Consider the following 57671-nt stretch of genomic DNA (forward strand, 5'->3'; position numbering starts at 1 on the left):
CAAAGAAGATAGGAAGCGGCGCACTTAACAATTGTATGCATTCGGAATTCAAAGCCATAACCCTACGCATTTTGACTTTCCCAGCAGCCATGGATACACTTTGCAGCGTATTCAATAAGACAGGCAGGGCAATCACAATCAAGGCGCATATGAATAGATAAGTTTTGTACTTTCTAAAATGTTTCTTAGGAGCTAAGGGCTCTCCTTTGAATAACGTTCTATAAAAGATGAATACCAGTATAGATGGTGATAGAAAAAAGATCAAATTAAAGATCGTTGACGTAATACTTGGTTGCAGCACAACACTCTCCATGTTTTTCGATCAATATACCTTAACTTTTCCTCTGTAAATCCGTCGAGATTTTTATTATGAAATAATTTCTATACTTTAAAATAATATTTTATTCTATTTGGTATTTAAAATTGATCAATAGAAGTTTTGAATAAATTACAAAATGAAAAATATAATTAAAAATATAAATACGCAGTATTCTAGTGCTACCACTTCTGAGGAATCAAACGAAACTCCCAGTAATGAGAATGAGGTTGTTGAAAATCATAACGCGATTCCCGATGAGAAGATTCTATTTTCTTGTGTTCATGGTGATAGCACAAGTAAGCATGTCACGCGTCAACCATGGAACGTTTCCAATCACAGAATTACCAACATCGTCAGAGGTGATAGTGACTCAGCCCCTGAGGGGAGTATTGCTTTAAAAAGTGATCTCAGTGATTACCTGCAAAAAGGAGACATCACTACCACGGGAATCTTTTTAAGAGACACCGGTGGATTAATGATCGGTGATATTGACATGGGATCTGCTTACACTGTATTGGGTCTACCTACTTCCTATAAAAACACGATCGTAGGTTCTGCGGATGCAGCGTCTGTTGGTATGGTAGAGGAGGATATAGGTACTCTTGCTCACAAGGTCACCGATCTGATTAGTCGTATTAATCAACTCGTATCTGAAAATGGTTTGGATAAAATTATTAAAGACCTAGGCACACCGACTCTTGGCGGGTCTGGAAAACCGCCTAATGTCACCCTGACAAAACCCAAGGAGGCTAAATGGTTAGTGCGTGATGGTGGGAATTCTATGCAGGGAGATTTGGGATTTCAAAAAAGTGAACAAAGCTCACCAACGGCCCCAGAACCAACCATTACCAATCTTCCGATATCAGACAATCCAAAAAATAAAACAGCGGCTGCCCTAGGAGCGATTTCTACAGGTACTCCGAAGGATGATCTGCAAAGAATGGTTGCTGTAGATGATATAATCAAAACGGTGGAGAGTGTAAAAACTAACAATAATGCGTATCCGAATTGGTCGGGCATGGACATCCCATGTGTCTGTTTAAAACAGGGTGCTCCCAATGGATCGTCATCCGGAAATTATGATAAATCTAAAAATTCTGAGTTATACATCCAGACTAAAGATGGAAATAGCGTGACGCTATTGCGTAGAGGCATCTACTGTGTTTCTTTTTGCTATGACTTTACTCAGCCAGAACCTCCAGCCCCTCCTTCTCCTCCCACGCCTCCTGTTTCTCCAGATCCTTCTGCTCCTCCTAGGACTCCTGATGCTAAATCCGCAGAGGTCAGTTGCACATTATCCCTTAAACCTAAAGAAGGGGAGAAAAAAGAGTGTTATAAAGTGACGGGGAAAGCGAGCTCTAGTTTGATAGGAAAGACTTATATTTTTGTTCCTGGTGATCAAGCATCAGTATCCATAGATTTAAGTTTTGATGTTTCATCTAGTCCAGCCGTTGACAAACGTACTTGGACGATAACTTTTATAGGCGCTGCTTATTAAATTATGAACAAGGCTAAGTCATGCACTTAGCCTTATTTTAGCCACAGAAACTATGGATTAGTTTTTTGTGGGAAGATGGAAGGAAGCAAAGTCGTTTGCCAGGACCATGAAGAGAGTTTGAGCATTTTCGTCTTTTCAGGGGGAGGAGTGCCATTGGTTATTGAATTGAGTTTGAGTTTGAGATCAGAAGGTTCTTGAACAGGTATCTGAAAGAACATGTTTTGTCCTGATTGTAAAGCTGAGACGGTGTAGACTACAGTCTCACTGCTAGCAGTTCTGCTAATTAATTCCGTGCCTTCTGGTGTCTTTGGAGATGGATTTAATATTACACTGATGTTGGCAGAAGTGTCCCCACTCCAAGTAGCTGTTACAGATAGTGTTAAAATCCCAGAGGATAACACTTTTATTGTTTTCGCATTAGAATCTTCAATTTTTAAGTACTTATCTGATATTGGTGTGCTGTTTACATTATCAGGTTGTGTTTGTTCTGGAGATCCTTCTCCTCCTGCTGCCCCACTTTCAGCGGCCTCCATTCTTATTGGTGCGGGCAGTACGGGTTTGGGAACATTAGGAAGAGGCGTTGTTGGGGATTTATCAGGATTTACAACAGGTGAAGCTGGGGCTGCTGGAGGCGGAGCCGGTGGTGGTGGTGGAGTCGATGTTTTCCATTCAAAATGGTCAGTAACTGTTGTTTCTGTAGAGATTGTATTCCCTAAAAAACGAATTTGCGGGGTAGAGATTTTGGATTGCACATACTCAACATTAGCCGCGTCTTTAAGATCAGTATCTAATGGAGTTTTGACATTTTTCACTGCATGGTTGTCCATATTCAAATCACCTGACATGGTACTACCAGAAATACTGACAAACAGAGAAGTATCTGGAGCTGGTTCTTCGGGTTCAGGAACTTCTTCTTCTGGCGGATTTTCCTGACTCGGCGGTATTCCTAAAGCAGCTTCAATGACACTCACCTTACTAGATATACCAGACAGTTTTGAGACCGCGTCACTAATCTCAGAATTATTGGTTACTGTATTGGCCATTTGCATCACATAGCCTACAGTTGCTGCAGCTGACTGGTCTAAAGACTTTAATTCCTTTGCATCAGGCATCTTCACATTGGTAATCGAGTTCCCTCCCATATTGATGTTACCTGACATGGTTCCACCTTTTGTAGATAAGTACCCTGAATCAGGGTCCGACTTGGACACATAGTTGGATTGTAAATAGTCTAAGGATACAGCATCGGAATTTTGTTTCGGTGCTGCCAAGTCACTGATATTTTGCTTATTCATATCAATGGGTTTTGCTGATGTGATTGTTGATCCCGTTAGAGTAAATAGAGCGGGGTTGGTCTCTGCTTTTGCTCGTATTCTACTTTTGATATTTTCTAATGAAAAATCATCGTGTGCTTTATTATCTGTTTTATCTTTCATATTTTTTTAATAACAATTAATTGTTTTTTAATAAAATCCAATAACAGTTGTTAATTATTATTAAAATTAAAAAGAGATATTCATGATTTCTTCAGCAATTGTATCATGAAATAAACGACCTTGTTTATTTAAGAATAAAAATTCGTTATTGTGACCGAAGAGTTCTTTAATGAGAGGAAGGGAGGCAAGAGACTCCATTAATGGAGCAGGGAAATCTTTCCATCTCGCTCCTTGGGTAAGACGTAATCTTAGAGCTAGAGCTTCTTTGATACGTTCGTTTTCTGGTAAGCTCTCTGTAGATTCATGCACAGGAAGATTTTTACGTACTGCACGTAGATACTGAGAGATTCTTGAGAGATTTTTTGACCGCACCTTATGAATATATTGTGAGGCAGAAACTCCTAAGCCTAGGAATGGTTGATCTGTCCAATAATAAAGATTGTGTTTGGATTGCGCTTGAGATTTGGCATAAGAGGCGAGTTCATAACGAGAAAATCCACGTGAGGTCAGGAGCTCTTCAGCAGATAGGCTCATAGCAGCGAGTATATCATCATCAGCAATAGAAGGAGCTAGAATACGACGGTGCTTATAAAAAGATGTGTGGGGATCTAGGGTGAGATTATAAAGAGAGATATGCGCAATTGGAAGAGTCAGAGCTTGATGAAGGTCTGTGATAAAATCTGCTAGCGATTGTGTGGGCAGACCATAAATCAGATCTAAGGAGATGTTGTTATATCCATGTTCATAACAGCGGTGTACGGCGTCTATAGATGCTGCTGAGGAGTGGATTCTGCCTAAGGCTTTAAGAAGGGGATCATGAAAAGTTTGTGCTCCAATGCTAATCCTATTCACAGCAGTAAGAAGCAGTTCTCTTAAATAAAATTCAGAAAGGTCTTCGGGATTAGCCTCTAGGGTGATTTCTTGAGCGTGGGGAGCGAGTGTTTGAATTATGTTGTGGAGATAGTGTGGAGGAATTAATGAGGGTGTTCCTCCACCAAGAAATACAGTATCGACGAAATGCGTGTCCTCAATTGTCGACAGTTTTTGCAAACCTTCTTGAAGAATAGCATTACAATACAGACTTACCGATTCAGGATTGTAGGGAATCGTATAAAAGCTACAGTAATGGCATTTCTTTGAACAGAAAGGAAAATGGATATACAGGGCTAAAGGCGATTTACCATTCATTAGCATCGGGGTCAACAATGCCCCCACGTCTCCAACGATTTCGGTCGCTGAAAGGATCCTCATCATCGTCGCTAGAGTCATCGATTTCTGCAGCGCCTTCTTCTCGATCTTCATCATGAAGATCGATTTCTACGGTTTCACTGGGATCAATATCAATTTCGGTTTCTGTAGCCTCTACAAACTCCATATCCGACATACTTGGCCCGTCAGGATATACCGTTTTCGCAGGACTGCGTCTCGGAGTGACAAACTCTTCAACTTCACCATTTTCTTTGAGAAGCTGCAAACGCTCCTTCTCCTCATGGATTTTGTTTTCTAAAGAACGCATTTCTTCTTTGTGACGGTCGATTTCTTTTTTAGGAACTAAACCCAATTGCATCCACTGGGTTAAGTCACGTAATTCAGATTCGAGTTTTTTTAGACGTTCACTTTTCATCTAGTGGGCACCATCCTGTATTCTAGAGAGCAGATGTAATGTATCCTTTGCTTTTTTTCAACTATAGAAAAAAAACAAAGATTGTTTTTTTTTGAAAAATAAAAATTTGCTATGAAACGAAATTCAGATCGCATCTATCGAGAACAAATATCATATGGATTCAGAGTTTGTTGGACAAGTCCATTCTTCGGATATGGATTGGATCGAGGCTATGTTTCAAAAATTTCTAAATCATGAAACATTGGATCCTTCATGGAAATATTTTTTTGAAGGATATCAATTGGGTCAGGAAAGGGCTGCTTCAGCATCTTCCGGAAATGAAGAAGCATACGCCGCTCTGCAAGAAAAGAAAGCGCAATTCCTTTGTATGATCTATCGTTACTATGGTTATCTACAAAGTCAGATTTCTCCCCTCACTTCCGTTAATCCCTCTCCTTTGATTCAAGAAAAGATCAAAAATATAGATCTTAATGAAATTGTCCCTTCTTTAGGTCTCCTTCCTCAGCCTAAAGTTCCTGTGCGTGATTTAATCCAAGCATTAAAAAACTTTTATTGTCGTAGCATCTCTGTAGAAACTCTGGCGTGTTCTCCTCAATTGCAAGAGTATGTATGGAAACTGATGGAGAGTAAGTCTCCCCAACGCTCTCCAGAAGAGCTTGCGCGTTCCTATCAAGACATATGTAAGGCCACCTTTTTTGAAGAGTTCCTACAAGTAAAATTTACAGGGCAGAAAAGATTTTCCTTAGAAGGTTGTGAAAGTTTGGTCTCCATGCTTGAACATCTTGTGCGCTACGGTGTTACTCAAAATATCACAAGTTACATTCTTGGTATGGCCCACCGCGGGCGTCTGAATGTTTTGACTAATGTTTTAGGAAAGCCTTATTCCCAAGTTTTTATGGAGTTTGAGGATAATCCTCAATTTCGAGGTTTAGATACAGTTGGTGATGTGAAGTATCACAAGGGATATGTATCTAGATCTTTTGGTCAACATGGTGAGGAAGTGACGTTCGTCATGTTGCCCAATCCTAGCCATTTAGAAGCCGTGGATCCCGTTGTTGAGGGGGTTGTAGCCGCTTTACAACATCAAGTAGATGCGGGTAAGGAACATTCTTGTTTAGCGATTCTTGTTCATGGCGATGCCGCATTTTCGGGACAAGGCGTCGTATATGAGACTTTACAATTAAGTCAGATCCCTGGGTATTCCACAGGGGGAACATTACACATTATTGTAAACAACCATATAGGATTTACTGCTCAACCTAGAGAATCTCGCTCGACGCCTTACTGTACAGATATTGCTAAGATGTTGGGCATTCCGGTATTTCGTGTAAATGCTGAGGATGTGGTCGCTTGTTTGCAGGCTATAGAGTATTCTCTGAAGGTACGTGAAGAATTTAGTTGCGATGTAATTATCGATTTATGCTGTTATCGTAAATACGGTCATAATGAAAGTGACGACCCTTCAATAACAGCGCCTCTGCTCTACGATGAAATTAAGAAAAAGCCTACCATTCGAGAGATATATAAGAAGTATTTATTAGATAACTATCGGGAGGAAATCTCTGCAGATAGTTTGGAGAAGCTTGAACAAGGCGTTCAGGATGTTCTCAACACAGAATTCCAATCATTAAAGCAAGAAGAAAATCATAAACTCTTTAAAAGAGATTGTCGTCATTGCGATCGTATGGATCTCGGCGAGTTATTAATCAATGATGTCGATGTTTCCTTAACACGTGATACGGTATTTCATATCAGTTCTAAATTGTGTGGTCTTCCTGAAAACTTTACGCCCCATCCTAAGGTAAAAGCTCTGCTTGATAAGAGAATGAAAATGGCTAAAGGAGAAATTGGCTATGATTGGGGAATGGCTGAAGAGCTGGCTTTTGCTTCTTTATTGATCGAGAAATTTTCCCTACGTCTTTCAGGACAAGATGCTATTCGTGGAACCTTTAGCCAGCGACATTTATTATGGAGTGATATCAAATCTGGGGATACGTACACACCTTTGTATCACTTATCTCCTGATCAAGGCTCTGTAGATATGTATAATTCGCCATTGTCCGAATATGCTGTGTTAGGCTTCGAATATGGTTATGCTCAACAAGCAGAGCGTACTCTGGTTTTATGGGAAGCGCAATTTGGAGACTTTTCCAATGGAGCACAGATAATTTTTGATCAGTATATTTCATCTGCGATTCAAAAATGGGATCTACACTCTGATCTTGTTGTTCTTCTTCCTCATGGCTACGAAGGGCAGGGACCAGAACACTCTTCCGCGCGTATAGAAAGGTACTTACAGCTCGCTGCGAATTGGAATTTCCAAGTTGTGATTCCTTCCACTCCGGTACAATATTTCCGTATCTTGCGTGAACATACAAAACGAGATTTATCTTTACCCCTGGTGATCTTCACTCCAAAAATGCTTTTACGGCATCCTGAATGTATAAGCTGGATTGATGAGTTTACTGAGCCAGGAGGGTTTCGTCCTATCCTTGAAGATGCCGAACCTAATTATGATGCTAAGGTATTCGTCTTGTGTTCTGGAAAAGTATATTATGATTTTAAAGGTGCTTTACCTCAAGAACGTAAGAAAGACTTTGCTTGTTTACGTATTGAGAGTTTGTATCCTTTACATCTCGAAGATCTTCTTTCCGTGATTGGCAAGTATCCTAAAGTCGAGCATTACGTTTGGCTTCAAGAAGAACCTCAGAATATGGGGGCTTATGATTATATTTTCATGGCTACCGAAGAGATTTTCCCTAAAAAATTAACGTGCGTTAGCAGACCTAGAAGTAGTTCAACAGCTACGGGTTCCGCACGTCTTAGCCAACAAGAATTTTTAACATTAATGGAAACATTGTTTTCTTTAGGTAATGTATGATCACAGAAGTACGCATTCCAAATGTCGCTGAATCCATAAGCGAAGTCACAATAGCTTCTCTTTTGGTAACTTCAGAGAGCTTGGTTCAGGAGAATCAAGGGATTATGGAGATCGAAAGCGAAAAGGTAAATCAACTGATCTATGCGCCTATATCTGGAAGGATTGTTTGGTCTGTCGCTGAAGGAGATGTTGTTGCCGTCGGTGGAATTGTTGCTAGGATCTATGATGCTAATGAATCTGTTTCTGAAAGTACAGTCAAGGACACTCCCGTGGGGGAGACAGTAGATGCGGAGATCATTTGTTTCCCGAGGTCTACAGCTCACAATCCTCCTTCTGAGGGAAAGACATTTGTTCCTTTACGTGAGAAAATGCAAGAAGAACCGCAACGTTCGGGAGCTAAAAATGAGGTGCGTGAGCGTATGTCATCAATACGCAAAACGATTTCTCGACGTTTAGTTACAGCTCTTCATGAATCCGCAATGTTAACAACATTCAATGAGATTCATATGACCCCTCTGATGAAACTGCGGAAGGAAAAACAAGAGGCCTTTTCTGCTCGTTATAATGTGAAACTGGGTTTAATGTCCTTTTTCATAAAAGCGGTTATTGAAGCGCTGAAGGCTTATCCTCGTGTCAATGCGTATATTGATGGTGATGAGATTGTCTATCGCCAGTATTACGATATTTCTATTGCTGTGGGAACAGAACGTGGTCTTGTTGTTCCAGTGATTCGTGAGGCCGATAAGCTCTCAAGTGGTGACATTGAAATGAAGCTTGCGGATTTAGCGAGTAGAGCTCGAGATGGGTTAATTTCTCTTCCAGAGTTAGAAGGAGGAAGTTTCACTATTACAAATGGTGGGGTTTACGGTTCCTTACTTTCTACACCTATTATCAATCCTCCTCAAGTAGGGATATTGGGAATGCACAAAATAGAAAAACGCCCTGTAGTGATTGATAATACCATCGCCATAGCAGATATGATGTATGTTGCCTTTAGCTATGACCATCGTATTATTGACGGTAAAGAGGCAGTTGGTTTTCTGATCAAAATCAAAGATGCTATAGAACAACCAGAACAGCTTCTTGATTTTTAAAATCACAAGATCATCTAGGAAGAAGCAGAACAGCAGTGACGTTGTTCTTTTTTATAGGTGTATCTATCACGTTAGGTTCTGAATAGTAGTTGCGGTACCGAGAAGAGAAGAAAATCTCATGTTCGGTATAGGTGCATCTTTCAGAAATCGTAATTTTAGAACTTGAGATTCCCAGGTCCAGCAACTGTTTTCTCGCTATCGCACGGAAGTCCAAATGGTTTGCCTCGGGCATGAAGGCAAAAAAGCTCGGAGGAAAAAGCTCTCTATAATCGGGATAAATAGCGTAATCCGGGCCTAGAGAAGGACCGATAACAACAATTAAATCTTGCGGACGGGAGTTATATACACGTTTTAATGTAGCTACAGTTACCGCGTAGATATTTCCAACAAGTCCTCGCCATCCACAGTGAACATTCGCAACAACATGATTTTCGGGATCATAGAAAATTGCCGGTTGGCAATCAGAATGTCGGATGTGCAGAGAAAGCATGGGATCATGAGTATACAATCCGTCAGCAGGGCACCCTGAAGGGGTGGTATATGTCGCATGACGTAAACTTGTGCTATGCACTTGATGGAGATCACAAAAACGTTCAGCACCTAGAGATTTACGGATCTCATCATTTTTAGGCACATAGACGTAACCTTCTGCATCTGTTTGTTTAGGGAACAATCCATGACGTAGGGGGAGGTCAGAGAGTTCTGGGAAAGTAAGCTTAGTTAGGTTATTATCTGAGGGAGTTGATTGTGCCATAGCTAAAAATGTCTCATTCAGGATCTTTCCATACACCATGTTCTTTCAGAAGAAGCACAAGCTCGTCTTCAGCCTGTTCCATGGGGATATGCGCTTTCACGCATGTGTGTTTTACATAGAGATCGACCATGCCAGTTTTAGATCCTACAAACCCAAAATCAGCATCTGCCATTTCTCCTGGACCATTAACAATACATCCCATAACGGCGATTTTTAATCCTACAAGATGTTGTGTTCTCTCGTGAATACGTTTTGTCACTTCGGGAAGGTCAAAGAGAGTTCTTCCGCATCCAGGACATGAGATATACTCGGTTTTTACTAAACGTACGCCAGCACTTTGTAAGGTGCCGAAGGCGATTTCGCGGACTGTGCTAAGCGGAATGTTAGGAAGATCCAAAATTACAGCTTCTCCTAAACCATCGAGGAGGAGGGCTCCGAATTCTGTAGCTATAGCCACTGCTGCCTCACATTCATCATCGAGATCTTTGGAAAATACCAATTTTACAGGTTGTTGCTCACCCTGTTTCTTTTCAAAGAAATCTCTTGTACTGTGAATAAACGGAGGTGAAGCGTGAAAATGCACAAAAGGCGAACTTAACACTTCCTCCTGATTCCAAATCTCGTGGTTGTAATCATAGAGGCAAGGGACTTCGTGATGATGGAAAACAATGAAATGTTGTTCTAATTTTTTAAGAACCGAAGTGCCGATAAAACTTTTTGGAACAACCACACCATCAGGAGTCGTGAAATCTTTTTTCCCATTTTCAGGGTGGATGCCTAATTGCTCAAGTAGCTGTTCCACGGGTGTATTGAGCATATGATCTTCATTCAGTTTAATAAAAACACCATAGACCGATCCCCACGGGGTGGTTTTCGTGATTTTCTTAGAAGCATTGACGAAACTTTCAGAATTTTCTAAAGCAAAGGGATTATTTTTCCTAGGAAGATTCAGGTATGTCGTTGTATGTTTTAATAAACTTTCACAAACAGGGATTTCTTGTGTCGGACACCCCGTTAAAGAACAACGAATAGTATCACCTAGACCTTCGGTGAGGAGAGTCCCTATGCCCACAGAGGATTTAATAATCCCATCCATTCCCATTCCGGCTTCAGTAACCCCGAGATGTAGAGGATAATGCCAGCCACGGGCATCAAGATCTTTAGCTAACTGACGGTACGCAGCAACCATCACTTTAGGGTTGCTAGATTTCATAGAGAAAACTACGTCACGGTAACCCAGCTTTTCGCATACTTCAATATACTCAAGCGCTGAAACTACCATACCTTCAATGGTATCGCCGTAACGTTGCATAACACGTTCGGAAAGAGAGCCGTGGTTCACTCCAATTCTCATGGCTTTCCCTAAACGCTTGCATTTCTCAACAAGAGGAGAGAATTTTTCTTCTAATCGCAGAAGGCTATCGGCATAGTGTTTATCTGTATATATTTTCCCCGTGAACATGTTGCGTTTATCCACGAAGTTTCCCGGGTTAATACGGACTTTATCTACAAAGTCTGCCACATGCATTGCTGCTTGAGGAAAGAAATGTATATCAGCTACAAGGGGAACATCGATTCCTAAGGCGATCAAACGTTCTTTTATATGTTCGCATGCCTGAGCTTCTTTAATCCCTTGTACGGTAACACGAGCAATTTCACACCTAGCTTCTACCAAGGCACAAATTTGCGCAACCGTAGCATCAACATCCGCTGTAGGTGTTGTTGTCATGGATTGTGTTTTTATCGAGTGGTCGCTACCTACATAAAGATTCCCAATTTTGACAGAGTGCGTGTAACGTCTAGCAGCTTGTTTTTGGGCAGGGGGATGAATCATAAAAACCTAAAATAATTTTATATTGGCTACTACAAAGAGGGCCAAAAGGTGACTGAAAAGAAAAGCAACAACAAAGTTTAAACCATTTGAGGGTATCCATCAAAAAGAAAAATATAGATTCAGTAAAGAAGTTTTTTAGAAAAAAAATAAAAACTGAAATTTTACAATCAAATTTTTATTTTTTTAAAATCTTTATTTTAATAGTTTTAAAAACTTGTGTTCACGGAAGGAGAGAGGTTGAAGGAAGCACAACCACTAAGAAAAAATCAGAAAATACCGAGATTGTGCTGCCTGTAGGAAGAAGACTTTAATCGTCGTCAGCATCATCCATATACATGCGATCGTAAGATACAGGTTTGGGTTTGTGTAGAGGATTGCCGCCCATGCTGTAGAGACAAACAGTTAGGTTATTTCCAGAGTCTTGGGCTATTTCAGCTAAGGCGGAGGATAGGGCTGTGGCAACTCTACCTTCAAAATCGCCGTCCAGGGGGGCGAATATGTCAATGTAGGAGTCGTTAAGGTCATTTTTAGGGAACAAAAGATCATTCCCATAAATACCAATACTGTGAATACCACTAGCCATGAGTGATTTAAAGAAATTGACAAACATTTCTTTTTGATTGTCTAAACTGTTCCTTTCATAAAGAGGATGGCGTGTCTGTGCTCGTTGTTGATTAGCCGTTGTTGGGTAATGTCCGAAAGGATTCCACGCGCTAATTAAGTATTGAGGACTGTCATCTGTCGCAGGTTCGGTGAGGTTACTCCAAGAACTGCGTGACCATCCTGCAGGTGTTTTAGGTGTTTGGGCAAATTCTGCTAAATTTGTATTCCAACCACGAGGTCCGATTTCTATTTTAAATAAATCTAAAGAACTATTCTGCATAGTTTCGGGACGTGTTAGATCTGCTTCTGGAGGTATGAAGCACACCCGCGACACACCTGTGCCGGCAACAGTAATAGGCGATAGGAATGAGGGAGTTTTAAAAGTTACTAGCTTGACTTCGGAGTTGTTTTTTGCTGTAAAGACATCCACATCTGTCGCTCCAGGAGCGTGCATGTTTTTCGGCAGGGATGAGCTCTCTTTAAAATGTGCTTTCAAAGAGTTGGTCAGCCCAGGAGAAAGGAAGTCATAGGGTTTATTTGCTTCTAAAGCGCTTTCTATTTTTCCTCGAATACCTTTTTTCATTTTGCTTGGTAGAAGCGCAAGGGAGGCTCCTAATAAAATCGTGCCTAAGGTAATGCCAATAGCTGTAGCAATCACTAGGCCAGGGGCTCCAAGCACTCCGAGAGTAATTCCACAGGCAATCCCGCCAGCTAAAGCTAGTCCGCCGATGATCGCAAGCACTTTTCGAGTCGTTTCTCGAGTGTTTGGGTTATATAAAACCCTATTCAGATAGCCTTTTACGGGGAATCTCTGCTTAGGATTTAAATCAAATAGTTGTTGTGGGGGTAATGGATTATTACCCGAAGAAATTTTTTCATGTGACATAATTGAAATTATAAATATTTTTTAAATAAAAGTAATAGTTCTATTTATCTTATTTATTGTTTGTTGGAAATCAGCAGTTTACAATATCAAATATTTCATAATGGAAGTCCTAATCCTGGGGAACTAACAATAACGACGTTCATAATGGTTTCCGGCTGTGACGCTGCAAAATTGATTAATGCAGCAACCAAACCTGTTTGTATAGCAGCTCTCCAATCTGCCGCTGCTTGAGGGTTTGAGTAGAGTTGAGCAGGTGCGGTGGCAATGAGAGGAATTTGAATCATGTCGACACCCTGTTTGATCGCCTCGTTTAGACAGTTAGTATAAGCAGCTTTTGCTAGGGCAAAGGCAATCACAGGATGGTAATTATAGAGTTCGGGATTCGGCCCATGAATGATGCCTAGGAAATTAGGCAACCCTAGTTTTTGCTTGTTGCTAGAGCCATCAGAGTTTTTCCACGGCATGGAGACGCATTGACCTGCCTGCATCTCCATAGGTATTTCGTAAGAGGTGTTTATAGTGCATAAGTCTGAAAGGAGCGTATTCCGTTCTAATACGATCATGAGATTGCAACAGCAATGCACACGTGGGGAATACACAGTTCCTGTAGTTGCAAAGAGAACTGTTTTTGAGTTGTTAATTTTCCAAACCTTATTTAATAGGGAAGGGGTAGTTTCCCCAAAGATGTGCGGTAAAGTATTCCACGTAGTCACTACTTCACCGCATTGTTCTAAAATTTTTGTGTGCTTCGTGTTTTCATTGATTTCAATTACGAGTGGCGCATCTCGAGGCGGCACAACACCTGTTTTTTGTGGTTTTTGTTGAGAAGCATTTCTAAGAAGAAATAGAGATGCAAGAAGAAGAGGCATGGCGAAGGCACAAATAGAGAATAGAGGGAATATTCCTGTAACTAAAGAAGAAATCATAGCTCCGAGTATAGCGAGGTACGCGAAGACAAGCATGGTAATAATAGGGAGGATTTTTGATGCTATGCTACTTTTTTTGGAGGATATTTCAGGATGGGATTGTGTTTGTTCCAAAGATGCGGTAGTGAGATCGGATATCATATTATCGTAAAGAACGATGCTGGAATTTTTGAGCAGTCTTCGCGATATCATTAAAAAATACTAAGCTTAAAGTAGGGACGAAGATTCTCTCAATTGTACGCATCTTTTTCTTAGTGTTTGTGTTGTGCTATTCCATGTTGTCGATATAGTAAAGACAACACAACAAAGTTGGCAACTTAGATTTCATTCAGAAGTTGAGCTATTATAATTCATCTCCAATACGCTCTACAAACCCTGTTGCGCGCTGGCTCAAAGTGCTTATAGTTAGCAGTATACAAACAATACGCACAAGTTTTCTATGACAAAGTATCTTGGGATTTTGCTTCTAGGAGTGATAAGAAGGAAAGGATCTTGGTGTTATAAGATGATGCCGTGGATCTATAACACATACGTGTTGTAGATCCATGACAAGATGATCTTATGTTAGCCTAAGGGAGAACGATTGATATCTGTGACGACAACAATCATTTGAGAATCTGGATTTTGCCTAGCAAAATTCCCAACTGCAGTGACTAAGGCCGCTTTCACAGCTTCTATCCATTTAGCTCGCACTGTGCCGCCTAATAGATTTGCTGAAGGAGCGAAAAGACTGGAGGAGATCAAGGGTAACTGAACATATTTGGCGCCTTTTTCCACGGCTTTAGCTAAACAATTTTCGTAGGCTGTGGTTACGGCCTTATAGCATCTAAATGCGTCATTATTCAGTTGACTGGCTGTTGGTCCTAAAAGCTGGGCTAGTAATGCGGGGGCCGACGAGTCTCCGTCATTGGTTGTCCCGTCTGCATTTATCCATTGACCCGCAGTACATTCACCAATATTTAAACGTGTCTTGCTTTCGGTAGAATTTTGCCATCCTTGACGACTAACGGCGTGAGTAAAGACAGAATTTGTTCCTCCGCCATGTCTATGCATAGTATCATTGGCGGCATTGACTAGCATAGGAGTGAGATCTTTTGTGCGGAATCTAGGTTGAGTAATGTCGCCACGTGTAGAGACAAGTACCGTTTCAGTATGAGGGACCTGCCATCCCGAGAAAGTGGTATTTGCGTCGATGGGATCAAATTGAGGGGTGTTGATAGCTTGTCGGGATGCGAGTTGTGTCAAACCATCAAGTAATTCCGTAACATTCGGGACAGTTTGCAACGGAACCGCTGCAGCTGTAGGCTGAACCTGAGGTGGAGGAGTTGGAGATCTTGGTAGATCCTGAGGATCTTCGAATGTTGGAGAGGGAGGAGGCGTGTACTCCGGTGTTGATAAACCTTCTGGTTGGAAAGAAAGAGGTGGGGAAAGGTCCGGTGTAGATATTTCTGATCTTCCTTCTGGGAAAGGCAATGGAGGAAGAGACGCTGACGCGGCAATCTCTTTATTCAGGAGAATACAACACGCTACAGCCACCATAGAGAAAACAACTACGACAGCAGTAAGAGCTGGCATCGAAAAAGTAATAGCCAAAGCCAAGGTGGTTATAACGCCAATAAAGGCTAAGCCTGCTATTGTTGCTAGGGCTGCCTTTTTAACTTCTGTATTATTTCGATTACCTGGTATTGCAGAGGCCTCAGAAAGAAATTGAGATGGCCCATGAGTGTGAATAGGTTGAAACATAAAATATTAATCTTTTTTATAACTAAAGGCTATTAATATTTTAAACCATTCCTGCCTTAGGACATAGAGAGTTTTTTTTCAAGAACTTTGGTCCCAAAACACAAGCCTCCACGGAATGTAAAGCAAACCTTACATACTTCGTCCGCATATAAAAATATCTTAATGTTTGTAATTTTTTTGGGACTGAGTTTAAAAAGTAATTTTAACACAGCCGCCGTGAATTTTACACTGACAGGCGAGACGTTCATTAGAGTCTTCAGACTCTCCAAGAAAGTCTTTTTCCTCTTCTGTAAAACTAGAAAGATTTTCTTTGCCTTCGACAACTTCGATAACACAGGTGCCGCATACACCTTCTGTACATGCAAAAGGAACCCCTGAAGATTCGCAAGGCTCTGCTATGCTAGAACCATCTTCAAGTTCAAACTCTTGTGTTTCGTCTTCGGATGCAATGATCAATTTTGCCATTTATGACTTCCTGAAAATCTTTTAACAACGAGACTAACAATTCGGAGTAGAGGGATTCGAACCCCCGACCTATTGCTCCCAAAGCAACCGCGCTAACCAGGCTGCGCTATACTCCGTACAAATGTCTCTAAGAGATCAAGACGTTAGCACAGAAGAAAATAGTCTACAAGATAAACATAACCTAAAATTCATGAATCTCTGTCATAAGAGTTTTTCTTGAAGATATATGTTTTTTATCGTTATTGAGGAAAATAAGAGAGTCTCATAGGGGAGGCGCTTGGTGACAAGCAAACAAGAGAAATTATGGAGAATGGCTCTCATTCCCTTAGGTATTCTTCTTTCTTTTTTGATTCCTTTACCTCAGCTGCTTTTAGATACGGGTTTATGTATCAACTTTATTTTATCGCTCACCGTTGTATTTTGGGTATTTTCTTTAAAATCTAGCCTGGAAGCTAGGCTCTTTCCTGCGTTATTTGTGTACCTTTGCTTATTTCGTTTGGGATTGAATCTTGCTTCAACTCGATTGATTTTATCCTCGGGTTGGGCATCACCTATGATTTTCTCTTTGGGGAATTTTTTTTCCTTAGGGAGTTTAGGAGCAGGAATCGCTGCCTGCTGTCTGTTTTTTTTAGTAAATTTTCTTGTCATTGCCAAGGGATCAGAAAGAGTCGCGGAAGTACGTGCAAGATTTATTTTAGAAGCTCTGCCTGGTAAGCAAATGTCACTAGATGCCGATCTTGTGTCTGGACGAGCCTCGGCGATGGATGTTGAAAAACAAAAACAAGATCTTTTTGAAGAAAGCGATTTTTTTTCTTCGATGGAGGGAGTGTTTCGCTTTGTAAAAGGGGATGCTGTTGTCAGTTGTATTTTGCTCATTGTCAATACGATAGCAGCTGCCTATTTTGCTTGTTCTGTGGATAGAGAATCAGCAAGTTTATGGCTCACCGTGGTAGGAGATGCTTTAGTCAGCCAAGTGCCTGCACTCATGACATCATGTGCTGCAGCGACCTTGATATCCAAGGTGGGCCAAAAAGCATCTCTCCTTGAGTATATGATAGACTATTACGAGCAAGCGCGAGTGCATTTTCGAACGATTGCTCTTTTATTCTCCTCACTACTGTTCATCCCAGGGACTCCTAAAGCTCCTGTGATTGTTTTTGCTATTGCCTTGCTCATCGCCTATAAACCACCCAAAGATGTACAGGGGCCTGAAATTCTATCTGAAATATTCCAACAAATACACCTCTCTCTTTCTACAGATTACACAGGAGTGAACCCGCACGAGCTCTATGCACAAGCACGGGAAGAGATCTTCAATGAAACAGGCGTATTCTTGCATCAAGAGATGAAGATTTTTTATCGTGACAAACCCGCATCTTTGAGTTGCTGTGGGAAACATTTTCATCTCGAAGAAATTTCTTTATCTCGTCTTTTACCCATACTAAGAAATCTACTCCCAGAGGCTATTCACGGAAATTATGTCAAAATGCTTGTACGACAAGCGCAAAATGTTTTGGGTATCTCGATCGATGAGATTATTCCAAAAAAAATATCTGAAAATTCCTTGCTCTTTCTCATAAAAGGTCTGGTCAAAGAACGCGTATCTTTGAGGTTATTCCCTAAGGTATTGGAAGCGATAGCGTTATATGGATCTCCAGAAGAAAACCCTGAAATACTTGCCGAGAAAATTAGAAAATACCTAGGGAAACATATAGGAAGAGCCCTTTGGGATCAGCAAAATACACTAGAGATCATCACGGTAGATTCGCATGTAGAACGTATGATAGGTGATTTATATTCAAAATCTAATCCATTGATGTGTGATAAGGTAATTTGCCAAGTACAGACTCTCTTAAATCAATCCGCGGGGGGAGATTTTCGTGCGATCATTACGGGATGTGAGTCGCGTTTTGAACTAAGGAAAATGATAGAACCTTACTTTCCAGATTTACTTGTTTTATCACATAATGAACTTCCAGAAGAAATCCCTATTTCTTTGCTAGGATCCGTGTCTGACGAGGTTTTGACACTTTAATTGTGAAATTCATCTAATTAAAACAAATAAAATATTTTAATTGAGGTGTTGTTTAAAATATTTTTTTTATTTAATCTTAAAATAATTACTGAAAGAAAAAATTTGTGAAAACACAAAATACGCAAAACATTTCTGAGATTTGGGAATTATATTGGCAGACTCAAGAAATCGAGTATCGAGATACTCTGATTGATTTTTACCTGCACTTAGTTAAGTGTGTGGCCCACCGCTTAATTTCCGGTATGCCTTCCCATGTAAAGACCGAGGATCTGTATGCTTCCGGTGTTGAGGGTTTAGTTCGAGCTGTTGAACGTTTTAACCCGGAAAAGAGTCGTCGTTTTGAAGGGTATGCTTTATTTTTAATTAAAGCAGCTATTATCGATGATTTAAGGAAGCAAGACTGGGTGCCAAGGAGCGTACATCAAAAAGCAAATAAGCTTGCTGATGCTATGGATGCTCTGCGGCTGTCACTAGGAAGAGAGCCTACGGATGGTGATCTTTGTGAGTATTTCCAAATTTCTCAACAAGAGCTTTCTGGCTGGTTTGCTTCAGCACGACCTGCGTTAATTATTTCTTTAAACGAGGAAAGACCCTCGTTATCTGATGGTGAATCTGGTGTAGCTCTAGAAGAACGTATCGCTGATGAAAGAGCAGAAACAGGGTACGACATTGTTGATAAAAAGGAATTCTCTTCATTTTTAGCAAGTGCTATCGAGAGCCTAGAAGAGAAGGAAAGAAAGGTGATGGCTCTATACTACTATGAAGAGCTCGTTCTTAAGGAAATTGGAAAGATTCTAGGAGTTAGCGAATCACGAGTATCCCAGATTCATTCCAAAGCCCTTATCAAACTCCGAGCTGCTTTATCTGCTTTCCTTTAAGGAATTCTCTCTGCTTGTTGTTCCACAGTTAATCTGCTTGTTGTTCCACAGTCAATGTGAATGCTCATCATGCCAAGAGATAATAAGATCCCTCCAACAACACTGAGTAGCATGAACCACAAGTTCAAAGTCAGTATCATAGCCGTACAACTCCCTGCTGTTGCTATAACAGCTAGAGTAATAAGAACTACAGACATGATACGAGAAAAAATTGTAGACTGAACAAAATTCGCTGTTTTATTTTGTAAACGGCTGATAAAAGAAGTATTTTCCAGAGCTGGGCTTATCATTATTAAAATTACCTTTAAGTAAAAGAACCCGTCTATTTTAAATTCAAGTAGAATTTTTATCCGTTTATTTTTTTCTAGAGTAAATCCCTAAGGAATCTTGCATATAAGAGTACTGATCGTTAAGATAGTCCTTCAATTATTAAGATTTTTTGTTATTGCGATGCGGGATTTTATACAACACTTGCAAGATCGGGGAATCCTCGAAAATTTTTCCTCAGGATTAGATAACGTAAGCACCCCAGTTTCTGCCTATCTTGGATTTGATCCCACAGCCCCTTCTCTTCATATAGGACATTGGATAGGGATATGCTTTTTGCGTAGGATGGCTCACTTTGGTCTCACTCCTGTGGCTCTTGTAGGTTCTGCGACCGGAATGATCGGAGACCCCTCAGGGAAAAGCATAGAACGTACCCTACTTGAGGAAAGCCAAGTCGCCTATAATAGCCAGAAACTCTCAGAATGTCTTGCTTACTATTTACCCGGAGTGCAAATAGTAAATAACATAGACTGGTTGAAAGAAACGACTGTGATAGATTTCCTGAGAGACGTAGGGAAGCATTTTAGACTAGGCGTTATGTTGGGTAAGGATACAGTCAAACAGCGTGTTCAGTCTGAAGAGGGCATTAGCTATACTGAATTTAGCTACATGCTTTTGCAATCATATGATTTTGCTTATCTCTTTGAGAACTATGGAGTATGTTTGCAATGTGGGGGAAGCGATCAATGGGGGAATATTACTTCAGGCATTGATTATATCCGTCGTCATGGATTGGGACAGGCTTATGGTTTGACTTATCCGTTGTTAACAAATAGCCAAGGTAAGAAGATTGGGAAGACTGAGTCAGGAACAATTTGGTTAGATCCCAAGCTAACATCTCCCTATGAGTTATATCAGTATTTTTTAAGGCTTCCGGATCAAGAAGTGCCTAAAGTAGCACGTACATTAACTTTATTGAGTAATGAAGAAATCTTTGATCTAGACCAAAAGTTTTTATTAGATCCAGTAGCTGTGAAAAAGTTTGTTGCCGAAACTCTAGTCACCTCTATACACGGTGAAGACGGACTAAGAGAAGCGCAGGTAGTCACTCAAAGCATACATCCGGGTAAAGTATCTTCAGTTTCTGAGAAGGATTTTCAAGATCTTGTTGCTATGGGCCAGGCAGTCTCTTTAGAAGGAACACAGGCACTCGGCAAACGGTGGATAGATCTTTTTGTTGCATTAGGGGTTTGTAGTTCTAAAGGAGAAGCGAGAAGATTGATCGAGCAGAAAGGCCTCTATGTAAATAGTGAACCTATTGAGAATGAACACAGTGTTTTTGAAGAAACTCAGGTGTGTTTCGATCAATATGTTTTATTAGCACAGGGAAAGAAGAAAAAACTCGTTTTGCGTCTAATTTAAGTGTGGAGGAGGATTGGTGGCAGATAAAGCTGGTGCGGATATTGGGCTAATTGGTTTAGCTGTAATGGGGAAAAATCTGGTGTTGAATATGATCGACCATGGTTTTTCTGTGTCTGTCTATAATCGGAGTCCAGAGAAAACTCGAGAGTTTCTTCAAGAACATTCTCAAAGCCCCGAACTTCAAGGACATGAAACATTAGAATCTTTTGTGCGTTCTTTAAAACGTCCTAGAAAGATCATGCTGATGATCAAAGCAGGAACTCCTGTGGATCAAAGTATTGATTCGCTATTACCTTATCTTGAAGCTGGTGATATTATTATCGATGGGGGGAATAGCTATTATAAAGATTCAGAAAGACGGTGCCGTGATCTTAAGGAAAAAGGCATATTATTCATAGGTATGGGTATCTCTGGAGGAGAAGAGGGCGCTCGTCATGGACCTTCTATTATGCCAGGAGGTAATAGTGATGCCTGGCCGGCAATAGCCCCTATCTTCCAAAGTATTTCTGCTAAGGTTAATGGGAACCCCTGCTGCTGTTGGGTTGGCCCCGGAGGCGCAGGACATTATGTAAAAACTGTACATAATGGCATAGAATATGGAGACATACAGTTAATTTGTGAGGCTTATGGCTTATTGAGAGCACGTTTAGATCTATCTCCTGAAGCTGTATCCGTGATTTTTGCTGAATGGAACACACGTGAATTAGAAAGTTACTTGATGAGAATTTCTGTAGAAGTTCTCTCTTTAAAAGATTCCAATGGCTTCCCAGTTATTGATACCATTTTAGATGTTGCTGGACAAAAAGGCACAGGGCGTTGGACTGCCATTGACGCTATCGATTCGGGAGTGCCCCTTTCGCTAATTATTGAATCTGTATTAGCACGCTTCCTCTCTTCTTGGAAAACTATTCGTGAGCGCGCTTCTCAAGAACTTCCGGGTGTTCCTATCGTTTTTGAAAAACCTAGAGACCCTCATCTTTTTATTGAAGATGTGTTCCAAGCGCTATACGCTTCGAAAATTATCAGTTATGCTCAAGGATTCATGTTATTGAAACAAGCATCTGAAGAGCATCAATGGAATTTAAATTTTGGAGAGTTAGCCTTATTATGGAGAGGCGGATGCATTATCCAAAGTGTTTTCCTAGATGCTATCCATAAAGGTTTCGAAAATGAGCCGGAAGCACCTTCGTTAATTTTACAAAGCTATTTCAAGACTGTATTACAACATTCCGAGCCCGGTTGGCGAAGAACAGTTGCCTATGGTGTGGGTTCAGGATATCCCATGCCTTGTTTAGCAGCTGCATTAACATTTTATGATGGTTACCGAACAAAAGACTCTCCAATAGCTTTAGCTCAAGGATTAAGAGACTATTTCGGAGCTCATACTTATGAACGTAAGGATAGACCTCGAGGGGAGTTCTATCATACAGATTGGATAGGGTCAAAAACAACAACTCTCGTAAAATAATTTGAGAAAAAGCGAGAGGGACTTCAGTGTGCGTTTTGCGCGACTCTCTTGCTATCTTTAGGATAACTTATAACGCCCCTGTGTGTTGGCCTATGCTAAGTATTGAGAGTAAACTGCAGGGGAAAAAAGTATGTATCCAAACCCTAAGTTTCTCTCTAGAAGGGGGGGGGTAACGTATCTTTAAGGCTTGCTAATCTATTTTAAGAACTTCAATAAAAGCGGTGTTGGGAATAGAAACTTTCCCAAATTCCTTCATCCGCTTTTTACCCTTTTTCTGTTTTTCCCAGAGTTTTCGTTTTCTTGTGATATCACCGCCGTAACACTTTGCCGTCACATTTTTAGAAAGAGCACGAATTGTTTCTCTAGCAATGACTTTTTTATTGATAGCAGCTTGGATGGGGATTTTAAAAAGTTGTTGAGGAATAACACCGACAAGCTTCTCACAGATACTTCTTCCGCGTGCTTCCGCTTTATCTCTATGTACAAGGCAAGAAAAAGCATCGACAGGTTCGTCGTTGATGAGAATTTCCAGTTTGATGATAGATCCTTTACGGTAATCTCCTAAACGATAATCAAAAGATCCATAACCCTTAGTTACAGATTTTAATTTATCATTAAAATCAGAGACAATTTCATTTAAAGGAAGATCATAGGAAAGCACCAACCTATGTTGATCTAACATTTCTGTTTTTAAGCATACACCACGTTTATCTAAACATAGATTCATAATACTGCTTAAGTACTCTTGTGGTGTAATGATATTGACATGTACCCAAGGCTCTTCCATATGTTCTATGATCGAAGGATCTGGATAGGCTGTAGGATTATCTATGAACAAAGTTTTGCCATTTTTTAAGACAACCTTATAAATTACACTAGGTGCTGTAGCAATAATGTCGAGATCAAATTCTCGGATGATTCTTTCAAAAACGATCTCTAAATGCAGGAGTCCTAAAAACCCACAGCGAAAACCAAAGCCTAAAGAATGGCTACTTTCTTGTTCGATCGTTAAAGCAGAATCGTTAAGTTGTAAACGGCTTAAAGCGTCTTTTAAAGCATCAAAATCTGAAGAATCAATAGGGTAGATACCAGCAAACATTACAGGATTGATTTCTTTGAATCCTTCTAAAGGTACCTTAGCAGAATGCTTGACTGTAGTTACAGTATCACCAATCTTTACATCCTTAACTTTTTTTAAGTTGGCTATGAAATAGCCTACCTGACCTGCTCGTAAAGATCCCTCAATTAACGTTGCTTCGGGAAGAAAAGCTCCTACACCTAATACCTCAAATGACGATCCTTTTGTTGCCATAAAGGTAATGCGGTCACCTTTTTTAATTTCTCCACTCATCACACGGACATACACCATAATACCTACATAAGGATCATAGTGAGAATCAAAAATCAAAGCTTTTAATTCAGTTTCTTCAGGAGATTTAGGTGGAGGGATTAATTCCACAATGGCTTCAAGAATTTCCGAAATTCCTTCCCCAGTTTTTGCTGAGCAGGCGATTGCATGTGTAGTATCTAGCCCTATGTAATCTTCTATTTGTTTTCGGATTTTTTCAGGGTTTGCTGCTGGTAAATCAATTTTATTTAAAATAGGAATGATCTCCAGATCACGTTCTAAGGCTAGATAAACGTTAGCTAAACTTTGAGCTTGCACACCTTGAGCTGCGTCAACAATTAAAAGAGCTCCCTCACAGGCAGTTAAGGATCGTGATACTTCATAAGAAAAATCCACGTGCCCCGGCGTGTCTATCAGGTTCAGCTGATACACTTCTCCATTGTATTTATAATACATTGTCACTGGATGCGCTTTGATGGTGATCCCACGCTCTCTTTCTAGATCCATGGAATCAAGGAGCTGTTCGCGCATTTCTCTTTGCTCGACTGTACTTGTACTTTCAAGTAAGCGGTCAGCAATTGTAGATTTCCCGTGGTCAATATGCGCAATAATAGAAAAGTTTCGAATGTTTTCTAGCTTATACTCTTTCAAAATACAGGAGGGGTCTTGTCAATTTCAGAGAGAGCCATGTTAGACTGAGCATTGTTAGTTGTCAATACTACTAGAACTGAAATGTAAGAAGATGATTTTAATTTATTTAAGAAATCAAAATTAGAATAGCTATTGTATTTGTAGTTTGTACGTTTTATCGTTTTAAACCGTAGTATATTATAAATATGTGCATTTATAATTATAATTTTGTTTTTTTATTTAGTATGACATATGCAAGCTTCTAATCTTTTTGTCTCCCAAATACTTCCAAAGCAAGAAGTAGTTTGTCGATACATGCAAACAAAGAGACCAACGCCATCTCAAATAATCATATTAATTGTTTTGAGTATTTTATTTATTATTTCAGGTCTTATTTTTTTATCGATATTACCTTCATATGTAAATATCATTATCTCACTACTATGCGCAGGTATGAGCTGGTGTATTTTATCGTTTGTTACAGCCCAAATTATCATTAAATATTCTCAACCTAAATACAAGCACATCCCTTTTGGATTTCGTTATGTAATTAAATCGGAGTTTCCTAAGGTATTTTTTGATTTAGTCACTAAGCAAGACTTAAAACTTACGAATTTTAGGGAGTTATTAGTCTATATTCATGATTGTAGAGAATCTCAAGAAACATCACTTCGAAATCATCGACATAAACTCTCTCCTCAGTTAAAGAAGATTTTGGAAGATTTTGGTGTTGATAATTTAGACAGCGAAATTAACGGACAACATCTTCCAAGCTTAGACAACTTATTAATAGAAAATTGCCCTTTATATTGGGTGAAGCGCTTTATAGAGTTAGGTAATAAGAATGTCTTAAGAGAAAATTTAGAAAAATACAACCTCGGGTATTCTGGAATCTATTGGTTTTCTGAATTAGATTCAATACGTCAATCTGTTACTCCAAGAACGGAACATGGAACAATTTTCCTCATGCAATCTTATGGATTAGCGCAAGAATTGCGCCACGAGGAATATGTTTTTTTAATGGATCAGGTGAAAAATCATACTTGGGATCATCGACAAGTAACCGCTGTAGTAGACAGGTTATTAATTAATGCTCAAGGAGATTATAGCAGATATATGGGTGAGAAAGATAAGGTAGAGCTATTGTCAGAACTACGGGTGACATTTACAGAGGAGAGTATAAAAGAGCTCGTTTTTCGTATATGTTCACATGGTATCTCTTGGGAGCAACTACAGCTTATTCGATCAACATCGCTTGCTTCTTGGCAGTTTTTATGTTGGTTAGATCAATCGGCTCCCCACGGAGGTATACGCATACTAGCAAGGTCTTTTCTAGGAGATTTTATTAGTGAGAATAGTCTTAGGTATGAGTCTAATATTGCTTTAGCAACTTATTCTGAATGTAAAAATGTTTCCCGATACAAAAGCCTGATGAATCAAAAAACAAGTCAAGCTTGGAAGACTATATGCTACTATTTTAATCACCGTATGAAATTCCATGAAAAATTCGAAGATATAGAAGAAACTTATCTAAATAGGGATGACGAAGGTTATAATTAAACTTGTTTAGAAGTTTTCAAGACAAAAAAAAATCCTCACTTGGAAACAGGTGAGGATTTTTGTTAAGACCTCTCATTGAAGCTTATGAAGAAGCGTTCTCAACAGCAGGTGTTCCCTGAATTGATGAGGATGCTTCAGTATTTGTAGGAGCAGCAGCTTCTTCTCCTGCAAGCTCTTGTTCTTTGAGAGCAGATTGAATTAAGAACAACTTATTGAGCTTGGTAGCGGAGACTAGCCATACTGCAATAATCAGGAAGAGTGCTATTGCTAAGTAAGGTGTCATAGCTCCAATGCTTCCACAAACGACTAAGAGACCTTGTTGGATTAAAGAACCTCCGGATTTTCCGAAACGAGCGGCAACCACGTCAATAGCAGCCTTTCCTTTAACTTTTTGTTCTTGGTCTAATGGAATGTAGGCCATTTCTTTAGTCGCATCAAAGAGGGCATACTTAGTGGATTTAGATAGAATGTTTTGGATAGCACCAACCATAACAGCAAGCATTAATGGTGTGGTTCCAAACATCGCTACGATGCCGGAAGCTTGATCTCTAAAGATAACCAAAATGAAGAAAAAGACACCTGTTAACAATACCATCACCGGTGTAACAAGAGCTCCTGTTAACCAGCCGAATTTACGGATAACGTTACCTCCGATAAACAACATAACGATTACGGAGACAACACCAGTCCAGAATGAGAAATTACCCATGAATTCGCTATACTCGTTAGCATTGGGGTATTGCATTTTCAACTGGCTCTTCCAAGTGACTTCTACGAGGTTAATGCAAATACCGTAGCAAATAACAAGAAGGGCTAATAACAACATGTAAGGAGATCTTGCAAGGTAAGCAAAGCTTTCTTTCATCGTCATTTTTGGCTTTGATTTCTTAGTTTTGTTTAACTCTTTAGGATCATAGAATCTCGGGTCGGTAAGAACACACTTATTCATCCACCAGTAGCATAGGATAATAATACCACCGGAAATCACAACCATGCTCATTAAGAGGTAAAGGGAAAGACCCCAAGGATCCGTATTGCCTGTAGCACTAGCGCGTAGCTTAGAAGCCCAGATAATAGAACGGCCAGAAGCTAGTAAGGCTACGTTAGCCCCAACTCCAAATAAAGCGTAAAAACGTTTAGCTTCGCTGATTTTAGTAATTTCGTTAGCGAAACCCCAGAACATTAAAGAAAGCATAACGCTTCCCCATAGTTCGGAAAGCACATAAAATGCAGCAAAAGTCCAGTTTCTAAGCATGGCAACGCAGCCCATCAATCCTTGAGGAAGGATGGCCTGTAATTTATCCGCAAAATCCGTTGGATGTAAAATGTGACGGAATGGATAAATTACTGTAGGAAATAAAGCAAAAAATAGAAGAAATGGAGCAATTACTGTGTAAAAGAGGGCTGGCTTACTTAAAATATTGCTTAATTTGGCATAGATAAGCATGAAGACAACAGCGCAAGGAACAACAAGCCACAGTTTGATGAAAGGTATAGCCTCTGCACCAGATCCGGGAGCCGTTACGATAAGAGTGTCTTTTGTATCACGCAATACGGTATAGTTGAACGCAATACAGAAGAACATTAGGAACATTGGCAGCACCTTCTTTAGCTCGTGCATGTGTATCGGCCAAAGAAAAGAACGCAATTTTCCAAAAGGTTTTTCCGCTGTTTGTGTCATATTTACCCTCTGAAATAGCTTAGTTATTAATTTATAAGTTATTAATGATTTAGTCTTTAAAACAATTAAAATTTAGTATTTTTAGCCTTTTAGCATACCATTTTCTTTCTCTATTGACAAGAGAAAACAAGACGAGGAGCTTAAAGGCTTTTTAGAGTACTCGAGAGACTAGAGTAAATCGGCTAAAATATTCACTTTACTTAGCCGATTGTAAAGTCTTTTAAACAAAAGACTGAGGAGAATCTAGACTTGAAGCATTGGTTCTTACTGCCTCCACATAGGCGTTCCATAGCTCAACACTAACAATACCATTGCGGATAGAACGAATCAGCTCTCTTTTTAAAGAGGGAAGAGGTTTTTTAGGGCTAAACCGTGCTAAAAGATCTTTATCTCCTACTTGTCTCGCTAATTCTAAAACGCGTTCTATGTCAGTTTTAGTAAAGTTAATAAAGTCTCTGCGTTTTTTAGAGCCTCTAGGAGCTCGAGGTTTTGGGTTAATGGCTCGTGGTGAATCAGATTCTAAAATAAATGTTTTTAGCATTTTTAGAAATTGCTCGGGGGCGGCGCTTTTCATTTTTTTTAATGTAAAATGGTGCATGTAGCCACCACTTGGTCCTGGAAGATAGCGACATAAATCGTTTTCTTTATCCCCGCAGACCTTTCTAATAGCTTTTAAGATCAGTTTTTCTACTTCTTCATTTATATTCGACTGTTCTACGGCCATGAAACCCACCTTGATAACTTGCTAAATCTTCATAAAAATTAATCGATGTTTACTTTACAAATTTTATAAGAAAGAATTTGGCATACTTTCGATTTAACGTTTAGAAAAATAAAATTAAAGTTCTGTTTATTTAGAGACGTAATTTATCTTCGATTTTGCTTTTTTTCGCAATGTTATTTTCCTGAAAAAGATCGTTTTGTTTCATAAATAACTTTAAAAGAAACAATCATAAGGACAAGAAGTCTTTAGCTGTAACATTTACTTCCTATAATTAAAAGCCTTTTCATTCTCATGAAACATATTTTATTTCTTTTATAAAACCTCCGTAAGAAGAGAAGAAGCGTTTTTCTGATTTCTTTTCGTTGTTCCTCTTATTAATTCTTCAGATTGTTCTAAATAAATAGCGAGATTTTTTTCTGCATTTTATATATCTTATGATTTTCATTGTTCTGACTTTATTAAATTTCTGAAAATAATCTTCCGAAAAGGAGGGATATGTTGTTGGCACGTATGATCAAAAGAGTAAAACTGTTAATCTGCCTAGTTTTAGTTTTTATTGTTTCTGGATGCTCTTCTTCTAAGGTACGAAATGATGATAATAAAATTTATGTACTGTCTATGAATCGGATGATACATGATTGCGTGGCTAGAATTGTAGGAGATAAGCTTTGCCCCATTGTTTTAATCGATGGATCAATAGACCCCCATGCATATGAGATGGTTAAAGGTGACGAGGATAAAATGGCTATGAGCCGGCTTATTTTCTGTAATGGCCTTGGATTAGAACATACAGCAAGCCTACGCAAACATCTGGAAGGAAATCCTAAGGCGGTGAATATTGGATCGCGCTTAGTATCTAGAGGAGTATTCGTTCCTTTAGAAGAAGATGGTTTGTATGATCCCCATATTTGGACAGATATGAGCATTTGGGTAGAGGGAGCTAAAGAGGTGACTAGGGCTTTAATTAGTGAATTCCCCGAGTATGAACAAGAGTTTACTTCCAATTCTAAAGAGTTGGTAGAAGAAATGTTAGAGCTAGATGCTTGGGCTAAGCGTTGTTTATTGACAGTGCCTGAAGAATCAAGATATTTAGTTTCTGGTCATAATGCATTCAGCTATTTCACAAGGCGTTACTTAGCGACACCAGAAGAAGTTGCGAACAATGTTTGGAGTAAGAGATGTATTTCTCCTGAAGGTATATCTCCTGAAGCTCAAATTAGCATTCGGGATATTATGCTCGTTGTAGATTACATTTATGAGCATAATGTTACCGTGATGTTCCCTGAAGATACCTTAAATCAAGACGCACTGAAAAAAATTGCTTCGTGTTTGAAGAAGGGATATAACATCCGATTGGCGAGTCGTCCTTTGTATAGTGATAATGTTGAACATAATTACTTGGATACTTTTAAGCACAATGTTTGCACAATTACTGAAGAGCTAGGAGGAACAGTTTCTTGAGTAGACAACATGAAATTGCTTGGTCAGTTCATAACCTATGTGTGAACTATGATCATTCAGATGTTTTATGTCATGTTTCCTTCCTATTAAGGAAGGGAACATTGACGGCAGTTTTAGGACCCAATGGTGCTGGGAAGAGTACGCTTTTAAAATCTTCTCTTGGATTGATTCGTCCTTCCACCGGTCATACTTTATTTTTTGGGAATAAGTTTAAAAAAGTACATCAACGTGTTGCTTATATGCCTCAAAGAGCAAGTGTGGATTGGGATTTTCCCATGACAGTTCTAGATCTCGTGCTTATGGGGTGCTATGGGTACAAAGGCATGTGGGGAAGAATTACAGCGGATGACCGTAAGGAAGCATACAGTATTTTAGAGAGGGTAGGTTTATCTGATTTAGCAAATCGGCAAATAGGGAAGCTTTCAGGAGGTCAGCAGCAGCGAGCGTTCTTAGCTCGGGCTCTTATGCAAAAAGCAGATCTTTATCTTATGGATGAATTATTTTCTGCTATCGACATGGCTTCGTATCAGACCGTGGTAGATGTTCTGCGGGAGCTGCAAGAGCAAGGACGTACGGTTGTGGTCGTTCACCATGATCTTAGCCATGTACGTCAATTATTCGACCATATCATATTGTTGAATAAACATCTTATTTGTTCCGGACCGGTTGAAGAATGTTTAACTAATAAAAACATTTTTCAAGCTTATGGTTGTGAGTTAGAACTATTGGATCGCACTCTTAAATTATCTAGAGGGAAGCAAGAGGGAACGTATTAGATGCTCAATTGCATTTTTATTGACTCTATTTTTTTATCCAGCTTTTTAGCGGTTACTTTAATTTGCATGACAACGGCTTTATGGGGGACGCTTCTACTTATAGGTAGGCAGCCTCTTTTAGGTGAGAGTCTTTCTCATGCTTCTTATCCAGGATTACTTTTAGGGGCTTTATTAAGTTGCAAAGTCTCTTTTTTTACGGACTCTATACTGTTAGTGGTTATTTTTGGTTGTCTTGCAGCTATTTCTGGTTATGGGATTATAGTATTTTTAGAAAAAACTCTGAGAGTCCATAAAGATGCTTCTTTATGTTTTGTGCTTGTTGTTTTTTTTGGCCTAGGCGTGATTTTGACAAGCTACGTGAAAGATTGCTGTCCTTTGTTATATAATCGTATTAATGCTTATTTATATGGTCAGGCAGCGACTTTAGGTTATGTAGAAGCTAAACTCGCTGCTTTTGTTTTTGTTCTATCCATAACGACGTTATGGTGGTGGTATCGTCAGATTATCGTGACCATTTTTGACAAAGATTACGCCTCTACTTGTGGTTTAAGTACGCGTGTTTCTGGAAGTGTGATTCTCATATTCATTACTTTAGTTATTGTAAGCGGTGTGCGTTCGGTGGGTATCATATTGATTTCTTCCATGTTCGTAGCGCCTCCTCTAGCAGCTCATCAATTGTCGGATAGATTAAATATTATTTTTCTTCTTTCTTGTTTATTTGGAGGGATATGCGGTGCTCTTGGAAGTTACATTTCGGTAGCTTTCACTTGCTATGCTTCAGGACATAGAGGTGTGATTACTTTCCCTACAGGCCCTCTTGTTGTTGTGATATCAGGATGTTTAACTTTGCTTTGTTTAATCTTCTCGCCTAAATCGGGGTGGGTCACTCGATATATACGTAGAAAATGCTTTTCATTTTCAAAGAACCAAGAGCATTTACTCAAAGTATTTTGGTACTTTTTAGAAGATCAGATTCCAGAAGTGGGGGCGCGGGATTTTGTTTGTTCTCACAAATACCAAGAATATTTTGGCCCCAAGCCTTTTCCTAGGTTGAGAATTTGGTTGCTTGAATGTCAGGGTTTGGTAAAGCGTCAAGACTATCGTTGGAGTCTTAGCGAGAAGGGAAAGAGTAGAGCCAAAAAGTTAGTGCGAGCTCACAGATTGTGGGAATGCTATCTTGTGCGTTCTTTAGAATTTAAAGAAGAAGAGGTGCATGGGTTTGCGGAAGAAATGGAGCATGTCCTCACAGATGAATTGGATTATGCCATTACACAAATGTTGGATAACCCTCATTATGATCCCCACAATAAGTTAATTCCAGAAAAACCGCAGACTATGGAGGAACTATGATAGGCGCGTTTTCCCCATATCATGGGGTATCTTTTGTGCAATTTCTTAAGGTCTTTTTTTCAAGAGCTTTCTCTGGAGAACTATTTCGGGGCCATTTATTTATAGATGACATTCAGGTGATCATATTTTTAGCAATTGCTCTTTCAGGAGCATTTGTAGGTACCTTTTTGGTTCTGAAGAAGATGGCGATGTATGCCAATGCTGTTTCTCATACAGTATTATTTGGACTTGTGAGTATATGTTTATTTACTCACCAGTTAACGGAATTGTCGTTAGGAACTCTTACGCTAGCTTCAGTTTCAACTGCTTTGCTTACAGGTTTTCTTATTTATTTTATAAGAAATATTTTTCGTGTTTCAGAAGAAGCAAGTACCGCTTTGGTATTTTCTTTGTTGTTTTCCATGAGTTTGCTTCTTTTAGTATTTCTAACACGTAATGCTCACATAGGCACAGAACTTATTTTAGGTAATGCAGATTCTTTAACTCGAGGTGATATTTTCCCTGTATATACTATCCTGTGCATTAATCTGATTGTTTCTTTGATTGGATTTCGTAGTTTTGTTTGTGTTTCTTTTGATTCTGTATTCTCCTTTTCTTTAGGGATTCCTGTGAAAATCATAGACTATGTGATTATTTTGCAATTGTCAGCGAGTTTGGTAGGAGCATTTAAAGCTGTTGGCGTTTTGATGGCTTTAGCATTTTTATTAATTCCAGGGCTCATAGCCAAAGTGTTTGTTGTTTCCGTACGTGGAATGCTTTTGTGGTCTTTGATTTTTGGAGCTGTGACAGCAGTATTGGCTCCTGCTTGTTCTCGAGCAATTTTAACATCTTACGGTGTAGGATTGTCAACTTCTGGTATTTCAGTTTTTATACTAATGGCTTTCTATGTCGTCGTTTGTTTATTTCATTATGGCAAGAAGCTGGCTTATAAAAAGTTTTATTCAGAAGATAGTAAGAATACAGAATTGACAACTCTCTAACCTAAGAGTTATGATTTTTTAATTTGTTAAGGTTACTATTTGAAACATTTAGCTATTTTTGGATCCACGGGAAGTGTGGGACAGCAAGCTTTGGCAATCATTCGCTCGCTTCCTCATTTATTCAATGTGGTTGCTCTTGCTTCATACGGTAATAAGAGAGATCTATTTTTTGAACAAATTCGAGAGTTTTCTCCTTCTATAGTTTCTGTATACGATGAACAGCTATATTTTGAAATTCGCAAGGAGTTCCCTAAGGTTCAGGCATTTCTTTGTGAGGAAGGATTGCTCGCTGCTGCTACAGCTAACGAAATAGACACGATTGTTGCTGCATCTTCGGGGATAGTCGCTTTACCTGCAATTATTGCCGCTATGAGGTCAGGGAAAACCCTAGCATTAGCAAATAAAGAAGTTTTAGTTTCTGCCGGAGAATTAATTAATGGACTTGCTCAGCAGTATCAAACTAAGATTTTGCCAATAGATAGTGAGCATAATGCTTTATATCAATGTTTGGAAGGCAGAGACACCTCGGAAGTAAGAAAGTTGTTTTTAACAGCTTCTGGAGGTCCTTTATTATACAAATCTAAAGAAGAATTAACTCGTGTGACTATTCAGGATGTATTGAAGCATCCCATATGGAATATGGGAGCTAAGATTACCGTAGATTCTTCAACATTGGTAAATAAAGGCTTAGAAATAATCGAGGCGTATTGGTTATTTGGATTAGAACATGCAGAGATAGATGCTGTAATTCATCCTCAAAGTTTAATTCATGGTATGGTAGAGTTTGAAGACGGAACGGTGCTTTCTGTGATGAATCCGCCGAGTATGCTTTTCCCCATACAACACGTATTAACAACCCCGAAACGCTGTCCAGCACCTCATAAAGGAATGGATTTTTCTATCAAACAAATATTAGAATTTTTTCCTATAGATGAGGAGCGTTTCCCAAGCATTGCTTTGGCGAGACAAGTATTACAAGATAAAGGATCCTCAGGACCATTTTTTAACGCTGCTAACGAGATCTTAGTTCAAAGATTTTTGAAAAAAGAAATTGCTTGGTGCGATATTCTAGATAAGTTAACACGACTTATGAAAAATCATAGAGTTTCTTCGTGCACCTCGTTAGATGATGTCTTTTCTGTTGATAAAGAAGCTCGAGCTCTTGCTCAAGAGATATAACCTGGTACGTATATGACAATAATATATTTCATTCTTGCAGCCCTTGCTTTGGGGGTTTTAGTATTGGTTCATGAATTGGGTCATTTACTGGCAGCCAAGTCTGTAGGCATGGCTGTGGAGAGTTTTAGTATTGGTTTTGGTCCAACTTTATATAAAAAGAAGATTGGCAATATAGAGTATCGTATAGGTATTTTCCCATTTGGGGGATATGTCCGAATTAAAGGCATGGACAAGAGAGAAAAAGGTGTAGATGTAGACCCTGATTCCGTTTATGACATACCTCAAGGTTTTTTCAGTAAATCTCCATGGAAAAGAATCTTCGTTCTTGCTGCTGGTCCTATAGCTAATGTTTTGTTAGCTTTTGTAGCTTTTGGTGCCTTATATATTTCTGGAGGAAGAAGTAAAGCATACTCTGAGTATTCTCGTATTGTGGGCTGGGTAAATCCTATTTTAAAAGAGAAAGGTTTGGCTCTTGGCGACGAGATCCTTACGTGTAATGGTAAGCCTTATTACTCAGATAAAGATGCAATTACTTCCGCTTTATTAGACGGGCGTTTGTCATTTACGGGAGTGCACCCTGGATATCTTTCGGAAACTTCTAGTGATTTTGCCTTCAATACAGAATTCGATGTTAATAAAAATGGTATTCCTCTAGCAGGAGCTAGCTATCTTTTATACCGTCATCAGGAGCCGATTTCCAAGGAATCTCCTCTGTATTCAGCGAATATACTTCCAGGTGATCGCTTAGTGTGGATGGATGGGCAAATCCTGTTTTCTCCAATGCAGGTTTCACAGATACTGAATGAGGCTTATGCTTTTGTTAAGGTTTCTCGTCACAATAAGGAATTTTCGGTACGTATTCCGAGAATATTAGTGAGTACACTGTACCTTTCTCCTTATGTCAGGAATGAACTTATCGATAATCAGTATGAGGCTGGGATTAAGGGGAAATGGTCTTCTTTATATACTTTACCGTATGTGATTAATAGCTACGGCTATGTAGAAGGGGAATTACAACCGATCGATCCAGAGTCTCCATTTCCTTCTATGGAAGAAAAACTGGAATTGGGGGATCGAATTATTGCGATAGACGGTACTCCCGTTAGTGGAAGCACGGACATTTTACGTTTAGTTCAGAATCATAAGGTATCGATTATTGTTCAGAAAATGACTCCTGAGCAATTAGAGGATGTGGATTCCTCCCTTGCTGATAAGCGATTTATTCATTCCTACAATGCTCAAGATTTATTAGCGATTATTCATTCTATAGGGAGTACTCAAGAAGTACGCGAATCAGGACAATATCGGTTATTGCCTCCCGTGCATCCTAAGCCTTGGGTGAGCATTTATTCCGACGATCTTTTGAATAAGCGTCGTGAAATGGCGAAGAGATTCAAAAATCAAGATCAGCAGCGGTACTATCTCGATAGAATAGAAATAGAAAAACAAAGGTTATCTTTAGGGATTCCTTTAAGGGATATGACTGTGAAGTATAATCCTAGACCGGATGTCTTAATTGCGCATATTGCTAAGGATAGTCTGCGTACTATGAAAGCATTAGTTGTAGGCCGGCTGAATCCTCAATGGTTATCAGGACCTGTGGGGATTGTTCATATGTTACATAAGGGGTGGTCGCTAGGAATAGCAGAAGCTTTGTTTTGGATAGGGCTAGTAAGTATCAATCTAGCTGTTTTGAATCTCCTTCCAATTCCTGTATTAGATGGCGGCTATATTGTACTTTGCCTATGGGAGATGATCACAAGACGGCGTTTGAGTATGAAACTTATTGAGAGGATGTTAATACCATTTTCTTTATTATTAATAGCCTTCTTTATTTTTCTAACGTTTCAGGATTTGTTTCGCTTTTTTGCAGTGAGTTAGGTTTCCAGATTTTAGGAAATCCATAAAGGTTATAAGGATGAGAACCAAAACAATGGATAATATAAATATCTTTGTTTTTGTTTGTATTCAACCTAGAGCTTTTTTGTTTATCTTCCTTTACTTGGAGTTCTATTTCCTCTGGAACTTGTTCTATAGCTGCAGTTTTGCTTCCGTGTTTTAGAAACTCTCTCATGAGGAAAATAGATTTCTTATTTGTGATGATATAGGTGTGGTTGGTGTTAATTACATAACCTTTATGTGGAGTATCTAAGCGGGTCTCCACAGTGCACACTTTTCCGTCATTTTCGCATTCTAAACGGAAAGGCAGAAACTTACTGCGTTTATTTCCACTCAGTATAAGAACGTCTACAGTTGAAGGGAGCTTACCGACATTAAGCATTTTTCTTGGACAGTAGGTGAGTAACTGTCTTCCTAATTTACCTCCAAAAATGAATTGTACAATGGCTAAGGATCTATAGCGTCTTGCTAATGTCGACCCGGCATTTGGAGGGGCCATCAGTATAGCTTTTCCACACTTGGCTTCTTGAGGGCAATCTGGTTTTGCCAGGGCTACGCGAACAATAACGCCTCCTATAGAATGCGTTACAAAGTTAATAGGGACTCCTGGCTTGAGCTCTGCAATCTTTATAATCAGTTTAACAAGATGATCGGCATGTTTTTCTATTGTAAATTTTCGAGTTTCATAGTTCCAGATAAACACGTCGTAATTTTCTTTTTCTAAGACATTACCAATAGGTTTTAGTGACCTGTAAGATCTTAAAAATGCGTGAACGCAGATTACGGATTCTTTTTGTTGGGATGTTTCTTGTATTCCACCAATTCCCGAAGGAAGTGTTTGAATTATAGAGGTATCCGCTAAAATAGAGGTTCCAGATATTAAAAATAGTAAAATTAATAATAATTTATTCATTTGCACACCGATATAATTATTTTAATAAGTTTTTTATTAAAAACCAGCGTGTTTAATTAAGTTATTTTAAAAAATGATCAAGCTATTAATTATTAATTAATAAAAAAATCACTATTTAATAATCGCATGCGAATGAATAGATATTTGTGCTTGATTAACTGAAAATATCCTATTAGCTTCGGATAATGTTTGATGAGGGAGGGTTGTTGAGGTTATTAGGGTTTGCCCGAGAGAGGGGGCTAATCCTAATAACTGCGAGATTCTCTGATTATCTAATCCTGCATGAATGTCATCCATACAGAATAAGGGATATACGTTGTGTAGGCTTTTTATATATAGAGACTCTGCAAGTTTAAGAACAGCAAGTAGACTATGTTTTTGTCCTTCACTAGAAAATTGTGCTACAGGAAGATCATTGATCATCAAAGTAAAGTCTTCACGATGAGGACCTACTGAAGTATTTCCTAATTCTAAATCACGATGTAGAGAAGCTGTGAGTTGTTTATGTAGTTCATTTTTAACAGCTTCTTGCGAAATCTTACATTGTTTAATTAAAGAGCTTTTAAATTTTATAAATAAACGTTCGGATAGAGAATTATTCCATAATGTTTGAATGAGTTGATTGAGTTGTGCGCAGCAAGTGTAGCGACTCAGGCATAGATAAGATCCTAGAGTGGCAAGTTGCTCATCCCAAACAGATAATGTAGAGGTTTGCTTAGTTTTCAGTAGGGTATTTCTTTGTAATAGAGCTCGGTGGTAATAGGACAAGGAGTGTTTATATTGTGGATCACACTGCGATAAAAGTAAGTTAAGAAATAATCTCCGATCTGAAGGAGCTCCAGCAATTAAGCAACGATCTTTTGCGGAAAATAGGACTATAGGGATCATGCCTATCAATTGTGATAGGGTTTTTATAGGAGACTGATCGCAAAAGATTTTTTTCCCGTGTTTGTCTACATAGGTAGACAGCGTATGGGGAACGCCATCTTTCTCAAAGGTCATTTCTAAAAAGAAATACGAAGAGCCGAAAAAAATGGCCTCTGTAAGATGAGAAGTGCGGAATGATCTACCTAGAGATAATACATAGAGAGCTTCAATAAGATTCGTCTTTCCCTGAGCATTTTCTCCAAAAATATAATTTATATTTGGGGATAAAGAAACCTCAGCTTCTTTATAGTTTCTAAAGTTCTTAAGGCGTAAGGAAAGAATATTCATTAATCATCATGCAATCTCATGGGCATAATAACGAATAGGCTACGTGTAGAATCTGTAATAATTCCAGGATTGTAAGAGTCAGAAATACCCAGTCGAACTAACTCATCCTTACTATGTTTCAAAATATCAAGGAAGAAGAAAGGATTGAAAGCGATTTCTAATAATTCTCCAGAATAGTTGACTGCCATGCTCACTTTACCCTCGCCCACTTTTGTACAGTTTGCTGTTAGGGTGAGTTCTCCAGGAGTAAAGGTGAATTTCACAGAGTGTGAAGATTCGTTAGTAAATAGAGCTACTTGTTTTAATAGAGTGATAAGTTCTTCTCTGTGAAGATCTAGTAAAACACTACTTTCTGTAGAAATCACAGGAGAAAAGTCGGGAAACTCTCCAGAAAGTAATTTTGTGATTAGCAGTGTGTTGCCGCACTCTACAGCAATTTTTGCCTGGTCTAAGAAAATAGAGGCTTCAGAATCTTCAGAACAGAGCTTAATGATTTCTTCAACAGCTTTAATAGGGATAATATAATCTCCAGTAAAGCTTTTATCTAAAGAGACTTCAATGTCAGTTTTGGCTAAACGTTTCCCATCAGTACCAACTACAGTAGCGGTACCGTTAGCAATAGTTAATAAAACCCCTGTAAGAACATAACGGCTTTCTTCTCGAGAAACAGCAAACGATGTGCGTTGTAACATTTCTTTTAGCTGTTCTGCAGGAAGAGTAAATCTTACTGAATTTTGGATGTCGGGAAGCATAGGAAAATCCTCTTTTCCCATACTCAGTAAACGGAAACACGAAGAACCCGAGGTAATTTTTGCCATTTCTCCCGTAGTTGCCGAGATCTCGAGATTAGCCTCTGTTAACTCCTTCACTAATTGAAAAAATCTTTTAGAAGGAATAGAGATAGCCCCAGATTCGTAAACTTTTGCTTGAGCAACACAACGAGTGCTGACTGTAAGGTCTGTAGCGGTGAAAACAAGCTCGTCATTGCATGTTTCAATAAGCATGTGGGTGAGCACAGGGATAGGCGTGTTTTGAGGAACAACACTTTGGATTTTTTTTATAAGATTTCCTAACTCATTTCGGGATACGACGAACTTCATATTTTCCTACAACTGTAAGTCATTAAATCCAACCTTGCCCCTAGAGGGTAGGGAGCCCTTCAGGACCTCATCGAGAGATCTTCCTGGGATAAAGCAGGATATTACTATAAAGTGATTTTATGGTCTTCTAGATATTTGCTAGGATTTTTCTAGGATAGGGACTGGGGAAGTTCAGGAAAGAAAATTGTTTTTTTTGCTATACTTTCCTCCAACTGTCTAGGTTGGGTAATGGTAAAATTATGGCCAGTAAGGAAATTGTTTCTAACCGCAAAGCCTTACATAATTACGAGGTTTTGGAATCTTTAGAAGCTGGGATTGTTCTTACCGGAACGGAAATCAAGTCGTTGCGTGATCACGGTGGAAATCTTGGTGATGCCTATGTGGCTATCTCTAAAGGTGAGGCGTGGTTATTGAATGCCAGCATCGCTCCATACCGTTTTGGGAATATCTATAATCATGAGGAACGAAGAAAGCGTAAACTTCTTCTTCATAGATACGAGATTCACAAATTAGAAGTGAAGGTCGCTCAAAAAGGAGTAACAATTATTCCTCTTGGGATGTTTCTTTCTCGTGGTTATGTAAAAGTTCGTTTGGGTTGTTGCCGTGGTAAAAAATCTCATGATAAGCGACAAACAATCATTGCAAGAGAGAAAGAAAGAGAAATAGCATCCGCTATGAAGCGTTATCGTTAATAAAGGCTTGGATATTATTTTCTTCTGCCCAAGCTAAAGCTTCTTTTTTTGTTGCAAATGTCATTAGTACTGTCGCCATGGCATCAGCATACGCACAACTAGGATGAATCACAGTAGCCGATATGATGGGGTAGTCGTGTAGTTCTAAGGGCTTTCCTGTGCGAGGATCTAGAATATGTGTGTAAATTTTACCATTTACAGACCATTGCTGGTAGGAGTTTCCGCTTGTGGCAACAGCTGCATTATGGATTTCTAGGATTTGTGGGGTTGCTGAAGAGGCTATACGCCAAGGTCGTCCAGTAGGGTGGTTCCCAGAAGTTTTGATTTCCCCTCCCCATTCTACATAGTTGTTATTACAAAAACGTAGACAGGTTTCGAGTAGACAATCCACAGCAAAACCTTTGACAGCACCGCAAAGATCCAGTTGGACATTAGCATGTTTTTTGGTGATGGTTTGGTTGGTTAAGTCTAAAGTAATGTGTTTCCAACCGACATGTTGGTGATAGGCTTTCCACGTGTGTTCGTTAGGAAGAGAGTGTTGCTTAAGATGCAGTACCCAGAGATTTTTTAGCGGGCCAAGGGTGGGATCAAATCTTCCTCCGGATATGCGGTGAAATCTATCGATTTCTTTTAAGAAGGCGAACAATTCGTTAGACAGGGGAATCGCTACGTTGGCAGGAGAGCGGTTGATTTTAGAGAGTTCTGACTCGCTATTCCAGTTATTATACACAGCATCAATTACCTTAAAGACCGCATCGATGTCATTTTTTAATTCAGCGGTCTCCTGGAGTGTTAAGTGTTGTCCTACAATAATCCGGTAAGACATGGTCATTCTCTCTCCTTCAAAAGAGGTGAGAGGTGGCGAACATCCTTGAACGACGTAAGATAAAAGAACTATGAGGAGAATTTTTGATAACTTTCCCATGTGTTTTTCATTAGCATAGCCACAGTCATTGGTCCCACGCCTCCGGGGACAGGAGAGATTGCCTTGCATTTGGTAACAACATTATTAAAATCGACATCTCCGACTAGTATATAACCTTTAGCATTATTTGTGGCGACTCGTGATGTGCCCACATCGATAATCACAGCATGAGAAGAGACCATACTTTCTTTAATAAATAAGGGAACGCCGACAGCAGCAATGATGATATCTGCTGTTTTTAAAATTTCTTTAAGGTTTTGTGATTGGCTATGAAGTAAAGTTACCGTGGCATTAGTCGAAGGATGTTTCTGCATTAACATAGCGGCAAGCGGCTTACCCACAATGTTGCTTCTCCCCACAACGGCAACATGACGTCCAAGAAGAGGAATTTCATAATAGTGGAGTAGCTCAATAATTCCTGCAGGGGTACAAGGAGCGAATCCTCCCAGCTGTCCTAGTAGGAGTTTTCCCATATTGACAGGATGCAGGCCATCGACATCTTTCTCAGGAGAAATGGCTTGAATAATGGCATGACTATCTAAATGTTTAGGTAAAGGTATCTGTACTAAGATCCCATGAATCGTAGGATCATTATTTAACCTTTCAATAAGTTTAAGAATATCGGTTAAGGTGGCGTCAGAAGGCAATCTATGTGCCTTAGATACCATGCCTAAATCTGTAGCTTTTTTCACCTTCATTCCGACGTAAACTTCGGAGGCTGGATCATTACCGATCAGTACTACAGCGAGGCCTGGTGGTGTCGAACTATGGGAGATTTCTTGTTTGATTTTTTCTAAGACCCGCTCGGCAACGGGTGTACCTTTTAATAACATGAGCGACTCCTTAAGAAGCCTCTCATCTTAAGGATTCCTTGAGTTATTGTACACGGTAGTAGGTAAATTATTCCGCTATAGAGGAAATCGATAGTGAAGGCGTATTTCACGTCTAATAGAAGAGAGGAGAAGTTCCACAGAATTTTATAGTTAAAGAAGGCGAGTGTCGGATAGGAAAAGCAAGAGAATACCGAAGCGAACATCGAATGGATCATCGGTATCGATAACCACCGATCTTTCAGGAAGATCGTATGCATTTTATGAAGAAGAGCGGAGGTAATAACATATAAAAATGCATGAATTCCAAATAGATAAGAGGAAGCTATGTCGCAAAACAGACCGATAATCAGTGCGTGGATTAAGACCTTTTCTTTCGGTAGTCTATAGAAATTCGCTACAAGATAGGGACCAAAGAAAACGGGGCATAGGTGCGGGGTATATTGAGGACATAGAAGAAAACTCAATATAGCGAGGAATAAACACTGAAGAGATATGAACCGGTCCATAAGTCGATATAGAGGGGGTTACTAACATTCATAACAAGATTTGCAATTGTTGGCTTTTATTTTCTTAATATTTTCTTTATTATTCTTATTTGTTTCTCGAATGCCTTATTAATTAATATATTTCGTTAATTTTAGTTTTAATTAATTTGTTTAATAAGATTTTTCTAACTAAAATTAACTTATAGGTAAGATTAGAAAATTATTATTTCTATGAGTGGGACAAAGAAGAAAAGAAACCGACGAGATTTGTCTCGCGTGATTCAGAAAAAGACAGAGAAGCTTCTGAATAGACCTAAAAAATTAAAAGAAAAGAAATCCAAGTTCCTTATTTCCAAAGATCAAGAGCAGTTGCGTCATCGTGCAGAGGAGTATGATACTTTAGTGCATTCCTTATTAGATAAGCAATTTCATGATTCTAATCATGTTTTAATTTTTAACTATCAGGATGGTTTCGTATTTACTGATATTAATAATTTTGGAAGGTATTCTATAAAACTATAAGACTGGATATCAAGAGCTAATAAAAACTTGCAGAACGGGACAAACCCGTGATTAAGGATAGGGTGGCCTGGGCTAATTTATGCGCTCCAGAAGCTGTAGCAATATTCAGATCTCCACAATCTGAATATTGCTAGACAGTTTGGTAGAATTACCTGTCTGGAACGATAGCGATGCACTTTCTTGCATCTACCCGCTCTTTTCCCTCTTCCTTATTCTTTAGGTTTTTTCGCAAGGTGTTACCCACCTTGCGTTTTTTTTCTTTTAATTTCTTCCTAAGTTCTTTTTTTTGAATTAATTATTTTTTATTTTAAAATTAAAGCATAACTAATGGGTGTTTTTTTTTTAATTCTGAGAACAAATTATGGCAATTTCTGGAAACAGCAGTATTTCTCCTCCAGGCCCTGATAAATGGGATCCTGCCATTATGGGGAAACAGCCTGAGTCGTTATCAGGACCCAAGGAATCTATCTTTTCCGAAACCAAGGAAGCCTCTGTTAAGCAGCAGGAGGCTATCATCCAATCTGGGGCGAGTGCGAATTATGAGACAGAGTTGCAGATCAATGAGGGTAAGTACCGAAAAGCTCAAGAACAGGCTTCATTCTCCCCAAAGTCAAAATTAAGAGGGGCTTTTTCTAAAGTTCGTGCGAGTGTTCAAGGTTTCCTTTCTGGTTTTGGTACGAGAGCTTCTAGAATTTCTGCTCGTAGAGCGGAAGCGGATGGGGAGGGGAGGTCTATGCTTCCCAGTGACATGGAGATGGTCAGTAAGAAAGGGAACCGCATTTCACCGGAGATGCAAGGGTTTTACCTTGATGCATCGGGAATAAGTGACTCTTCATCAGACATTTCTATGCTTTCGCTAGAATCGTTACGCTCTACATCATTATCTTCACTGTCGGCTCCAAGAGATGATATTAGCGCTGCAGAAACCTCTGCTGTAGTTTCTTTCGGAGCATTTCATACAGCGAGAACATCAGTAACGGAATCTACGGTGAACGCTTGGACAATAAATCGTTTGGGCGGAGAGATGATCAGCACCATATTAGATCCAAATATAGAGACTTCATCCTTGTTACGTAGAGCGTCTTCGGTGGGTAATGAAGGGATGATTGATTTATCAGATCTAGAGAATCGTAGTTTAAGTACGGATATGAGGGCCGAAGGCTCAAAAAATACCAAAATTATTGATTCGGGTCGTGATGCAGGGAGAGTCGAAGACCTAGATTTAGAGGGATCGGGGATTTTAGAGACTTCAGCTAAAGAAGCTGAGAAGAAAGAAAGTCGTGAAGATCTTTTAAAGGATCAGCTTGCTTTAGCAAAAATGATGGAAAGCCTACTTTCTTCAGGTGTTCCCACTTCTGTTTATGTACCTTTTACCACCTCTTGGTCTGGGGGCAGCTCAAGTTTTCCCCCGCCAAAATTTTCTGGAACAGTTGCACAGAGTTATCACAATAAATCTGAGCATGTTCCTGTGGGCATCTCTAAAAATCCAGGGCATACGGATTTTTCTTCCATAGATCGATCTAGACACATTGTAGAAGCTTCTTCCTTATCCATAGATCATAGTGAAAGTCGTTACCGTTTTCCTAGGAATCCCGTTCCCGAGGATTATCTTCCCAACTTGAGTCAGGATGGAAGTGCGAGTTTTTCTGCTTTATCCAATACCGAGGCAGTATTTTTCCCTATTCCAGAGGAAAATTCCTCTCCAAAATATGAAGCTTCGGCAGAATTCACGGGATACGATACGATAAGTTCTGCGTATTTATTCCCTGCGCATCAGGGAATATCTTTGTTAGCACCTTTGCCGCGTTCTTTATCTGAATACAAAGATCAAGTAGAAAAGCGCAAGGGTCCTGGAGCACCTCCAGATCCTTTAATTTATCAATACCGCAACGTAGCTATAGACCCGCCGCTCATTTTTCGTGCTCCGCAACCTTTTGCTTCTTCATCACGTCTTGGGGTGCAAGGAAAACCCGAAGCTGCTTCTGTTCATGATGATGGAGGAGGATCGGGGGGAGGTTTTTCAGGACAAAATCAAGAGAATAGGCGTTTTTCTAATAAAGATGAAAAAGGCAAACCTAAAGATATAGATTCGGGAGATTAAAATGCGCATAATACCCTTTGATCCTTATGGTGCATTTCCTCCTCAGGGAGTACAGAAAGATCTACACAGCAATATACCATTGAATCAGAAGATTTCTGACGAAATCGCGAAGAATGAAGCTATGCGTTTGGCTTTGTTAGCTATTGCTGATAAAGAGAAAGAGGAAAAAAAGAGAAAACATCGCTTTAAAATACTGAACCGTAAACAGGCAAAAGTTCTATTATCTCAATTATGCAATGTGGATTTAGACTTTAAGAGCTTGAAAAATGCCGGCTGCGAAGACAAGGACGAAGAGCCTAGTGAAAAGTCTTTTGACATATCTGGTAGTAAAAAACCAATAAAAATAGGGGCATCAGCAGCTCAAGCGATTGCTAATGCCGCAGAGACTTGGGTTATCGCTCGCAATAGAGGTGTGTTGGATATGGCTTCTCTATTGTTCTGGAGTAAAGACGAGGATAGTTAAGCTGCACGCTGTTCTTTAGGTAGTTGAATTATCACTTCCTTTTCTTTTCTCATTGGCGGATAGGATAAGGTACTTTGTGTTTCTAAGTCTTTCCAGATTCTATTCAGTTTATTTATTTGTTTCTTTGTAAGATTATCAAGAATCAGCATATCTTCTGTATTGCTGCAAAACCCAGATATTGACCAGTTTACCGATCCTGTGATTAGAGTACTTTGGTCTATAATAGCAAACTTATGGTGTAGGCGATGCCGTGTTGTTTTTGTGTATAATTTTAATTTAGGGTCTATTAATGCTTGTAGTCGCGCTATGGAGAGTTTCTCGAAATCTTTATCAATTAAAATCTTCACGTCAACACCACGTTTTTGTGCGGCATTCAGCTCCTCAAAAATAGGAGGATAGGTTAAGGCAAACATGGCTAAACGTATGGTTTTTTTAGCAGTTCTTAGCGTGTGTAATACCGCTGATAAAGCTTTCCCTCCATCTCCAGGTAGGGAAAAGTATTGTACTTTCTGTCCTTGCATAACACACTCTCCTGAAGACTCATTTTTAATATACTGACAAAGCTCTTTGCTCTTTAATCCAATAATCAGGTTACTATCGTCAAGAAAGGATACCCGGGTATAGTTTGCTGAACCTAACCAGGCGTATTTATCATCTATGGCTAGAGATTTTTTATGCATCAGTTTGCGTTCTTTGCACGGGTGATTAACTAAGGAGACATTAGCGTTTTGAGGGAATTCTTCAACCTTGGTCATTTTTTCATAGTGAATGACCACATGGCGTTGAGATTTAGCTTGATTAGCAAGACTTTTCACAATTTCGGGAGCAGTCAGACGGTAAATACGAAGAAACAAACTTTCCTTTGCGGAATCAATCGCATCGCATAGCACTTTAATAGAGTTATCCCCACACTGTTTTGAATAGATGACAGGTTCACGTAAGGCCAGGAACGTTTGGAAAGTATCCGGAGGTTGAGATTTTGTCAGGAATCCGAATAATAAAATTGTTCCTAAAGTTAAAGCGATTTTTAATTTTGATTTTGTTTTCTTTTGCATAGATATAATTAGATTTAGTTTGTTTTCTTTTAATTTTTCTAATAAAAGTTAGATCAAAAAAATCACTCTTTTTAAAGAAAACTTAATAAAAATTAGAAAAATAAATCAGATAGGGATGGAGGGGAAATATTCTCTCCAACGGTAGGAAACTTTTTTTATAGTTTTCTCATCAGCTTCAACTTCTTTAGGATAGTGGGACTTCATCATTGCGTTCAGAAGGATAGGAAATGTGTAGTTTGGTCTGTGATGAGTGATCGTATGGCAACGTACGTGAAGGTCTGTAGCAGGAGCTGCGCGTGTAAAGGTCTTCCATAAAAAGTTTTTAGGGCTGGCGAGTATTTCTTGTAGATTCTCTGTAAGCACAACAAGGGGCCAGGATTGCAAGTTTTGGTTGTGCAGGAGTTCATCTATGGAGAATGGTTTTGAGGAAGTTTCTAGAACGAGACATCCAGAACAGAGAGTTCCTATATCTGTAATATGGGGAATCGAGGTGCCCCGATATCTATGCGGGAGATCACGAATTTCTGCGCCTATGCCCATGAAAATGGCTTTAGAACCTTTGTTCAGTTCAGGTCCTGTATAGTCTAGAGTATCGTTCGCTGTTTCTGAAAAGATAATCAAATCCCGTGAGGGGACCATACGAGCTAACAGGACTTCAAGGAATTTCGGGAAGTCCTCAAGATCTACATGGTGATCTGTAACCATAAGGAACTTTGTTAAGGACAACTGTCCTTCTCCAAGGATCCTTAAAGCTGTGGTTAGGGATTCTTTCCAATACCGCTCCTTAACGATAGCAGCTGTTATTGCATGAAATCCGGCTTCACCATAGCTTTTTAATTGGCGTACTCCCGGCATGACTATTGGAAATAGTGGGGATAGGTATTCCTGAAGCTTATTTCCTAGATAGAAATCTTCTTGATAGGGTTTACCCACAATGGTCGCGGGATAAATTGCATTTTTTCTGTAGTAGATGTTTTTACATTTAAAAATTGGAAAGTCGTGTTGAAGGCTATAATAGCCGAAATGATCTCCGAAGGGCCCTTCAGGCTGGCGTTTACCACAGATCCCTTCACCAGTTAAAATGAACTCAGAGTCGTAAAGTAGGGGGTGGCTAGTGTCAGGATCCTTTTTATAGAGTAATTTTGATCCTTGTAAAAATGTACAAAAGAGTAATTCGGAGACATTCTCTGGCAAGGGCGCTATGGCAGAAAGTATTAAAAAGGGGTTGCCTGACAGAAATACGGTCACTGGAAGATTTTCGTTTTTTAGCTCTGCTTCATAAAAATGCATCCCTCCACCTTTTTGAATTTGGAAATGTAAACCTAAAGTATTTTTATCGAATCTTTGCATTCGATACATTCCTAAATTCGGTATTTTAGAACTAGGAGACTCGGTATAGACTAGAGGAAGAGTGAGAAAGGCCCCGCCGTCTTCAGGCCAGCTTGTCAGCATAGGCAATCGATGTAAATCCACAGAAGACATCTTATGATGAGGTAGCTTAGAGAAACGGGGCTTACGCAAGCCTAAAGATAAACCGCGCAATAACAGCCGACGTTGTTCCCATAATTGCGATAACTTAGGCGGAGAAGACAGCAAATGTACAACTTGAGATATGATATCTTTAGGAACGCTAGAAAAGATCAGGTCTACACGTTTCTGGGTCCCAAATAGATTGGTAAGAACAGGAAAAGAGGACCCTTGGACATTATGAAATAAAAGAGCCGAGCCTTGGTTTTGAATAACCCTACGATGAATTTCAGGGAGCTCCAAATAAGGATCTACTGGAGCAAAGATATCTATAAGGTCATGCTGCGAACGTAAAAGGGAAACAAAGCGTCTTAGCGAAGACATGGCTATTCCCCTTTATTTGTAAAAATTACAGACTTTTGTTTTTAGCTCTTGCTATGACTTTTTCTAAGCCAAGCTTGTTGATAAGGCGCAAGGCAGAAGCGGAGATCTTAAGTTTAAGAAATTTGTTTTCTTCGGTAGACCAAAGTCTCTTGGTAACCATATTAGGGAAGAAACAACGTGGAGTTTTCCCTGTAACTTTTAGACCGATTCCTTTTTTCTTTTTTGCAATACCTCGGATGGTGTAGCTATTGCCACGGCGAGGTCTTTTCCCAGTAAGTGGACACTTTCTTGACATGATTTCCCTACATTAACTTCGTCATTATCGCAAGAATAAGACATATATAATTGAAAAAAATCTATGTTAGACATTTTCTGATATATCCGAAAGATTTTTTCTTCAAAAAATTTTAATTATAGCAACTTAATAAGAAAATCTTGATTTCACTTAGAATAATACGATGCGTTGTTTACAGATCAGCAAATATGTCAGAGAGATGCGCATTGAATGCATCATGGGTGGCTATTTCTTCCATGGAAGGTTGGACTCTATATACCCAATTATTTTTTGATACTGTTCCCGGTATATTTATGCGCTCATATTTTAGGTTTTCAGATACTAAATCCGGGCAAAGTGCGAGGTAATCGTTGATTAAGTTGATATGAAAAATGGAGGATGTTTTGTGAGAGACTTTGAGGATATGTTTTTGATCTTCTTCGGAGAGGACAGGAGTAAAAGACATTCCTAAAAATTTTGCAAATTTTCGAGCTTCTTTTGGGGAATGTCGCCACCAAAGAGCAAGTGTATCCGAATCATGTGTGGATAATGAGGTTACCGATAGTGGGGAGTATTGATCTAGGGGAATGAAACTCCCATCACCTTCCCAATTGCGTTCCCATCGAGGAATGCGTGTGCCACAGATGCCGAGTGTTAACAAGGTTTGTTTTATATCCTCAGGAACACTTCCTAAATCTTCTCCTATAGGGAGCATGCGGGATGCGCGTAGTATGTGTTTAAGTATGTCTGTGCCTTGGCTAATATATTCATGAGAATCTTCTGGTTGAAACTTTCCATTACCTGAAGAGTCCCACACCCATAGACGAAAGAATCCTACGATATGATCTAGCCTATACAGAGAGTAGAAATTCTCGGCATAACGGAGGCGTGCTTTCCACCAGGTGTAATGATCTTGGGCTAAATTGTGCATATTATACACGGGGAGGTGCCAATTTTGTCCTTCAATATTGTAAATATCGGGAGGGGCGCCTGCCGATCCTGATGAGGAAAAGAATTGTCTATAGTACCAAACATCACAACTATCTTTACTAATGAGAATAGGAAGATCTCCTTTAAGTAGAATCTGATGATCATCAGCATAGGATTTTACTTGTGACATTTGCTGAAAGCATAGGAATTGGAGATAGGAGAAAAACTCACATTCTTTTTGGAATTGTTTCTCAAATTTTGAGAAGTTCGTCCTATCTGTATAGGCTTTTGGCCAGTTATTGATTGGCGCTCCTTTGAGATAGCATTTTATAGAACGGAATACCGTATAGGGACGTAGCCAATACTTTTCTTTCTCACAAAAGATCAGAAATTCTTCATCTTTTAGAGCGCCCATGTTTACTACGTACTGATAGTAGTCATGAAGAAATTCCCATTTTGCGACTTTGACTTGTGGGTAGTGCACATAAGGCAGTTTCGATAGTGCTTGCATTGTCTTTAACTTAGACTGAGCATGGGGAATAGATTGAGCGTGGGGAAGGCTTGCTAAGGAAAGATAAAGAGGGTTCAGAGCGACTGAAGATATGCTGTTGTAAGGGCTACTATCTTCACCGCTATCGTTAATAGGAAGGATCTGTATGATCTGTAACTTATGTTGTTGGCACCAGGAAATCAGAGGAAGGAGGTCTAAGAACTCGCCGATACCACAGCTATTTTTTGTATGTAGAGAAAATAACGGAACACAAATTCCATGCTTGGGCATAGCGCCTAAAGATTTCCAGCTATGCTTTGCTGGCGAGTCTTGAATATAGCGTAAAGCTTTAGAAAATGGCGTCATAAATCATACGAGCGTACATGTTGAGACCAATGTACCGTTATAAATGATACATGCCTAGGACATGTAGATCAGGAAGATTGCCTGTTTCTAAAGCTGCTATCCAAATTTTTGCATGCATGGAAAAAAGGTTTAAATAGTGAAAAAGCTTCTCTCCATTTAGATAATTCATATTTAAAACGTCGGACAAGTACAGCTGCTGTGAAATCTCTCCATAACCCAGTATGCCTTTAATATTCGATTGTGGGGAAGCATTTACAGAAAGAGCAGCTTTAAAAATACGTTCGCGGAATACATTTTCTGGTAGAGTCCCAAGGATTGTGCCTACGGCAATGTCTCCGGAAGTCCCATCTTCTTCAAGCTGTACAGGAACTTGCGTGTTATTAAAGCGAATTAAACACGCATGGTTTTTATCAGGAACTAAAGATGTGTTTAATTTTGTGCCAAGAGATTCCAAAAGTTGTTCAAACTGATTTTGCATGGTAATCCGTAAAAATTAAGACCAAGGGTAAGGTTTCGGGAAGTCTGTAGATTTTGGGTAATCTTCATTATGGGTATTCACAGAATCCAAGGCATTCGCCATCATCGTACCTAATTCTTGACGCTTTTCTGCTGAAGAAAATAATCTCGGTGAAGTTCCTCTTAGGGCAGTAAAGAAAAGGTTCAGTATCCCAGTAATAGCTTCAGTATCATTACCAACAAGATCACGAACTCCTCGCTCCATTTTTGAAGCTGTCGCGAATTTATCGTTGATTAACTTAAAGAAGGTATCAGCAACTTTATCGAATTTGAGATCTTCAGGGATAGACGCTCCATCCGCTTTTAAAGATGCCATAACATTAGGGAATTTATCCTGGAAAAAAGTATAACCGGTAATCACAGCTTGAAGATTGCGAGTTTCTGACATCATCACCTTTAGTTTTACGGGTGACACAGAAGACCCTTCTGATTTTAAATCGGCAGACATCCCTTTAAGAATAAAAGAAGATACAGTTCCCATTTCTTCATAGTTGTAGCGTGTCTGCAACATCTGAAGTAATTGCTCACATGTATGAAAATCGGAGGTCACCTGAAGATAGAGAGCACGTAAGCCTGGAGCAGATGTTTGTAAAATATTGGCATACTCTTGCGAGGCAAATAGAATATTTTTACCACCAACAACAGCTTGTCGATTCTGTTGCATGTGAGTTTGTTGTGCTTTGATTAAAGAGTCTTTTAAAGCACCTTTGGATGCTGGTGTGGTTTGGACTAGGTAATCTAAGGCAATACCTTGCAGGGCAAGATCAGAAAATTTAGATTTTACAAGATCTAAGATATCTTCTTCAGAAGAACCATCATGTAAAGCATCGCGGATACTGCGTAAATCTTGACCTGAAATTTCTGCATTGTTTTCGGTATATTTATCAGCAAGATCGGCATCAGATTTATCGCCAGTACTTTCAGATTTTTTTTCTGTTTGCGCGGCACCTTTTCTTCTGGATTCTAAGGTTTGAAATTTCTCTTCTTTTTTCTTCGTGCGCGTTGCTGCCTGAGGATTCGTCAAATCCTGAGAATCCCGAATCATGCTAATGTCAGATTGCTCTTGACTAGCTACAACTTCTTGGGCATCGGCTTTTGCTGCTGCAGCTTGTACTTGCGCAACATCAACAGCTTGTGCACCACCTAGGCCTCCGGCTCCTCCAGATGCTGCCATATGTCCTCTTTAAGAATTGACAGATTAGAAAATCTGAATTCTTCCTAATGGCTGGATACGAATCTCTGGGAGAATCTCTTGGTAAGAAATCACAGCGATATCAGGGAATTCGGTTTCTATTAATTTCCTTACATATCGTCTTACGTCAATTGCTGTCAACAGCACAGGAGGTTGACCTCCCGGAGGAGTTGGCGTAATGGTATTTCTCATAGATTTTAAGATTAGATTGACTGAATCAGGATCCAAAGCAAGATACGATCCTGCAGAGGTTTGTTTAATTGCTCCACGGATCATCTCTTCAATTTCGGGATCGAGTAAGTATACCGAAATCGCAGATTGTCCTTGGGAAAACTTAAAACTAATATACAGTTTAAGAGAAGAACGTACGTATTCCGTTAGCAATACAGTATCTTTTTCGGTTTGCGCCCATTCACTTAAGGATTCTAAAATTGTGCGCAAGTCTTTGATAGAGATCTGCTCTTGTACTAAACGTTTGAAGATTTCAGTGAGTTTTTGCAGAGGAATAAGGCGCGTAACTTCTTTAACAAGATCTGGAAACGAGCGTTCCATAAATTCAATCATAGAGCGTACCTCTTGAATTCCTAAGAACTCTTGGGAGCTTCTATGGAAGAAGTATGACAGATGAAGAATAATCACCTCTAAAGGTGTCCAATATTTAATAGCTGCTTTTTCTAAAATAGTTTTAGCATCTTCACTAACCCAAGCAGAAGGGAGACCTGCAGCATTTTTATACGTAATGAAAGGGAGATTGTATCTCTTAAGATTTTCCTCAACTTCGTTAGTCAACACATGGTTTGCAGGAATTTTCCCTCGAACGTAGGGAACTTCATTCAGAAGAATCATATAATCATAACCCTCTAGAGAAGGAGAGTCCGTGCGCACATGAATTCCTGGGTAACGAATACCAATGTCTTGATACAGAGCTTGACGCATTTTCGGGATCATATCGTCAACGAAACTTTGACCAGACTTTGTTCTTTGTTGAATCAACTTAGATAAGTCTTTTCCTAATTCTAAAATTACTGGTAGCGTTAAAGAGTAGTCATCTGGGTTATCTTCCGCTGCAGCTGCTCCGTCTGCAGCAGCTCCTACTGTTGTTGAGGCTCCAGAGGCCCCCTGTTTCGTAGCATTATTTTTCTTCGCAAGCAGGATAACACCAAGAATACCAAAGATCAGAGAGAGGATGGAGAATGACCAAAGTGGGAACCCTTTAAAAAAGCCCACGCCTAAAGTTGCTGCGGAGGCTAAGAGCAAAGCTCTAGGTTCTTTAACTAACTGAGAGGAAATCTCTTTACCCAAGTTCGTGTTTTTATCACTAGAAACTCGAGTGGTCACGATACCAGCAGTTAAGGAAATGAGTAGAGAAGGAATCTGAGAAACTAAACCATCACCGATAGATAACAGAGTGTACACGTGAGCAGCTTGAGCTAGGTCCATGCCATGCATAGCCACGCCAATCGTCAAACCACCAACAATGTTAATTAAGGAGATCACAATACCTGCGATAACGTCCCCTTTAATGAACTTCATGGCACCGTCCATGGCTCCATAGAGTTCACTTTCCTTTTGAATCATGCCGCGTTTATCGCGGGCTTGTTGTGCATCAATCATTCCAGCGCGCAAGTCAGCATCAATAGCCATTTGCTTACCAGGCATAGCATCTAATCGGAATCTTGCAGCTACTTCAGCAACACGCTCAGCACCTTTGGTAACAACGATAAACTGAATAATGGTAATGATTAAGAAGATAATAAATCCAACAACATAGTTCCCTCCAACGACGAAGTCTCCGAAAGCTTGAATGACGTGCCCGGCATAAGCTTTAAGAAGAATCTGTCTTGAGGAAGAAATGTTAATACCTAACCGAAACATCGTTGTGATTAGGAGTAGTGAGGGGAAAACCGATAACTGTAGGGCACTAGGAATATACAAAGCCACCATCAATAGGAAAACAGAAACAGCTAAATTGATAGTGATCATCAAGTCGACAATAGTCGGAGGTAGGGGCAAGATGATCATCAAAACGACACCGATCATCCATAAGGCAAGGATGAGGTCACTCGATTTGTTGATCATATTTAGGGCTGCATCTCCCCCAAAGGTTCTACTGACAAAATTGAGTAGCTTATTCATTATAGATTATCGGGTTGGTTAATGTTTTTATTATTAGGATTTTGTGCATTAAGGGAAGTGATATAGAGAAGGATTTCTCCAATAGCTTCATACGTCGATTCTGGAATAAACTTCAACTCTTTTCCTTCATCCCAAAGCTGATGCGCTAAAGGCACATTCCTCATGATAGGAATACCATATTTTTCAGCTTCTGTGATGATTCTTTTTGCACGCAAATTAATTCCCATAGCAATAATCCAGGGAGCTTTATATTTTTCCGGTATATAACCGATAGCTACAGCGATATCCTTAGGGTTTGAAACGACCGCACTTGCATGTTTGATTTGAGAGGAGGTATCTTCATAGGCTATTTCTTGAGCGATTTGACGGCGGCGTCCCTTAATTTCAAGATTACCTTCCGTATCCTTAAATTCCTGTTTAACCTCAAACTTTTCCATTTTGAGTTCTTTAGCAAAGTTCTTTCTTTGATACACTAAGTCAAGAACAGCAACGACTAAGAAAAAAATACCAATGGAAGTGACTGCCTTATAAAGTATCTCTTTAAAGATCACCGCAATGACAATTGGCGAAACTCCTGCAGTCTCAATGATTAATGGTACGCGGTTTTTCAAGGTGACATACAAGATCAGCGCAGCACCGAAAATTTTCAAAATAGACTTTAATAACTCAATTAAAGTCTTAACTTTAAACTTTTGTTTCAGGTTTTCAATAGGATTGAACTTTTTTAAGTCTGGTTTAAAAACCTCTGTAGAAAAGGTCGGACCTACAACAAGAAATCCCACAAGAATCCCCACAAATCCTACAGCTCCAAGTAGAGGTAAAGAAGTGGTTAAAATTAAAGTTAAACAGTTATTTAAATAGTATAACGTAACTCTAGGATCATGATTTATAGGGGCTTCTTTAAAAATCGAAACAAGAAAACTCCCAAGATGTTTGGCAAAAAATGACGATAGATAGAAGGTTGTGAACATGGAAACGATAAAGGTAACCGCGGAAGGAAAATCTTGGGATTTTGCTACCTGGCCTTTTTTCCTCGCATCTCTAAGACGCTTCGGGGTTGCCTTTTCTGTTTTTTCACCCATCGCTTGGCCACAGTTAGATAAATAGCATTAAATAGGAATAATCTGAAAATTACCTTATAAGTGTGTTTTTCACAAGAGAGAAGCCTAGGGGATGAATCTTAATTATGCTATTTTGCTACAGTCGTGAAGCAAGGTTTGTTCAGGTAAGATCTAGAAAGATCTCATAATAAGTTGCTAAGAAAATATTAGTCAGGAAACTTTAATTCCTATATTGTCTTTGGTGATCACACTAAAGGCGCTAGGTTCAAAATGCTAACGAACCGAATGCAAGCTCCCACAAGCATCGAATCAACGATTCTTATGTTTGTGGGAATTCTTCCCTAGTAAAGGTAATATTAAAAATAGCTACGAAAGATAACATATGGGGCATACAGAATGTGGCATTGTAGGACTTCCCAATGTAGGTAAGTCTGGGTTATTTAATGCTCTTACTGGAGCGCAAGTAGCTTCTTGTAACTATCCCTTTTGCACAATTGACCCGAACATTGGTATTGTTCCGGTTATAGATAACCGTCTAGATATTTTAGCTAAGATGAGTCAGAGTCAGAAGGTGATCTATGCCGATATGAAATTTGTTGATATTGCTGGTTTGGTGAAGGGAGCTGCAGACGGAGCAGGATTAGGAAATCGGTTTCTCTCTCATATCCGTGAGACTCATGCTGTGGCTCATGTTGTTCGTTGTTTTGACAATGATGATGTGACGCATGTATCGGGAAAGATAGATCCCAGTGATGACATTTCTGTGATAAATTTAGAATTGATCTTTTCTGATTTTTCTTCGGCAACAAATATTCATAGCAAATTAGAGAAACAAGCGAAGGGCAAGAAAGACCTTGGGATGGTTTTACCTTTACTTGATAGAGTGATTAAACATTTAGAAAGTGGTCAACCCGTTCGTACTTTACATTTATCTTCTGAAGAGCAGATACAACTCAAACCTTATCCCTTTTTAACAGCAAAACCTATGTTGTATGTAGCGAACATAGGCGAGGATTCCATAGCCACTATGCATAACGATTATGTTGCTGTTGTTCAAGAAATTGCGAAAAAAGAAAATGCTCCTGTCGTTCCTATTTGTGTACAGTTAGAAGAAGAAATCATTTCGCTTCCTGTAGAAGAACGGCAAGACTTTTTAAATAGTTTGGGGCTAAAAGAATCGGGATTACATCGGTTAGTTCGTGCTGCTTACCATACACTTGGATTGATTTCTTATTTTACAACTGGACCACAAGAAACCCGAGCTTGGACTATTCCTATAGGATCTACAGCTGCGGAAGCTGCAGGCCAAATTCACACCGATATCCAAAAAGGGTTTATCCGAGCGGAAGTCGTTACTCTTGAAGACATGATCACCTATGGAAGCCGTACAGGAGTCCGCGAAGCCGGCAAATTGCGAGCAGAGGGTAGAGACTACATTGTGCAGGATGGCGATATTATGCTTTTCTTGCATAATTAGTAGAGAAGAAAGCTTTTGCGCTGTCTATGTCCTTTCGAATTGCTTGAGACAACATCTCTCGAGAAGGGAATTTTCTTTCTTTGCGGATAAATTTCTTAGGGATGACAGAAACTGTCTCGCCATACAAGTTCCCAGAGAAGTCAAAAAGATGCGCTTCTAAACATAACGAATTTCTTCCTACTGTAGGAGCCTTACCGAGATTCATAATCCCTTGATAGATTGTGGTGCGATAGTCTATTGCGCATGCATAGACTCCGTACGGAAGCAGACATTGTTCCTGAGGGAGGTTAATTGTAGCCACTCCTAACTGGGTCCCTAAACCATAACCAGCCTCGATTGTCCCAAGATATTTATATGAGTGACCTAAATGACGATTAGCATTATCTAAGTCACCTTGCATTAAAAACTGACGAATTCTTTTGCTAGAGACAATTTCTTGATCTATCTTATGAGGAGCGACTTCTATAATTTCTATTCCTAGAGAGTTGGCCAGAGGTTGTAGTGTTGTAGCGTTTCCTTCCCCTCCCTTACCTAATTTAGAGTCATACCCCAAGATTAAACGTTTACATCTTAATGTTTGATGCAGGGAACGTATGAAGCTTTCAGCAGATTGATTAGCAAACCTTTGCGTAAAGGAAAGAATACACAAGTAGTCTATAGGAAAATCTTGCAGAAGGAGAAGGCGTTCTTTTGTACTTGTAATTAACTTGGGGGCAGGGAACTGTAAAACCGCTTGAGGATGTAAGTCAAAAGTAATCACTCCTGACAACCCCGGATAGGAAGATAAAACAGTTAGTAATTTCTTGTGACCTAGATGACAACCATCAAAAAAACCTATAGTTACAGAATCCACAGATTGGGGAATCGATGTCAAACTATAGCATATTTCCATTAAAATCCCTTAGGTAAGGAGATATATCAAAGTCAGGACAGTCTAAAAGACATCCATCAATACATTGATCTATAGAAAAACTACCACTACGCAAACGCCTAAGTTCTTCCAAATACGCTCCACAGCCTAACATGTTTCCTAGTTCATGAGCAATACTACGAATGTAAGTTCCTTTGCTACATTGTATAGAAAAATGCAGCAGGGGATATTCATATTTTGTAATTTGTAAGCTTACTTGAACCGTAGATTGGCGACGTTCTATGGATAACCCCTTTCGGGCATATTCATAAAGCTTTTTTCCGTTAACTTTTTTTGCAGAAAACATTGGAGGAATTTGCTGAATTTCCCCCTGGAAATACTGCGAAGCCTCTAGAATTTCTTCATAGGTAGGGATCTTTTTTGACCTACCCACAATTTTGCCATCGCAATCATAAGAATCTGTAGTTGTTCCTAGGTGAGCA

49 protein-coding genes and 1 tRNA gene (2 of these 50 running past the window's edge) are annotated in these 57671 nt (G+C 39.4%); 19 read left to right on the top strand and 31 right to left on the bottom strand.

Annotated features, from left to right (window positions below; all coding sequences use genetic code 11):
* On the bottom strand, positions 1–91 hold the beginning of the coding sequence (locus CHAB577_RS05245; RefSeq protein ID WP_306345614.1) for a hypothetical protein. Its footprint begins 170 nt before the window's first position; 91 of the gene's 261 nt are visible here — the first part of the coding sequence; its start codon is at positions 89–91; its stop codon lies off the left edge, out of view.
* Positions 92–455: 364 nt separating this feature from the next.
* Between CHAB577_RS05245 and CHAB577_RS02155 the strand changes: the two genes are divergently transcribed.
* On the top strand, positions 456–1817 hold the full coding sequence (locus tag CHAB577_RS02155; RefSeq protein WP_011097042.1) for a hypothetical protein: 1362 nt from the start codon (positions 456–458) through the stop codon (positions 1815–1817).
* 50 nt (positions 1818–1867) lie between these two features.
* Here the strand turns inward: CHAB577_RS02155 and CHAB577_RS02160 are convergent, their stop codons facing one another.
* The 3 genes from CHAB577_RS02160 to CHAB577_RS02170 form a co-directional block, all read right to left on the bottom strand.
* Positions 1868–3253 (bottom strand): hypothetical protein, encoded by a 1386-nt coding sequence (locus tag CHAB577_RS02160; RefSeq protein WP_086393193.1) that lies wholly within the window; start codon positions 3251–3253, stop codon positions 1868–1870.
* A 66-nt stretch (positions 3254–3319) separates the two neighbouring features.
* Complete coding sequence (gene hemW, locus CHAB577_RS02165) at positions 3320–4441, bottom strand: radical SAM family heme chaperone HemW (RefSeq protein ID WP_006344053.1); 1122 nt, start codon at positions 4439–4441, stop codon at positions 3320–3322.
* Complete coding sequence (locus tag CHAB577_RS02170; protein ID WP_011097044.1) at positions 4431–4877, bottom strand: hypothetical protein; 447 nt, start codon at positions 4875–4877, stop codon at positions 4431–4433. Before CHAB577_RS02170 ends, hemW begins: the two co-directional genes overlap by 11 nt.
* A 154-nt stretch (positions 4878–5031) precedes the next feature.
* Between CHAB577_RS02170 and CHAB577_RS02175 the strand changes: the two genes are divergently transcribed.
* Together CHAB577_RS02175 and sucB are read left to right on the top strand one after the other, a co-directional pair.
* Complete coding sequence (locus CHAB577_RS02175) at positions 5032–7758, top strand: 2-oxoglutarate dehydrogenase E1 component (RefSeq protein ID WP_011097045.1); 2727 nt, start codon at positions 5032–5034, stop codon at positions 7756–7758.
* Complete coding sequence (gene sucB, locus CHAB577_RS02180) at positions 7755–8852, top strand: dihydrolipoyllysine-residue succinyltransferase (RefSeq protein ID WP_011097046.1); 1098 nt, start codon at positions 7755–7757, stop codon at positions 8850–8852. The genes CHAB577_RS02175 and sucB overlap by 4 nt, the downstream gene beginning before the upstream one ends.
* Before the next feature lie 10 nt (positions 8853–8862).
* Here sucB and pgeF read toward each other — a convergent pair whose 3' ends face one another.
* The 7 genes from pgeF to CHAB577_RS02220 all read right to left on the bottom strand — a co-directional run bounded on the left by pgeF (position 8863) and on the right by CHAB577_RS02220 (position 16179).
* The gene (gene pgeF, locus CHAB577_RS02185; protein WP_011097047.1) at positions 8863–9606 is read right to left on the bottom strand and encodes a peptidoglycan editing factor PgeF; all 744 of its coding nucleotides are present in this window, start codon (positions 9604–9606) and stop codon (positions 8863–8865) included.
* Positions 9607–9619: 13 nt separating this feature from the next.
* Entirely contained in the window at positions 9620–11440 is a 1821-nt protein-coding gene (locus CHAB577_RS02190; RefSeq protein WP_011097048.1) for a 4-hydroxy-3-methylbut-2-en-1-yl diphosphate synthase, read from the bottom strand.
* A 307-nt stretch (positions 11441–11747) separates the two neighbouring features.
* Entirely contained in the window at positions 11748–12929 is a 1182-nt protein-coding gene (locus CHAB577_RS02200; protein ID WP_011097049.1) for a membrane protein, read from the bottom strand.
* A 95-nt stretch (positions 12930–13024) separates the two neighbouring features.
* A complete protein-coding gene (locus tag CHAB577_RS02205; protein WP_173024156.1) occupies positions 13025–13996 on the bottom strand; it encodes a macro domain-containing protein in 972 nt (323 codons plus the stop codon).
* A 423-nt stretch (positions 13997–14419) separates the two neighbouring features.
* The gene (locus tag CHAB577_RS02210; RefSeq protein ID WP_011097051.1) at positions 14420–15598 is read right to left on the bottom strand and encodes a macro domain-containing protein; all 1179 of its coding nucleotides are present in this window, start codon (positions 15596–15598) and stop codon (positions 14420–14422) included.
* 189 nt (positions 15599–15787) lie between these two features.
* Positions 15788–16063, bottom strand: coding sequence for a 2Fe-2S iron-sulfur cluster-binding protein (locus CHAB577_RS02215; protein WP_006344062.1), 276 nt, complete (start codon positions 16061–16063; stop codon positions 15788–15790).
* A gap of 41 nt (positions 16064–16104) precedes the next feature.
* Positions 16105–16179, bottom strand: a tRNA-Pro gene (locus CHAB577_RS02220).
* A 194-nt stretch (positions 16180–16373) separates the two neighbouring features.
* Between CHAB577_RS02220 and CHAB577_RS02225 the strand changes: the two genes are divergently transcribed.
* Both CHAB577_RS02225 and CHAB577_RS02230 read left to right on the top strand, forming a co-directional pair.
* Positions 16374–18098: an EscV/YscV/HrcV family type III secretion system export apparatus protein gene (locus CHAB577_RS02225; RefSeq protein WP_049765690.1), complete on the top strand. Its 1725-nt coding sequence runs from the start codon at positions 16374–16376 to the stop codon at positions 18096–18098.
* Between the two features lie 104 nt (positions 18099–18202).
* Complete coding sequence (locus CHAB577_RS02230) at positions 18203–18976, top strand: FliA/WhiG family RNA polymerase sigma factor (RefSeq protein ID WP_006344064.1); 774 nt, start codon at positions 18203–18205, stop codon at positions 18974–18976.
* Here the strand turns inward: CHAB577_RS02230 and CHAB577_RS02235 are convergent.
* Positions 18973–19266 (bottom strand): hypothetical protein, encoded by a 294-nt coding sequence (locus CHAB577_RS02235; RefSeq protein WP_011097053.1) that lies wholly within the window; start codon positions 19264–19266, stop codon positions 18973–18975. The two genes, CHAB577_RS02230 and CHAB577_RS02235, sit on opposite strands and share 4 nt — an antisense overlap.
* Positions 19267–19426: 160 nt before the next feature.
* Between CHAB577_RS02235 and tyrS the strand changes: the two genes are divergently transcribed.
* Both tyrS and gnd read left to right on the top strand, forming a co-directional pair.
* On the top strand, positions 19427–20665 hold the full coding sequence (gene tyrS / locus CHAB577_RS02240; RefSeq protein ID WP_011097054.1) for a tyrosine--tRNA ligase: 1239 nt from the start codon (positions 19427–19429) through the stop codon (positions 20663–20665).
* A gap of 16 nt (positions 20666–20681) precedes the next feature.
* A complete protein-coding gene (gnd, locus tag CHAB577_RS02245; RefSeq protein ID WP_173024157.1) occupies positions 20682–22133 on the top strand; it encodes a decarboxylating NADP(+)-dependent phosphogluconate dehydrogenase in 1452 nt (483 codons plus the stop codon).
* 190 nt (positions 22134–22323) lie between these two features.
* Here gnd and lepA read toward each other — a convergent pair whose 3' ends face one another.
* Entirely contained in the window at positions 22324–24132 is a 1809-nt protein-coding gene (gene lepA, locus CHAB577_RS02250; protein WP_011097056.1) for a translation elongation factor 4, read from the bottom strand.
* 432 nt (positions 24133–24564) lie between these two features.
* Between lepA and CHAB577_RS02255 the strand changes: the two genes are divergently transcribed.
* On the top strand, positions 24565–25671 hold the full coding sequence (locus CHAB577_RS02255; RefSeq protein ID WP_041461358.1) for a DUF1389 domain-containing protein: 1107 nt from the start codon (positions 24565–24567) through the stop codon (positions 25669–25671).
* Between the two features lie 82 nt (positions 25672–25753).
* Here the strand turns inward: CHAB577_RS02255 and npt1 are convergent, their stop codons facing one another.
* Both npt1 and ddbA read right to left on the bottom strand, forming a co-directional pair.
* Complete coding sequence (gene npt1, locus CHAB577_RS02260; RefSeq protein WP_011097058.1) at positions 25754–27352, bottom strand: NTP/NDP exchange transporter Npt1; 1599 nt, start codon at positions 27350–27352, stop codon at positions 25754–25756.
* A 220-nt stretch (positions 27353–27572) separates the two neighbouring features.
* Positions 27573–28076 (bottom strand): DNA binding protein DdbA, encoded by a 504-nt coding sequence (gene ddbA / locus CHAB577_RS02265; RefSeq protein WP_041461327.1) that lies wholly within the window; start codon positions 28074–28076, stop codon positions 27573–27575.
* A gap of 495 nt (positions 28077–28571) precedes the next feature.
* Here ddbA and CHAB577_RS02270 point away from each other — a divergent pair, with 495 nt between their 5' ends.
* Genes CHAB577_RS02270 through CHAB577_RS02295 form a run of 6 tightly spaced genes read left to right on the top strand, consistent with a single transcriptional unit; the run spans position 28572 to position 35703 of the window.
* Positions 28572–29537, top strand: coding sequence for a metal ABC transporter solute-binding protein, Zn/Mn family (locus CHAB577_RS02270; RefSeq protein WP_011097060.1), 966 nt, complete (start codon positions 28572–28574; stop codon positions 29535–29537).
* Positions 29534–30313 carry a metal ABC transporter ATP-binding protein gene (locus tag CHAB577_RS02275; RefSeq protein ID WP_011097061.1) on the top strand — a complete coding sequence of 260 codons (780 nt, stop codon included), beginning with the start codon at positions 29534–29536 and terminating at the stop codon, positions 30311–30313. The genes CHAB577_RS02270 and CHAB577_RS02275 overlap by 4 nt, the downstream gene beginning before the upstream one ends.
* Positions 30314–31663, top strand: a complete 1350-nt coding sequence (locus tag CHAB577_RS02280) for a metal ABC transporter permease (protein WP_011097062.1) — start codon at positions 30314–30316, stop codon at positions 31661–31663.
* Entirely contained in the window at positions 31660–32643 is a 984-nt protein-coding gene (locus tag CHAB577_RS02285; protein WP_006344073.1) for a metal ABC transporter permease, read from the top strand. Before CHAB577_RS02280 ends, CHAB577_RS02285 begins: the two co-directional genes overlap by 4 nt.
* Positions 32644–32682: 39 nt before the next feature.
* Positions 32683–33822 carry a 1-deoxy-D-xylulose-5-phosphate reductoisomerase gene (dxr, locus tag CHAB577_RS02290; RefSeq protein ID WP_011097063.1) on the top strand — a complete coding sequence of 380 codons (1140 nt, stop codon included), beginning with the start codon at positions 32683–32685 and terminating at the stop codon, positions 33820–33822.
* A 12-nt stretch (positions 33823–33834) separates the two neighbouring features.
* Entirely contained in the window at positions 33835–35703 is a 1869-nt protein-coding gene (locus tag CHAB577_RS02295) for a site-2 protease family protein (protein WP_006344075.1), read from the top strand.
* Here the strand turns inward: CHAB577_RS02295 and CHAB577_RS02300 are convergent.
* The 3 genes from CHAB577_RS02300 to dnaN all read right to left on the bottom strand — a co-directional run bounded on the left by CHAB577_RS02300 (position 35654) and on the right by dnaN (position 38949).
* Positions 35654–36634 (bottom strand): esterase/lipase family protein, encoded by a 981-nt coding sequence (locus CHAB577_RS02300; RefSeq protein ID WP_041461328.1) that lies wholly within the window; start codon positions 36632–36634, stop codon positions 35654–35656. The genes CHAB577_RS02295 and CHAB577_RS02300 overlap by 50 nt on opposite strands.
* 111 nt (positions 36635–36745) lie before the next feature.
* Positions 36746–37849: a DNA replication/repair protein RecF gene (recF, locus tag CHAB577_RS02305; protein ID WP_011097065.1), complete on the bottom strand. Its 1104-nt coding sequence runs from the start codon at positions 37847–37849 to the stop codon at positions 36746–36748.
* A complete protein-coding gene (gene dnaN / locus CHAB577_RS02310; protein WP_011097066.1) occupies positions 37849–38949 on the bottom strand; it encodes a DNA polymerase III subunit beta in 1101 nt (366 codons plus the stop codon). Before dnaN ends, recF begins: the two co-directional genes overlap by 1 nt.
* Before the next feature lie 239 nt (positions 38950–39188).
* Between dnaN and smpB the strand changes: the two genes are divergently transcribed.
* Complete coding sequence (gene smpB / locus CHAB577_RS02315) at positions 39189–39641, top strand: SsrA-binding protein SmpB (RefSeq protein WP_011097067.1); 453 nt, start codon at positions 39189–39191, stop codon at positions 39639–39641.
* Here smpB and CHAB577_RS02320 read toward each other — a convergent pair.
* Genes CHAB577_RS02320 through mreD form a run of 3 tightly spaced genes read right to left on the bottom strand, consistent with a single transcriptional unit; the run spans position 39622 to position 41905 of the window.
* Positions 39622–40566: an FAD:protein FMN transferase gene (locus tag CHAB577_RS02320; protein ID WP_006344079.1), complete on the bottom strand. Its 945-nt coding sequence runs from the start codon at positions 40564–40566 to the stop codon at positions 39622–39624. The two genes, smpB and CHAB577_RS02320, sit on opposite strands and share 20 nt — an antisense overlap.
* Positions 40536–41399 carry a bifunctional methylenetetrahydrofolate dehydrogenase/methenyltetrahydrofolate cyclohydrolase FolD gene (folD, locus tag CHAB577_RS02325; RefSeq protein ID WP_011097068.1) on the bottom strand — a complete coding sequence of 288 codons (864 nt, stop codon included), beginning with the start codon at positions 41397–41399 and terminating at the stop codon, positions 40536–40538. The genes CHAB577_RS02320 and folD overlap by 31 nt, the downstream gene beginning before the upstream one ends.
* Entirely contained in the window at positions 41390–41905 is a 516-nt protein-coding gene (mreD, locus tag CHAB577_RS02330) for a rod shape-determining protein MreD (protein WP_011097069.1), read from the bottom strand. Before mreD ends, folD begins: the two co-directional genes overlap by 10 nt.
* A 210-nt stretch (positions 41906–42115) precedes the next feature.
* On the opposite strand from mreD, the gene ltuB reads away from it, so the two are divergent.
* From ltuB to CHAB577_RS02345, 3 genes are all read left to right on the top strand, one after another.
* Positions 42116–42406 carry a late transcription unit protein LtuB gene (gene ltuB / locus CHAB577_RS02335; protein ID WP_006344082.1) on the top strand — a complete coding sequence of 97 codons (291 nt, stop codon included), beginning with the start codon at positions 42116–42118 and terminating at the stop codon, positions 42404–42406.
* 361 nt (positions 42407–42767) lie between these two features.
* A complete protein-coding gene (locus tag CHAB577_RS02340; RefSeq protein WP_011097070.1) occupies positions 42768–44507 on the top strand; it encodes a hypothetical protein in 1740 nt (579 codons plus the stop codon).
* Position 44508: 1 nt separating this feature from the next.
* The gene (locus tag CHAB577_RS02345; RefSeq protein WP_011097071.1) at positions 44509–44970 is read left to right on the top strand and encodes a hypothetical protein; all 462 of its coding nucleotides are present in this window, start codon (positions 44509–44511) and stop codon (positions 44968–44970) included.
* On the opposite strand, the gene CHAB577_RS02350 is transcribed toward CHAB577_RS02345, so the two are convergent.
* From CHAB577_RS02350 to sctU, 8 genes are all read right to left on the bottom strand, one after another.
* A complete protein-coding gene (locus CHAB577_RS02350; RefSeq protein WP_011097072.1) occupies positions 44967–46025 on the bottom strand; it encodes a phospholipase D-like domain-containing protein in 1059 nt (352 codons plus the stop codon). The two genes, CHAB577_RS02345 and CHAB577_RS02350, sit on opposite strands and share 4 nt — an antisense overlap.
* Before the next feature lie 105 nt (positions 46026–46130).
* Positions 46131–47876, bottom strand: a complete 1746-nt coding sequence (locus tag CHAB577_RS02355; RefSeq protein WP_011097073.1) for a menaquinone biosynthesis decarboxylase — start codon at positions 47874–47876, stop codon at positions 46131–46133.
* Between the two features lie 25 nt (positions 47877–47901).
* On the bottom strand, positions 47902–48171 hold the full coding sequence (rpmB, locus tag CHAB577_RS02360; protein ID WP_011097074.1) for a 50S ribosomal protein L28: 270 nt from the start codon (positions 48169–48171) through the stop codon (positions 47902–47904).
* Positions 48172–48343: 172 nt separating this feature from the next.
* Positions 48344–49936, bottom strand: coding sequence for a 4-alpha-glucanotransferase (locus tag CHAB577_RS02365; RefSeq protein WP_011097075.1), 1593 nt, complete (start codon positions 49934–49936; stop codon positions 48344–48346).
* Positions 49937–49973: 37 nt separating this feature from the next.
* Positions 49974–50414 carry a CesT family type III secretion system chaperone gene (locus CHAB577_RS02370; protein ID WP_011097076.1) on the bottom strand — a complete coding sequence of 147 codons (441 nt, stop codon included), beginning with the start codon at positions 50412–50414 and terminating at the stop codon, positions 49974–49976.
* A gap of 15 nt (positions 50415–50429) precedes the next feature.
* Positions 50430–51626, bottom strand: a complete 1197-nt coding sequence (sctW, locus tag CHAB577_RS02375) for a type III secretion system gatekeeper subunit SctW (RefSeq protein WP_011097077.1) — start codon at positions 51624–51626, stop codon at positions 50430–50432.
* Positions 51627–51650: 24 nt separating this feature from the next.
* Positions 51651–53780 (bottom strand): type III secretion system export apparatus subunit SctV, encoded by a 2130-nt coding sequence (sctV, locus tag CHAB577_RS02380; protein ID WP_011097078.1) that lies wholly within the window; start codon positions 53778–53780, stop codon positions 51651–51653.
* A complete protein-coding gene (sctU, locus tag CHAB577_RS02385) occupies positions 53780–54862 on the bottom strand; it encodes a type III secretion system export apparatus subunit SctU (protein ID WP_011097079.1) in 1083 nt (360 codons plus the stop codon). Before sctU ends, sctV begins: the two co-directional genes overlap by 1 nt.
* 361 nt (positions 54863–55223) lie before the next feature.
* Here sctU and ychF point away from each other — a divergent pair, with 361 nt between their 5' ends.
* Complete coding sequence (gene ychF, locus CHAB577_RS02390; RefSeq protein WP_011097080.1) at positions 55224–56318, top strand: redox-regulated ATPase YchF; 1095 nt, start codon at positions 55224–55226, stop codon at positions 56316–56318.
* Here ychF and CHAB577_RS02395 read toward each other — a convergent pair.
* Positions 56296–57210, bottom strand: coding sequence for a bifunctional riboflavin kinase/FAD synthetase (locus CHAB577_RS02395; protein ID WP_011097081.1), 915 nt, complete (start codon positions 57208–57210; stop codon positions 56296–56298). The genes ychF and CHAB577_RS02395 overlap by 23 nt on opposite strands.
* A protein-coding gene (truB, locus tag CHAB577_RS02400) for a tRNA pseudouridine(55) synthase TruB (protein ID WP_006344093.1) crosses the window boundary here: on the bottom strand, positions 57194–57671 show its 3' portion. 230 nt of this gene lie beyond the right edge of the window; the window shows 478 of its 708 coding nt (coding positions 231–708); its start codon lies beyond the right edge, outside the window — the gene reads right to left on this strand; it ends in the stop codon at positions 57194–57196. The genes CHAB577_RS02395 and truB overlap by 17 nt, the downstream gene beginning before the upstream one ends.

This window comes from Chlamydia abortus (assembly GCF_002895085.1).
GTDB lineage: Bacteria > Chlamydiota > Chlamydiia > Chlamydiales > Chlamydiaceae > Chlamydia > Chlamydia abortus.

What these genes read in the sequence shown, in the direction of transcription:
- CHAB577_RS02255 (WP_041461358.1), top strand. Translation starts at nt 24,565, where the DNA reads ATGAGCTGGTGTATTTTATCGTTTGTTACAGCCCAAATTATCATTAAA.
- sctV (WP_011097078.1), bottom strand. Translation starts at nt 53,780, where the DNA reads ATGAATAAGCTACTCAATTTTGTCAGTAGAACCTTTGGGGGAGATGCA.
- CHAB577_RS02285 (WP_006344073.1), top strand. Translation starts at nt 31,660, where the DNA reads ATGATAGGCGCGTTTTCCCCATATCATGGGGTATCTTTTGTGCAATTT.
- tyrS (WP_011097054.1), top strand. Translation starts at nt 19,427, where the DNA reads ATGCGGGATTTTATACAACACTTGCAAGATCGGGGAATCCTCGAAAAT.
- CHAB577_RS02170 (WP_011097044.1), bottom strand. Translation starts at nt 4,877, where the DNA reads ATGAAAAGTGAACGTCTAAAAAAACTCGAATCTGAATTACGTGACTTA.
- CHAB577_RS02370 (WP_011097076.1), bottom strand. Translation starts at nt 50,414, where the DNA reads ATGCAAAATCAGTTTGAACAACTTTTGGAATCTCTTGGCACAAAATTA.
- pgeF (WP_011097047.1), bottom strand. Translation starts at nt 9,606, where the DNA reads ATGGCACAATCAACTCCCTCAGATAATAACCTAACTAAGCTTACTTTC.
- CHAB577_RS02300 (WP_041461328.1), bottom strand. Translation starts at nt 36,634, where the DNA reads ATGAATAAATTATTATTAATTTTACTATTTTTAATATCTGGAACCTCT.
- CHAB577_RS02225 (WP_049765690.1), top strand. Translation starts at nt 16,374, where the DNA reads ATGGCTCTCATTCCCTTAGGTATTCTTCTTTCTTTTTTGATTCCTTTA.
- ychF (WP_011097080.1), top strand. Translation starts at nt 55,224, where the DNA reads ATGGGGCATACAGAATGTGGCATTGTAGGACTTCCCAATGTAGGTAAG.
- CHAB577_RS02340 (WP_011097070.1), top strand. Translation starts at nt 42,768, where the DNA reads ATGGCAATTTCTGGAAACAGCAGTATTTCTCCTCCAGGCCCTGATAAA.
- CHAB577_RS02350 (WP_011097072.1), bottom strand. Translation starts at nt 46,025, where the DNA reads ATGCAAAAGAAAACAAAATCAAAATTAAAAATCGCTTTAACTTTAGGA.
- CHAB577_RS02205 (WP_173024156.1), bottom strand. Translation starts at nt 13,996, where the DNA reads ATGATATCCGATCTCACTACCGCATCTTTGGAACAAACACAATCCCAT.
- CHAB577_RS02395 (WP_011097081.1), bottom strand. Translation starts at nt 57,210, where the DNA reads ATGGAAATATGCTATAGTTTGACATCGATTCCCCAATCTGTGGATTCT.
- CHAB577_RS02270 (WP_011097060.1), top strand. Translation starts at nt 28,572, where the DNA reads ATGTTGTTGGCACGTATGATCAAAAGAGTAAAACTGTTAATCTGCCTA.
- ltuB (WP_006344082.1), top strand. Translation starts at nt 42,116, where the DNA reads ATGAGTGGGACAAAGAAGAAAAGAAACCGACGAGATTTGTCTCGCGTG.
- folD (WP_011097068.1), bottom strand. Translation starts at nt 41,399, where the DNA reads ATGTTATTAAAAGGTACACCCGTTGCCGAGCGGGTCTTAGAAAAAATC.
- CHAB577_RS02215 (WP_006344062.1), bottom strand. Translation starts at nt 16,063, where the DNA reads ATGGCAAAATTGATCATTGCATCCGAAGACGAAACACAAGAGTTTGAA.
- smpB (WP_011097067.1), top strand. Translation starts at nt 39,189, where the DNA reads ATGGCCAGTAAGGAAATTGTTTCTAACCGCAAAGCCTTACATAATTAC.
- CHAB577_RS02200 (WP_011097049.1), bottom strand. Translation starts at nt 12,929, where the DNA reads ATGTCACATGAAAAAATTTCTTCGGGTAATAATCCATTACCCCCACAA.
- CHAB577_RS02210 (WP_011097051.1), bottom strand. Translation starts at nt 15,598, where the DNA reads ATGTTTCAACCTATTCACACTCATGGGCCATCTCAATTTCTTTCTGAG.
- dnaN (WP_011097066.1), bottom strand. Translation starts at nt 38,949, where the DNA reads ATGAAGTTCGTCGTATCCCGAAATGAGTTAGGAAATCTTATAAAAAAA.
- CHAB577_RS02160 (WP_086393193.1), bottom strand. Translation starts at nt 3,253, where the DNA reads ATGAAAGATAAAACAGATAATAAAGCACACGATGATTTTTCATTAGAA.
- sctW (WP_011097077.1), bottom strand. Translation starts at nt 51,626, where the DNA reads ATGGCAGCATCTGGAGGAGCCGGAGGCCTAGGTGGTGCACAAGCTGTT.
- recF (WP_011097065.1), bottom strand. Translation starts at nt 37,849, where the DNA reads ATGAATATTCTTTCCTTACGCCTTAAGAACTTTAGAAACTATAAAGAA.
- CHAB577_RS02280 (WP_011097062.1), top strand. Translation starts at nt 30,314, where the DNA reads ATGCTCAATTGCATTTTTATTGACTCTATTTTTTTATCCAGCTTTTTA.
- sctU (WP_011097079.1), bottom strand. Translation starts at nt 54,862, where the DNA reads ATGGGTGAAAAAACAGAAAAGGCAACCCCGAAGCGTCTTAGAGATGCG.
- hemW (WP_006344053.1), bottom strand. Translation starts at nt 4,441, where the DNA reads ATGAATGGTAAATCGCCTTTAGCCCTGTATATCCATTTTCCTTTCTGT.
- mreD (WP_011097069.1), bottom strand. Translation starts at nt 41,905, where the DNA reads ATGGACCGGTTCATATCTCTTCAGTGTTTATTCCTCGCTATATTGAGT.
- CHAB577_RS02295 (WP_006344075.1), top strand. Translation starts at nt 33,835, where the DNA reads ATGACAATAATATATTTCATTCTTGCAGCCCTTGCTTTGGGGGTTTTA.
- CHAB577_RS02320 (WP_006344079.1), bottom strand. Translation starts at nt 40,566, where the DNA reads ATGGGAAAGTTATCAAAAATTCTCCTCATAGTTCTTTTATCTTACGTC.
- sucB (WP_011097046.1), top strand. Translation starts at nt 7,755, where the DNA reads ATGATCACAGAAGTACGCATTCCAAATGTCGCTGAATCCATAAGCGAA.
- CHAB577_RS02190 (WP_011097048.1), bottom strand. Translation starts at nt 11,440, where the DNA reads ATGATTCATCCCCCTGCCCAAAAACAAGCTGCTAGACGTTACACGCAC.
- CHAB577_RS02355 (WP_011097073.1), bottom strand. Translation starts at nt 47,876, where the DNA reads ATGTCTTCGCTAAGACGCTTTGTTTCCCTTTTACGTTCGCAGCATGAC.
- rpmB (WP_011097074.1), bottom strand. Translation starts at nt 48,171, where the DNA reads ATGTCAAGAAAGTGTCCACTTACTGGGAAAAGACCTCGCCGTGGCAAT.
- npt1 (WP_011097058.1), bottom strand. Translation starts at nt 27,352, where the DNA reads ATGACACAAACAGCGGAAAAACCTTTTGGAAAATTGCGTTCTTTTCTT.
- CHAB577_RS02155 (WP_011097042.1), top strand. Translation starts at nt 456, where the DNA reads ATGAAAAATATAATTAAAAATATAAATACGCAGTATTCTAGTGCTACC.
- CHAB577_RS02235 (WP_011097053.1), bottom strand. Translation starts at nt 19,266, where the DNA reads ATGATAAGCCCAGCTCTGGAAAATACTTCTTTTATCAGCCGTTTACAA.
- CHAB577_RS02175 (WP_011097045.1), top strand. Translation starts at nt 5,032, where the DNA reads ATGGATTCAGAGTTTGTTGGACAAGTCCATTCTTCGGATATGGATTGG.
- CHAB577_RS02345 (WP_011097071.1), top strand. Translation starts at nt 44,509, where the DNA reads ATGCGCATAATACCCTTTGATCCTTATGGTGCATTTCCTCCTCAGGGA.
- ddbA (WP_041461327.1), bottom strand. Translation starts at nt 28,076, where the DNA reads ATGGCCGTAGAACAGTCGAATATAAATGAAGAAGTAGAAAAACTGATC.
- CHAB577_RS02365 (WP_011097075.1), bottom strand. Translation starts at nt 49,936, where the DNA reads ATGACGCCATTTTCTAAAGCTTTACGCTATATTCAAGACTCGCCAGCA.